General features: G+C 72.4%; 44 protein-coding genes and 2 pseudogenes (1 of these 46 only partly in view). 25 read left to right on the plus strand and 21 right to left on the minus strand.

Annotated features, from left to right (window positions below; all coding sequences use genetic code 11):
* The first annotated feature begins 63 nt into the window (after positions 1-63).
* The gene (argF, locus tag AB0B40_RS07715; protein ID WP_345051999.1) at positions 64-1086 is read left to right on the plus strand and encodes an ornithine carbamoyltransferase; all 1023 of its coding nucleotides are present in this window, start codon (positions 64-66) and stop codon (positions 1084-1086) included.
* A 110-nt stretch (positions 1087-1196) separates the two neighbouring features.
* The gene (locus AB0B40_RS07720) at positions 1197-2678 is read left to right on the plus strand and encodes an amino acid permease (RefSeq protein WP_345051996.1); all 1482 of its coding nucleotides are present in this window, start codon (positions 1197-1199) and stop codon (positions 2676-2678) included.
* On the opposite strand, the gene AB0B40_RS07725 is transcribed toward AB0B40_RS07720, so the two are convergent.
* Entirely contained in the window at positions 2638-3090 is a 453-nt protein-coding gene (locus AB0B40_RS07725) for an ATP-binding protein (RefSeq protein WP_345051994.1), read from the minus strand. The genes AB0B40_RS07720 and AB0B40_RS07725 overlap by 41 nt on opposite strands.
* Positions 3091-3384: 294 nt before the next feature.
* Here AB0B40_RS07725 and AB0B40_RS07730 point away from each other — a divergent pair, with 294 nt between their 5' ends.
* Positions 3385-4212: an enoyl-CoA hydratase family protein gene (locus tag AB0B40_RS07730; protein WP_345051993.1), complete on the plus strand. Its 828-nt coding sequence runs from the start codon at positions 3385-3387 to the stop codon at positions 4210-4212.
* 6 nt (positions 4213-4218) lie between these two features.
* The gene (locus tag AB0B40_RS07735; protein WP_362263497.1) at positions 4219-6633 is read left to right on the plus strand and encodes a bifunctional salicylyl-CoA 5-hydroxylase/oxidoreductase; all 2415 of its coding nucleotides are present in this window, start codon (positions 4219-4221) and stop codon (positions 6631-6633) included.
* 42 nt (positions 6634-6675) lie between these two features.
* On the opposite strand, the gene AB0B40_RS07740 is transcribed toward AB0B40_RS07735, so the two are convergent.
* Both AB0B40_RS07740 and AB0B40_RS07745 read right to left on the minus strand, forming a co-directional pair.
* Positions 6676-7488, minus strand: a complete 813-nt coding sequence (locus tag AB0B40_RS07740; RefSeq protein WP_345051991.1) for a PaaX family transcriptional regulator C-terminal domain-containing protein — start codon at positions 7486-7488, stop codon at positions 6676-6678.
* A gap of 15 nt (positions 7489-7503) precedes the next feature.
* The gene (locus tag AB0B40_RS07745; protein WP_345051989.1) at positions 7504-9096 is read right to left on the minus strand and encodes an AMP-binding protein; all 1593 of its coding nucleotides are present in this window, start codon (positions 9094-9096) and stop codon (positions 7504-7506) included.
* 184 nt (positions 9097-9280) lie between these two features.
* On the opposite strand from AB0B40_RS07745, the gene AB0B40_RS07750 reads away from it, so the two are divergent.
* The 3 genes from AB0B40_RS07750 (at position 9281) to AB0B40_RS07760 (ending at position 11994) form a co-directional block, all read left to right on the plus strand.
* Positions 9281-10411: an acyl-CoA dehydrogenase family protein gene (locus AB0B40_RS07750; protein WP_362263498.1), complete on the plus strand. Its 1131-nt coding sequence runs from the start codon at positions 9281-9283 to the stop codon at positions 10409-10411.
* Positions 10408-10806, plus strand: coding sequence for a RidA family protein (locus tag AB0B40_RS07755; protein WP_345051983.1), 399 nt, complete (start codon positions 10408-10410; stop codon positions 10804-10806). Before AB0B40_RS07750 ends, AB0B40_RS07755 begins: the two co-directional genes overlap by 4 nt.
* 762 nt (positions 10807-11568) lie before the next feature.
* A complete protein-coding gene (locus AB0B40_RS07760) occupies positions 11569-11994 on the plus strand; it encodes a DUF6299 family protein (RefSeq protein ID WP_345051981.1) in 426 nt (141 codons plus the stop codon).
* Between the two features lie 36 nt (positions 11995-12030).
* On the opposite strand, the gene AB0B40_RS07765 is transcribed toward AB0B40_RS07760, so the two are convergent.
* Entirely contained in the window at positions 12031-12849 is an 819-nt protein-coding gene (locus tag AB0B40_RS07765) for a GntR family transcriptional regulator (protein WP_345051979.1), read from the minus strand.
* Between the two features lie 303 nt (positions 12850-13152).
* Between AB0B40_RS07765 and AB0B40_RS07770 the strand changes: the two genes are divergently transcribed.
* From AB0B40_RS07770 to AB0B40_RS07810, 9 genes are all read left to right on the plus strand, one after another.
* Positions 13153-14433 (plus strand): extracellular solute-binding protein, encoded by a 1281-nt coding sequence (locus AB0B40_RS07770; RefSeq protein WP_362263499.1) that lies wholly within the window; start codon positions 13153-13155, stop codon positions 14431-14433.
* 120 nt (positions 14434-14553) lie between these two features.
* Positions 14554-15552: a sugar ABC transporter permease gene (locus tag AB0B40_RS07775; RefSeq protein WP_362263500.1), complete on the plus strand. Its 999-nt coding sequence runs from the start codon at positions 14554-14556 to the stop codon at positions 15550-15552.
* The gene (locus tag AB0B40_RS07780; protein WP_345051974.1) at positions 15549-16379 is read left to right on the plus strand and encodes a carbohydrate ABC transporter permease; all 831 of its coding nucleotides are present in this window, start codon (positions 15549-15551) and stop codon (positions 16377-16379) included. Before AB0B40_RS07775 ends, AB0B40_RS07780 begins: the two co-directional genes overlap by 4 nt.
* A 7-nt stretch (positions 16380-16386) precedes the next feature.
* Entirely contained in the window at positions 16387-17898 is a 1512-nt protein-coding gene (locus AB0B40_RS07785) for a glycoside hydrolase family 3 N-terminal domain-containing protein (RefSeq protein WP_362263501.1), read from the plus strand.
* 156 nt (positions 17899-18054) lie between these two features.
* Complete coding sequence (locus AB0B40_RS07790) at positions 18055-19083, plus strand: phytanoyl-CoA dioxygenase family protein (protein ID WP_362263502.1); 1029 nt, start codon at positions 18055-18057, stop codon at positions 19081-19083.
* Positions 19080-20393 (plus strand): DUF6271 family protein, encoded by a 1314-nt coding sequence (locus AB0B40_RS07795; protein ID WP_362263503.1) that lies wholly within the window; start codon positions 19080-19082, stop codon positions 20391-20393. The genes AB0B40_RS07790 and AB0B40_RS07795 overlap by 4 nt, the downstream gene beginning before the upstream one ends.
* Positions 20390-21586, plus strand: a complete 1197-nt coding sequence (locus tag AB0B40_RS07800) for a type III PLP-dependent enzyme (protein WP_362263504.1) — start codon at positions 20390-20392, stop codon at positions 21584-21586. The genes AB0B40_RS07795 and AB0B40_RS07800 overlap by 4 nt, the downstream gene beginning before the upstream one ends.
* A 1-nt stretch (position 21587) precedes the next feature.
* Positions 21588-22115 carry a GNAT family N-acetyltransferase gene (locus AB0B40_RS07805; protein WP_362263505.1) on the plus strand — a complete coding sequence of 176 codons (528 nt, stop codon included), beginning with the start codon at positions 21588-21590 and terminating at the stop codon, positions 22113-22115.
* Positions 22115-23284 (plus strand): MFS transporter, encoded by a 1170-nt coding sequence (locus AB0B40_RS07810; protein ID WP_362263506.1) that lies wholly within the window; start codon positions 22115-22117, stop codon positions 23282-23284. Before AB0B40_RS07805 ends, AB0B40_RS07810 begins: the two co-directional genes overlap by 1 nt.
* Before the next feature lie 47 nt (positions 23285-23331).
* Here AB0B40_RS07810 and sbnA read toward each other — a convergent pair whose 3' ends face one another.
* The 9 genes and pseudogenes from sbnA to AB0B40_RS07855 form a co-directional block, all read right to left on the minus strand.
* Positions 23332-24351 (minus strand): 2,3-diaminopropionate biosynthesis protein SbnA, encoded by a 1020-nt coding sequence (gene sbnA, locus AB0B40_RS07815; protein WP_362263507.1) that lies wholly within the window; start codon positions 24349-24351, stop codon positions 23332-23334.
* A gap of 38 nt (positions 24352-24389) precedes the next feature.
* Positions 24390-25460 (minus strand): 2,3-diaminopropionate biosynthesis protein SbnB, encoded by a 1071-nt coding sequence (gene sbnB / locus AB0B40_RS07820; protein WP_362263508.1) that lies wholly within the window; start codon positions 25458-25460, stop codon positions 24390-24392.
* Entirely contained in the window at positions 25457-26461 is a 1005-nt protein-coding gene (locus tag AB0B40_RS07825; RefSeq protein WP_362263509.1) for a TauD/TfdA family dioxygenase, read from the minus strand. Before AB0B40_RS07825 ends, sbnB begins: the two co-directional genes overlap by 4 nt.
* A 44-nt stretch (positions 26462-26505) precedes the next feature.
* Complete coding sequence (locus AB0B40_RS07830) at positions 26506-29775, minus strand: amino acid adenylation domain-containing protein (protein ID WP_362263510.1); 3270 nt, start codon at positions 29773-29775, stop codon at positions 26506-26508.
* Between the two features lie 13 nt (positions 29776-29788).
* On the minus strand, positions 29789-32374 hold the full coding sequence (locus AB0B40_RS07835; protein WP_362263511.1) for a Pls/PosA family non-ribosomal peptide synthetase: 2586 nt from the start codon (positions 32372-32374) through the stop codon (positions 29789-29791).
* A gap of 521 nt (positions 32375-32895) precedes the next feature.
* Positions 32896-33090 (minus strand): annotated as a pseudogene (locus AB0B40_RS07840) (ATP-binding cassette domain-containing protein); the annotation flags it as partial.
* A gap of 81 nt (positions 33091-33171) precedes the next feature.
* The gene (locus AB0B40_RS07845) at positions 33172-33939 is read right to left on the minus strand and encodes an ABC transporter permease (protein WP_362263512.1); all 768 of its coding nucleotides are present in this window, start codon (positions 33937-33939) and stop codon (positions 33172-33174) included.
* Positions 33929-34834, minus strand: a complete 906-nt coding sequence (locus AB0B40_RS07850; protein ID WP_362263513.1) for an ATP-binding cassette domain-containing protein — start codon at positions 34832-34834, stop codon at positions 33929-33931. The genes AB0B40_RS07845 and AB0B40_RS07850 overlap by 11 nt, the downstream gene beginning before the upstream one ends.
* A 159-nt stretch (positions 34835-34993) precedes the next feature.
* Positions 34994-35878 (minus strand): siderophore-interacting protein, encoded by an 885-nt coding sequence (locus tag AB0B40_RS07855; RefSeq protein ID WP_362263514.1) that lies wholly within the window; start codon positions 35876-35878, stop codon positions 34994-34996.
* A 118-nt stretch (positions 35879-35996) separates the two neighbouring features.
* Here AB0B40_RS07855 and AB0B40_RS07860 point away from each other — a divergent pair, with 118 nt between their 5' ends.
* The gene (locus AB0B40_RS07860; RefSeq protein ID WP_362263515.1) at positions 35997-36851 is read left to right on the plus strand and encodes a TetR/AcrR family transcriptional regulator; all 855 of its coding nucleotides are present in this window, start codon (positions 35997-35999) and stop codon (positions 36849-36851) included.
* Between the two features lie 264 nt (positions 36852-37115).
* Positions 37116-37361, plus strand: a pseudogene (locus tag AB0B40_RS07865) (LmbU family transcriptional regulator); the annotation flags it as partial.
* Between the two features lie 453 nt (positions 37362-37814).
* On the opposite strand, the gene pcaB reads toward AB0B40_RS07865, so the two are convergent.
* The 3 genes from pcaB to AB0B40_RS07880 form a co-directional block, all read right to left on the minus strand.
* The gene (gene pcaB / locus AB0B40_RS07870) at positions 37815-39200 is read right to left on the minus strand and encodes a 3-carboxy-cis,cis-muconate cycloisomerase (protein WP_362263540.1); all 1386 of its coding nucleotides are present in this window, start codon (positions 39198-39200) and stop codon (positions 37815-37817) included.
* Between the two features lie 110 nt (positions 39201-39310).
* A complete protein-coding gene (locus AB0B40_RS07875) occupies positions 39311-41404 on the minus strand; it encodes an FAD/NAD(P)-binding protein (RefSeq protein WP_362263516.1) in 2094 nt (697 codons plus the stop codon).
* Entirely contained in the window at positions 41401-41637 is a 237-nt protein-coding gene (locus AB0B40_RS07880; RefSeq protein WP_345051929.1) for a hypothetical protein, read from the minus strand. The genes AB0B40_RS07875 and AB0B40_RS07880 overlap by 4 nt, the downstream gene beginning before the upstream one ends.
* Before the next feature lie 1346 nt (positions 41638-42983).
* Here AB0B40_RS07880 and AB0B40_RS07885 point away from each other — a divergent pair.
* Positions 42984-44237, plus strand: a complete 1254-nt coding sequence (locus AB0B40_RS07885; protein ID WP_345051926.1) for a 3-deoxy-7-phosphoheptulonate synthase — start codon at positions 42984-42986, stop codon at positions 44235-44237.
* A 543-nt stretch (positions 44238-44780) separates the two neighbouring features.
* Positions 44781-45755 (plus strand): alpha/beta hydrolase, encoded by a 975-nt coding sequence (locus AB0B40_RS07890; protein WP_345051923.1) that lies wholly within the window; start codon positions 44781-44783, stop codon positions 45753-45755.
* 175 nt (positions 45756-45930) lie between these two features.
* Here AB0B40_RS07890 and AB0B40_RS07895 read toward each other — a convergent pair whose 3' ends face one another.
* Positions 45931-46827 carry a LysR family transcriptional regulator gene (locus tag AB0B40_RS07895; RefSeq protein ID WP_345051921.1) on the minus strand — a complete coding sequence of 299 codons (897 nt, stop codon included), beginning with the start codon at positions 46825-46827 and terminating at the stop codon, positions 45931-45933.
* 292 nt (positions 46828-47119) lie between these two features.
* Between AB0B40_RS07895 and AB0B40_RS07900 the strand changes: the two genes are divergently transcribed.
* On the plus strand, positions 47120-48040 hold the full coding sequence (locus tag AB0B40_RS07900) for a winged helix-turn-helix domain-containing protein (RefSeq protein ID WP_345051919.1): 921 nt from the start codon (positions 47120-47122) through the stop codon (positions 48038-48040).
* A 21-nt stretch (positions 48041-48061) separates the two neighbouring features.
* Here AB0B40_RS07900 and AB0B40_RS07905 read toward each other — a convergent pair whose 3' ends face one another.
* Positions 48062-48433, minus strand: coding sequence for a hypothetical protein (locus AB0B40_RS07905; RefSeq protein WP_345051916.1), 372 nt, complete (start codon positions 48431-48433; stop codon positions 48062-48064).
* 285 nt (positions 48434-48718) lie between these two features.
* On the opposite strand from AB0B40_RS07905, the gene AB0B40_RS07910 reads away from it, so the two are divergent.
* Positions 48719-49075, plus strand: coding sequence for a hypothetical protein (locus AB0B40_RS07910; protein ID WP_345051914.1), 357 nt, complete (start codon positions 48719-48721; stop codon positions 49073-49075).
* A 107-nt stretch (positions 49076-49182) separates the two neighbouring features.
* Positions 49183-49680 carry a hypothetical protein gene (locus AB0B40_RS07915; protein WP_345051912.1) on the plus strand — a complete coding sequence of 166 codons (498 nt, stop codon included), beginning with the start codon at positions 49183-49185 and terminating at the stop codon, positions 49678-49680.
* 111 nt (positions 49681-49791) lie between these two features.
* Here AB0B40_RS07915 and AB0B40_RS07920 read toward each other — a convergent pair whose 3' ends face one another.
* Positions 49792-51321, minus strand: coding sequence for a UDP-N-acetylglucosamine 1-carboxyvinyltransferase (locus AB0B40_RS07920; RefSeq protein WP_345051909.1), 1530 nt, complete (start codon positions 51319-51321; stop codon positions 49792-49794).
* 207 nt (positions 51322-51528) lie between these two features.
* On the opposite strand from AB0B40_RS07920, the gene AB0B40_RS07925 reads away from it, so the two are divergent.
* Entirely contained in the window at positions 51529-52173 is a 645-nt protein-coding gene (locus AB0B40_RS07925; protein WP_362263517.1) for a hypothetical protein, read from the plus strand.
* Positions 52174-52363: 190 nt separating this feature from the next.
* On the opposite strand, the gene AB0B40_RS07930 is transcribed toward AB0B40_RS07925, so the two are convergent.
* Complete coding sequence (locus tag AB0B40_RS07930) at positions 52364-53308, minus strand: GNAT family N-acetyltransferase (RefSeq protein WP_362263518.1); 945 nt, start codon at positions 53306-53308, stop codon at positions 52364-52366.
* A 510-nt stretch (positions 53309-53818) separates the two neighbouring features.
* Here AB0B40_RS07930 and acnA point away from each other — a divergent pair.
* The gene (gene acnA / locus AB0B40_RS07935; RefSeq protein WP_362263519.1) at positions 53819-56536 is read left to right on the plus strand and encodes an aconitate hydratase AcnA; all 2718 of its coding nucleotides are present in this window, start codon (positions 53819-53821) and stop codon (positions 56534-56536) included.
* A gap of 152 nt (positions 56537-56688) precedes the next feature.
* Here the strand turns inward: acnA and AB0B40_RS07940 are convergent, their stop codons facing one another.
* Positions 56689-57671, minus strand: the final stretch of a protein-coding gene (locus tag AB0B40_RS07940; RefSeq protein WP_345051899.1) for a SpoIIE family protein phosphatase. 1747 nt of this gene lie beyond the right edge of the window; 983 of the gene's 2730 nt are visible here — the last part of the coding sequence; the start codon falls outside the window, past its right edge; its stop codon occupies positions 56689-56691.

The raw sequence follows: 57671 nt of genomic DNA on the forward strand, positions 1-57671 counted from the left end.
ATAAATGTGAAGGATCGTATATACTTCCAAAGTCCCCTGTAGTCGACACACGGAGCGCCCGCCATGGCGACAGTCCCGACCGCCCTCGCCGGCCGCCACTTCCTCAAGGAGCTGGACTTCACCGAGGAGGAGTTCCGCGGCCTGGTAGAGCTGGCCGCCGAGCTGAAGGCCGCCAAGAAGGCCGGGGTCGAGAAGCGGTACCTGCGCGGGCGCAACATCGCGCTGATCTTCGAGAAGACCTCGACGCGCACCCGCTGCGCGTTCGAGGTCGCCGCGGCCGACCAGGGTGCCCACACGACGTACCTCGACCCGTCCGGCTCGCAGATCGGGCACAAGGAGTCGGTGAAGGACACCGCCCGGGTGCTGGGCCGGATGTTCGACGCCATCGAGTTCCGGGGCGACAGCCAGGCCGACGTCGAGACGCTGGCCGCGCACGCCGGCGTACCCGTCTACAACGGCCTCACCGACGACTGGCACCCCACCCAGATGCTCGCCGACGTGCTCACCATGACCGAGCACAGCGCCAAGCCGCTGCGGGAGATCGCCTTCGCCTACCTCGGCGACGCACGCTTCAACATGGGCAACTCCTACCTGGTCACCGGCGCCCTGCTCGGCATGGACGTACGGATCGTCGCCCCGAAGACCTTCTGGCCCGCCCAGGAGATCGTCGACCGCGCCCAGGCGCTGGCCGCCACGAGCGGGGCCCGCGTCACCCTCACCGAGGACGTCGCCGAGGGCGTCGCGGGCGCCGACTTCGTCGCCACCGACGTCTGGGTCTCCATGGGCGAGCCCACGGAGGTCTGGGACGAGCGGATCGCGGCACTCAGCCCCTACGCCGTGACCATGGACGTCCTGCGCGCCACCGGCAACCCGGACGTGAGGTTCCTGCACTGCCTGCCCGCCTACCACGACCTCGGCACCGCGGTGGCGCAGCGGATCCACGAGACGCACGGCCTGCGGTCGCTGGAGGTCTCGGACGAGGTCTTCGAGTCCGCCCACTCGGTCGTCTTCGACGAGGCCGAGAACCGCCTGCACACCATCAAGGCGGTGCTGGTGGCCACACTCGCCCGCGAAAGTCTTGCCTGACCTGCCTCACCAGGCCTTATCCTGGCCGGCGGCCCGGAGCCACCCATTCCGGTGCCGTCGCCGCGCCGCTACGACAGGCGCCCGCACCACCAGAATCGAGCACCACCCGCATGCCCGCTCCCCGCATCAAGTCCCCGCATCTGCTCGTCGCCGAATCCGGTGCCGACCGTGAGGGACACGGTCTGAAGCGCACCATGGGCCTCTTCCAGCTCATCTGCTTCGGCGTCGGCGCCATCGTCGGCACCGGCATCTTCGTCGGCCTCTCCGACTCGGTCGCCCAGGCCGGGCCGGCCGTCGTCGTCTCCTTCGTCCTCGCCGCGCTCACCTGCGTCTTCACCGCCTTCTCCTTCGCGGAGCTGGGCGGTGCGATCCCGGTCTCCGGCTCCTCGTACTCCTTCGCCTACGCCGGCCTCGGGGAGTCCACCGCCTTCCTCGTCGGCTGGTGCCTGCTGCTGGAGTACGGCATCTCGATCTCGGCCGTGGCGGTCGGCTGGAGCCAGTACGTCAACGAACTGCTGCACAGCCTCACCGGCCACCAGCTGCCGGCCGTGCTGTCCGCGGGTCCCGGCGACGGCGGCGTCGTCAACCTCCCGGCCGTGATCGTCATCGCCATGGCCTCGGTGCTGCTGGTACGCGGGGTGCGGGAGAGCGCCCGGGCGACGGCCGCCATGGCCGCGGTGAAGCTGGCGATCCTGCTCGCCTTCTGCGTGATCGGCTACAGCGCCTTCAAGGACGGCAACCTCACCCCGTTCTCCCCGGCCGGCCTCGGCGGCATCGGCGCGGGCACCACCGCCGCGTTCTTCTCCTACATCGGCTTCGACGCGATCACCACCGCCGGCGAGGAGGCCAAGAACCCGCGCCGGGACATCCCGGTCGCGATCCTGGTCTGCATGGGCCTGGTCACCCTGCTCTACTGCGCGGTCGCGCTCGCCGCGATCGGCGCCATCGGCGGCGACCAGGTCGCCGGCCGCCCCGCCGCCCTCTCCTACGTCGTCAACCAGGTCACCGGCTCCGCCGTGGGCGGCGGTGTCATCGCCTTCGGCGCGGTCGTCGCCATCGCCTCCGTGGTCCTCGCCGTGATGTACGGCCAGACCCGCATCCTGATGTCGATGTCCCGGGACGGCCTGATCCCGCGCGTCTTCGAGAAGGTGTCCCCGAAGACGTCCACGCCGGTCGCCGGCACGCTGATCGTCGCCGTCGTCTTCGCGGTCCCGGCGGCCTTCGCCTCCCTCGACGCCGTGATGAACCTGTGCACCATCGGCACGCTCGCCATCATGGCCGTCGTCAACATCGTGGTGATCGCGCTGCGCCGCCGCGAACCGGGTCTCACCCGCAGCTTCCGGGTACCGCTCTACCCGGTGGCCCCGCTGCTGGGCGTCGGCTTCTGCCTGTACCTGATGTACGAGACCGGCTGGCGGACCTGGCTGCAGTTCGCCGTGTTCCTCGCGGTGGGCCTGCTGGTCTACGTCGCCTACGGCCGCCGGCACTCCACGCTGGCGCGGCCGGCCACCGAGGCCATGCCGTCCGCCGAGGCCGCGCCGTCCGCCGGTGTCACGCCGGCCGGCGCTGAGCGGGAATCACAGGCAGTCTGAACCACACCGCCTTGCCCGACGGGGTGGGGCGGTGACCGCAGGAGGAGCTGAGGGCGCGGATCAGCAGCAGCCCGCGCCCGCCCTCCTGCCACGGGTCCGGCTCCTCGATCACCGGCCGGGTCAGATGGCCGGGCGGCGCCGGGTCCTGGTCGTGCACCTCGACCTGGCAGCCGGTCGGCATCAGCTCCACCACCAGCTCTATCGGTCCGCGCCCGGCGGTGTGCTCCACCGCGTTGGCCACCAGCTCGGCGGTGAGCAGCTCCGCCGTGTCGCAGTCGGCCAGGTGCTCCACCTCGGTGAGGGCCGTGCGCACCAGGGCACGCGCCACGGGCACCGCCGCGGCGGTGTGCGGCAGCGCGATGCGCCAGGAGGCCGAGTCGGCGGGGCGTTCGTGCAAGGCGAGTCCGTTCATGGAGCAGGCTGTCCTGCTTTCGACTAACAGGAATGGTACGGGCCCGCCCCTCAGGGCCGTCGGCGGGCTTCGCCCGGGACCCCCCGGCCCCGGTACCGGCGGCCTACCCAGCCGAAGCCACCGCCTCGCCCCTCCGTGCCTCTTGTTACCGCGCTGTCGAAGACCGGTGACCGATGTGACCCGGCGCGGCCGGTCCGGACAGGCATGTCGCGTGCCCGTGACGACAGTCACAAACAAGTGATAACTTCATGAGGCAGAGCAACGTACGGCACGCCCCCAAGGAGTCCGCACGTCATGAGTCCCTTCACCGGCTCGGCCGAGCGCACCGCCGACTGGGCACACCTGCGCGTCCGGCGGGACGACGGGGTCGCCACCGTCACCCTCGCCCGCCCCGACAAACTCAACGCCCTGACCTTCGGCGCCTACGCCGACCTGCGTGACCTGCTGGCCGAACTGTCCCGCGAGCGCTCGGTACGGGCCCTGGTGCTGGCCGGCGAGGGACGCGGCTTCTGCTCCGGCGGCGACGTCGACGAGATCATCGGCGCCACGCTCTCCATGGACACCGCCCAGCTGCTCGACTTCAACCGGATGACCGGGCAGGTGGTGCGGGCGATCCGCGAATGCCCGTTCCCGGTGATCGCCGCGGTGCACGGCGTGGCGGCGGGCGCGGGCGCGGTCCTCGCCCTCGCGGCCGACTTCCGGATCGCGGACCCCTCGGCCCGCTTCGCCTTCCTCTTCACCCGGGTCGGACTGTCCGGCGGCGACATGGGCGCGGCCTATCTGCTGCCCCGGGTCGTCGGCCTCGGTCACGCGACCCGTCTCCTCATGCTCGGCGACCCGGTCCGGGCCCCCGAGGCCGAGCGCATCGGCCTGATCAGCGAGCTGACGGAGGAGGGCGGAGCGGACGAGGCCGCCCAGACCCTGGCCCGCCGGCTGGCCGACGGCCCCGCCCTGGCCCACGCCCAGACGAAGGCCCTGCTGACGGCGGAGCTGGACATGCCCCTGGCGGCGTCGGTGGAGCTGGACGCCTCGACCCAGGCCCTGCTGATGAACGGCGAGGACTACGCGGAGTTCCACGCGGCCTTCACCGAGAAGCGCCCGCCCAAGTGGCGGGGGAGGTGAGCTGCCATGCCGACCCCGGGTGTGCCGGCCTCAGGGGCGCGGGGAGCCGCGCGACAGACCTCGGCGGGCCCGCGCCCGCCGCACCCGACCGCCCCGCCGCGGCGCATCGCCGTCATCGGCGGCGGCCCCGGCGGGCTGTACGCGGCGGCCCTGCTCAAGCGTCTTGACCCGGCGAGGGACGTCACCGTCTGGGAGCGCAACGCGCCGGACGACACCTTCGGCTTCGGTGTCGTGCTGTCGGACGAGACCCTCGGCGGCATCGAACACGCGGACCCCGTCGTCTACGCCGCCCTGCGGCGCGACTTCGTCGGCTGGGACGACATCGACATAGTGCGCCGGGGCGCCACGCACCGGTCCGGCGGACACGGATTCGCCGCGCTCGGCCGCCACCGCCTGCTGCACATCCTGCAGGAACGCTGCCGCTCCCTCGGTGTACGGATCGGCTTCCGCACCGAGGCCCCCCACCCGGACGTCCTCTCCGCCGAGTACGACCTCGTCGTCGCCGCCGACGGCGTCCACAGCACCACCCGCGGGACCTACGCCCAGGTGTTCCGCCCCCAGGTGACCGAACACCGCTGCCGCTACATCTGGCTCGCCGCCGACTTCCCCTTCGACGCCTTCCGCTTCGAGATCGCCGAGACCGAACACGGCGTGATGCAGCTGCACGGCTACCCCTACGCCCACCCGTCTCCCGGCCACCACCCCGCGACGATCCACCCCGGGCCACCGGACGGGTCCGGGGCCTCCACCGTCATCGTGGAGATGCGCGAGGAGGTCTGGCGGGCGGCGGGGTTCGACGACCTCAGCCCGCGGGAATCCGCCGAGCGCTGCGCCAAGATCTTCTCCGACGCCCTCCGGGGGCGCCCCCTGCGCTCCGGCAACTCGGCCTGGACCACCTTCCGCACGGTCGTCAACGACCGCTGGTCGCACGGCAACGTCGTCCTCCTCGGCGACGCCGCCCACACCGCCCACTTCTCCATCGGTTCCGGTACCAAGCTCGCCGTGGAGGACGCCCTCGCCCTGGCCGCCTGCCTCCAGGAGCAGCCGGACGTCGGCACGGCGCTGGCGGCCTACGAGGAGGAGCGCAAGCCCGTCGTCGCCTCCACCCAGCGGGCCGCCCGGGCCAGCCTGGAGTGGTTCGAGAACCTGGGGCTGTACCTCGACCAGCCGCCCCGGCAGTTCGCCTTCAACCTGCTCACCCGCAGCCGCCGCGTCACCCACGACAACCTCCGGCTGCGCGACGCCCGCTTCACCGGGGCCGTGGAGCGCGAGTTCGGCTGCCCGCCCGGCACGCCCCCGATGTTCACGCCGTTCCGGCTGCGCGGCCTGACCCTGCGCAACCGGGTGGTGGTGTCACCGATGGACATGTACTCCGCCACCGACGGCGTCCCGGGCGACTTCCACCTCGTCCACCTCGGCGCCCGCGCCCTCGGCGGGGCCGGCCTCGTGATGACGGAGATGGTCTGCGTCAGCGAGGAGGGCCGGATCACCCCCGGCTGCGCCGGCCTCTACACCGGCCGGCAGGCCGAGGCGTGGCGGCGCGTCACCGACTTCGTGCACCGCCAGGCACCGGGCACCGCGATCGGCGTACAGCTCGGGCACTCCGGCCGCAAGGGCTCCACCAAGCTGATGTGGGAGGGCATGGACGAGCCGCTGGACACCGGCAACTGGCCCGTCGTCGCCGCCTCCCCGCTGCCGTACACGCCGGACAGCCAGGTGCCGCGCGGGCTGTCCCGCGCCCAGCTCACCGACATCCGCGAGCAGTTCGCCGCCGCCGCCTGGCGGGCCGCCCGGGCCGGTTTCGACCTGCTGGAACTGCACTGTGCCCACGGCTATCTGCTCTCCGGGTTCCTCTCGCCGCTCACCAACCTGCGCACCGACGCCTACGGCGGCTCGTTCGAGAGGCGGCTGCGGTTCCCGCTGGAGGTCTTCGACGCCGTACGCGCGGTGTGGCCGGCCGAGCGGCCGATGACCGTCCGGATCTCCGCGATGGACTGGGCGGCGGGCGGGACGACCGCCGAGGACGCCGTGGAGATCGCCCGGGCCTTCGCCGCGCACGGCGCCGACGCCATCGACGTCTCCACCGGTCAGGTGGTGGCCGGGGAACGGCCGGAGTTCGGGCGGTCGTACCAGACCCCGTTCGCCGACCGGATCCGCCACGAGGCCCGCGTCCCGGTGATCGCGGTCGGCGCGATCTCCTCCTGGGACGACGTCAACTCGCTGATCCTCGCGGGCCGTACGGATCTGTGCGCGCTGGCCAGGCCGCATCTGTACGACCCGCACTGGACCCTGCACGCGGCGGTCGAGCAGGGCTACACGGGCCCCGGCGCGGTCTGGCCCGCGCCCTACCGCGCGGGCAGCCGGCGCCCCCGGACCGGGCGCACCGACGCTCCCAGACCCCGCCTCACCCTCAGCGGCTGAGAGCCGCCGTCCGTCGCTCGGGGCGGCACCGCCGGGCGGGGATCACAGCCCGGCGAACGCCGCCCCCGCGTCCCGCAGCCGCGCGTGCAGCCCCCGGAAGACCTCCGCCGAGCGGACGCCGGGCCAGTCGGCCGGGAGCAGGTGGGTGGGCAGGCCCGGGTCGGTGTAGGGGAGGTGGCGCCAGGAGTCGAGGGCGAGGAGGTAGTCGCCGTACGCCTCCCCGGGCGGGGTGTCCGCACGGCGCTCCCAGGCGTGCAGCACAGGCCCGTGCGCGTCCAGGAAGCGCTCGTGCTCCTTGGCGATGGCGGCGAGGTCCCACCAGCGGGCCACCGCGTCGGCCGTGGGCGCGAAGCCCAGGTGCTCGCCGCGGAAGAAGTCCACGTACGGGTCGAGGCGCAGCCGGCGCAGGGTGTGCTCCGTCTCCTCGTACAGGCGGGCCGGGGCGATCCACACCCCGGGGGCCGCCGTGCCGAAGCCGAGGCCCGCCAGCCGGGAGCGCAGCACGTGCCGCTTCTGCCGCTCCGACTCGGGCACGGAGAACACCGCGAGCACCCAGCCCTCGTCCGCCACGGGCGCGCCGGCGTAGATGCGCCGGTCGCCGTCGTCCAGCAACTGGCGCGCCTCGGCGGACAGTCCGTACCCGGCGGCGCCGGACTCCGTGCGGGCCGGCAGCAGCAGGCCGCGCCGTTTGAGCCGGGACACGGAGGAACGGACGGAGGGCGCGTCGACGCCGACGGCGGCCAGGAGCCGGATCAGCTCGGCGACGGGCACCGGGCCGGGCAGGAAGCGGCCGTACGCGCCGTAGAGCGTGACGATGAGGGACCTGGGGGCGTGTTGCTCGGACACGTTGATCATTTTAGGTCGTCGGCATCACTGCCGGTCACCTTCGGTGCGCAGGCGGAACCGCTGGAGCTTGCCGGTGGCCGTGCGGGGCAGCGCGTCCAGGAAGACGAACTCGCGCGGGCACTTGTAGGGCGCCAGTTCGGAGATGAGGAACGCGCGCAGCGCCTCCGGGTCGCGCCGGGCCCCGGCGCGCAGCACCGTGTAGGCCACGACGACCTGCCCGCGGATCTCGTCCGGGCGGCCGACGACCGCCGTCTCGGCCACGTCCGGATGGCGCAGCAGGGCGTCCTCCACCTCCGTTCCCGCGATGTTGTACCCGGCGGAGATGATCATGTCGTCGGCACGTGCGACGTAGTGGAAGTAGCCGTCCGCCTGCCGGACGTAGGTGTCGCCGGTGACGTTCCAGCCGCCCCGCACGTACTGCCGCTGCCGCGGGTCGGCGAGGTAGCGGCAGCCGACCGGGCCGCGGACGGCCAGCAGGCCGGGCTCGCCGTCGGGCACGGGCCTGCCGTCGGCGTCCTGGACGCGCGCCTGCCAGCCGGGTACCGGCAGGCCCGTGCTGCCGGGCCGTATGTGCTCGTCGGCGGCGGACAGGAAGATGTGCAGCAGCTCGGTCGCGCCGATGCCGTTGATGATGCGCACACCGGTGCGGTCGTGCCAGGCCCGCCAGGTGGCCGCGGGCAGGTTCTCGCCGGCCGACACACAGCGCCGCAGGGACGACACGTCGTGGCCGTTCAGGTCCTCCAGCATGGCGCGGTAGGCGGTCGGCGCGGTGAACAGGACCGAGACGCGGTGGTCGGCGATCGCGGGGAGCAGCTGGCGCGGGCCGGCCTGTTCGAGGAGGAGGGAGCTGGCTCCGGCCCGCATCGGGAAGATCACCAGCCCGCCGAGACCGAAGGTGAAGCCGAGCGGGGGAGTGCCGGCGAAGACATCGTCCTCATGGGGGCGCAACACATGCCGTGAGAAGGTGTCGGCTGTCGCGAGCACATCCCGGTGGAAGTGCATGCACCCTTTCGGGCGACCCGTGGTGCCGGAGGTGAACGCGATCAGGGCGACATCGTCGGCCGCGGTGTCCACGGGCGGGAAGGGGCCGTCGGGAGCCGGGCGGCACAGCAGGTCGTCGGGGGTGTCACCGCCGTACGTCGTGATCCGCAGTCCGGGTATCCCGGCCTTCGCCAGGTCGTCCACGGCCCGGATGTCGCACAGGGCGTGGCCGACCCGGGCGATCTCGCACAGGGTCGCCAGCTCGTGCGGGCGCTGCTGTGCCAGCACGGTGACCGCGACGGCTCCCGCCTTCAGCACACCGAGCCAGCAGGCGGCCAGCCAGGGGGTGGTGGGGCCGCGCAGCAGCACCCGGTTGCCCGGGACGACTCCCAGGGCGCCGGTGAGCACGTGCGCGATCCGGTCGACCCGGGTGCGCAGCACGCCGTAGGTCCAGACGGGGCCGGCCTGGGTGTGGAACACCGGTCGGTCCGGGTCGGCGTGGTCCAGGAGCTCCGCCGCGCAGTTCAGCCGATCGGGGTAACGCAGTTCCGGCAGGTCGAACCGCAGCTCGGGCCACTCGTGCGGCGGGGGCAGGTGGTCGCGCGCGAAGGTGTCGACATGGGCCGAGAGATGCATGGCGGTCCGCCCCCTTGCCGTGACAGATGTCCGAACGGGCTTCCTGGTGGGCTCGCGGATCGAGCGTATCGTGTTGGTGACGACAGTCAACTGTGCGCGATAACGTCGGCAGGGCAGGTGGGGAGGGGCCCGCCGCGAAGGCGACGGGGAAGGCCGGGCCGGCCGCCCCGGAGGGAGGACGGCTGTGTCCGCATTCTCACTCGCACCGGAGCAGACCGCCTGGTGTGCCGAACTGCGCGAGCTGGCCGCCGAGCGGCTGCGCCCGCTCGCCGACCGGGGTGAGCCCGGCCGGGTCAACCGGCCGCTGCTCGCCGAACTGGGACGACGGGGCCTGCTGGCGCGGCTCTTCACCTCCGGTGCGCTGGACCTGTGCCTGATGCGGGAGTCACTCGCCCAGGCCTGCACCGAGGCCGAGACCGCCCTCGCCCTGCAGGGCCTGGGCGCCCACCCCGTGCATGCCCACGGCACCCCGGCCCAGCGCGCGCGCTGGCTGCCCGCGGTCGCCGACGGCAGCGCGGTCGCCGCCTTCGCGCTGAGCGAGCCCGGAGCAGGGTCGGACGCGGCGGCGCTGGCCCTCGCGGCCGAGCCCGACGGCGGCGGCTGGCGGCTCACGGGCGCCAAGTGCTGGATCTCCAACGCCCCCGAGGCCGACTTCTACACCGTCTTCGCCCGCACCACGCCCGGCGCCGGCGCCCGCGGGGTGACCGCCTTCCTCGTCCCGGCCGACCGGCCCGGGCTCACCGGCAGCGCCCTGGAGATGATCTCGCCGCACCCCATCGGCGCCCTCGACTTCGACGCGGTGCCCGTCACCGCCGCCGACGTGCTCGGCGAGGCCGACCGCGGCTTCGCCGTCGCCATGGGCACCCTCAACCTCTTCCGCCCCAGCGTCGGGGCCTTCGCGGTCGGCATGGCCCAGGCGGCGCTGGACGCCACCGTCGGCCACACCGGCCGGCGCGAGGCGTTCGACGGCAGGCTGATGGACCTTCAGGCCGTCGCCCACCAGGTCGCCGAGATGGCCCTGCGCACCGAGGCGGCCCGGCTGATGGTCTACGCGGCGGCCTCGGCCTACGACTCGGGAGCCGACGGCGTCCCCCGGCGCGCGGCGATGGCCAAGCTGCTCGCGACCGAGACGGCGCAGTACGTCGTCGACGCCGCGGTCCAGCTGCACGGCGCGCGCGCCCTGCGCCGCGGCCACCTCCTCGAACACCTCTACCGCGAGGTGCGCGCCCCCCGCATCTACGAAGGTGCCAGCGAGGTGCAACGGGGCATCATCGCCAGGGAGTTGTACGCCGCAGCGCAGAAGGAGGCCCGGTGACCACCGAGCGCGTCAACCCGCCCGAGCTGTCCCCGCCCACCGGCTTCACGCACGCCGTCGTCGCGGCCGGCTCCCGCGTGGTGTTCCTCGCCGGGCAGACGGCCCTCGACACCGACGGCAAGATCGTCGGGGACACCCTGCCCGAGCAGTTCGAGCAGGCCCTCGGCAACCTCCTCACCGCCCTGCGCGCGGCCGGCGGCACCCCCGCCGACCTGGCCCGGGTCACCGTCTACGCCACGGACGTCGCCGCCTACCGCGCACAGGCGCGCCGACTCGGCCGGATCTGGCGGGAGTCGGCGGGCCGCGACTATCCCGCGATGGCCGTCGTGGAGGTCGTACGGCTGTGGGACGAACGGGCGCTGGTGGAACTGGACGGCTTCGCGGTACTGCCGTAGCCCCGCGGACCTCCGCGACCGGACCACCCGCGCACCCACGACGAACCCCGGGGGCCGACAGGGCACCACGGCTCCCCGGCACGGGCACCGCTCCCGTCCCCGTGCACGCGCCCCCACGGGGATGCGCCCGCCCCGCGGTGGACGCTCCCTGGCTGGATGCCCTCGGCAGACGCGTCACACGGACCCCGGCACGGGCGCGTCGCCCCCCTCCCGCGCAGGCCCCAGCGGCCCGAGCCACGCCCGTGACCGGGCCGCCCCCGCGGTCCGGCGGTCGTGGCCTGCCGGACGGGTGCACGGGTACCGCTGCTCCCACCTCCCCCGAGCACGGGCGCCGTTGGTACCGGCATGGGTACGCGCGCCGCTCCCGTCCCGGGTACGCGCCGAGGCGCCCCCTGTGGATGCGCCGCCCGCATCCCCGCGCAGGCGTGTCGGCCACCCCTGGGCGGCCCGCGCCACGCCCGTGACCGGGGGGCCGCCGCCCCGTGGTCCGGGGCGAAGCCTGCCGGGCGGGCACGGGTGCCGCTCCCCGTGTGTGTGGGGGGCCGGGGGAGGGGCCCGTCCCCCTGAGTGCGCGGGACCCCGTGGACGCACCCCTGGTGGGCGTGTCGGCGGTGCCCCGGGGCAGGGGCTCGGTCCGTGGCGTGTCCGGGAGCGGGCCGGACGGTGTCATGACGCGCCACCGATGGGGTGACGGTCACGCCTGTCGGTGCGGGGTGCCAGTACCAGTGGAAGCCTCGATCCCCTGGAACCGGGAGGCATTCCATGCCCGTACGCCCCGTCGTCGCCGCGGCCCTCGGTGCCGCGGCCCTGCTGTGCGCCGCCGTCGGGCCGGCCTGCGCCGACCCCTCCGAGGTCATCACCGTCGACCCCGTCGGCCGGATCGCGCCCGACGGCACGGTGACGCTCTCCGGCAGCTACCGCTGCACCGGCGGCACCGGACCGGTGTTCGTCAGCTCCTCGCTCAGCCAGGGCGACTCCCGCCTCAGGCAGGGCGTCGGCGGCGGTGTCGCCCAGTGCGACGGCGCCGAGCACCGCTGGCAGAACTCCGGCAAGGTCTCCGCGCAGGCGCCGAGGTCGGGAGCGGCGCGGGTGGAGGCCACCCTCACGGAACTGCGCCCCTCCGGCATCCTGCTGCTGCCGGCCTTCCACGCGGTGACCGACCAGGACGTCACGCTCGCCCAGGAGTGAGGTGCGTCCGCCGGCGCCGGGCTCGCGAACCCCGGCTCAGGCGCGGCCGGTCCCGTCCCGGTCCGGCGGAGCCGCTCTCCGCCGGACCACCGCGGCGCCCGGCCGGTGCAGGGCGGCGACGAACTTGTAGCGGGAGCCGCGGTAGACCGAGCGCACCCACTCCACCGGGGCGCCCTCCGCGTCCCGCGAGTGCCGGGACAGCAACAGCATCGGCAACCCCACGTCCGTGCCGAGGAGTTGTGCCTCCCGGGGAGTCGACAGCGAGGTCTCGATGGTCTCGTCGGCCTCGGTGAGATGGACGCCGTACACCTCGGCGAGCGCCGTGTAGAGCGACGGGTAGGTGTCCAGCGACCGGCGCAGGCCGGGAAAGCGGCGCACGGACAGATGGGTCGTCTCGATCGCCATCGGGTCGCCGCTGGCCAGCCGCAGCCGCTCGATGCGCAGCACCCGCTCGCCGGTCGCGATGCCGAGCAGACCCGCCAGCTTCCCGTCCGCGGGGATCTCCCCGATGTCCAGCATCTGCGAGGCCGGGGTGAGGCCCTGGGCGCGCATGTCCTCGGTGTGCGAGGTGAGCTGGAGCGTGCGGTACAGCTTGGGCTGGGCGACGAAGGTGCCCTTGCCCTGGATCCGGTCGAGCCGCCCCTCGCCGACGAGTTCCTGGAGCGCCTGCCGGACGGTGGTGCGCGAGGTGCCGAACCGGACGGCGAGCAGACGTTCCGCGGGCATGGCCGAACCGGGCTGCAGCGCCTCGGCCATGGAGAGGAGCTGCTGCTTGATCCGGTAGTACTTCGGCACGCGCGCCGTGCGGCCGGGCGTCCCCCTGAGCGGCTGGGCGCTGCTGACGTCGGTGGTCATGCCTGCCTTCCCGGCTGTGTCGATGGGCTCCCGTTATAGCGACCAACTGCCCTATGGTCTAGTCCAACTGAACGGTCCGGGCGAAAGGGACGGAATGCGGACGGACGCACTCCGGTGACTTTCTCGTAACGGCCGCGACCGGCTTCCCGAACCACCCTTGACACTCCAAAAGGTCTAGGCCAAGCTCCACCGTACTGGTCTACACCATTAGTGGCCAGGTCCCGAGCCCTTACGTGCAACAGCGTCGTACGCAGGTCACCGCCGAGGGCGTGGGGGGTTAGTGGCATCCCTGAGGAGGGTGGCGTGAAGCGCAAGCTTGCGGCCGCGATCGTGATCGCGGGCATGATGGTCTCCGTGTCGGCGTGCGGCGGGGACGACGGCGACGACAGCGGCAAGAACGCGGGACCGGACAGCTTCAAGGGCCAGACGCTCACCGTCTGGGCGATGGACGGCTCCACCCCGGACCAGTGGGTCAAGGACGTGACGGCGGCCTTCGAGAAGAAGACCGGCGCCAAGCTGAAATTCGAGACCCAGAAGTGGGACGGGATCCAGCAGAAGATCACCACCGCCCTCTCCGAGTCCAGCCCGCCGGACGTCCTGGAAGTCGGCAACACCCAGACCCCGGCCTACGCGGCCACCGGCGGTCTCGCCGACCTGAGCGACCTCAAGAGCGAGATCGGCGCCGACTGGACGCCGTCGGTCTCGCAGTCCTCGGTCTACGAGGGCAAGCAGTACGCGGCTCCCTGGTACTTCGCCAACCGCGTGGTCATCTACAACAAGAAGATCTGGGCCAAGGCCGGCATCAAGGACACCCCGAAGACCCGGGACGAGTTCTTCAAGGACCTGGACGCCATCGGCAAGAAGACCGGCGCCGAGCCCCTCTACCTGCCCGGCCAGAACTGGTACTTCTTCGACGGCCTGATCATCGGCCAGGGCGGCGACCTGGTGAAGAAGGACGGCGACAAGTACGTCTCCAACCTCGCCGACCCGAAGGTCGCCAAGGCCATGGAGATCTACAAGAAGTACGTCTCCTACTCCAAGGCCCCCAAGGACAAGGACGAGGCCACCCCGCAGCAGGCCGAGGTCTTCGCCAAGGGCAAGACCGGCGCCTTCATCGGCATGGGCTGGGAGGCCGGTACGGCCGTCACCGCCAACAAGGCCATCGAGAAGGACCTCGGCTACTTCACCATCCCGGGCGAGACCGCGGACAAGCCCGAGGGCGTCTTCCTCGGCGGCTCCAACCTCGCCGTCGCCCAGGGCAGCAAGAAGCAGGCCCTGGCCAAGGAGTTCCTGAAGATCGCCCTGTCCGACCAGTACGAGGGCGAACTGGCCAAGCTCAACGGGGTCATCCCCAACAAGCAGGCCCTGGAGTCCAACCTCAAGGGCAACGCCGTCGCCGAGGCCGCCGCTCCCGGTGCCGCCGCCGGCGGTACCACCCCGCTGATCCCCGAGTGGGGCGCGGTGGAGAACAACCCGAACCCGATCAAGTCCTACATGACCGCCGTGCTGACCGGTAAGTCCCCCGCGGACGCCGCCAAGCAGGTCGAGGGCGACATCAACAAGCGCCTGGCCCAGCAGAACTGACGGCCGCGCCGGGGGCGCCCCGCGGGGCGCCCCCGGCACACCTGTGCCGTCGTACGGCCCCGGACGCCGTGCGCACGGCCGAGCAAGTCCTACGTACGGCCACGGAAGAGATGACAACGCATGTCAGTGCAGACCGAAGGCACGGACACGGCCGGGGAGCCCGCTGTCCGCAAGGCCCGGGTGCCGGCCCCGCCGACAGGTGACAGCCGCGCCCCCGGGGGGCCCACCCGGCGCGGCACCGCCACCCCCTACCTGCTCCTGCTGCCCGCACTGCTGGCCACCGTGGTGCTGCTCGGCTGGCCCCTGGTCAAGAACGGCATGCTGTCGTTCCAGAACCTCAACCCGCGGCAGCTCATCCAGCACCTCACCGAGTGGAACGGCGTCGACAACTACCGGGAGGTGCTCACCGGCGGGGACTTCTGGCACGTCGTCGAGCGCTCCGTCGTCTTCACCGCCGTCAACGTCGTACTGATCATGGCGCTGGGCACCCTGATCGGGCTGCTGCTCGCCCGGCTCGGCAAGAGGATGCGGCTGCTGCTGATGCTCGGCCTCGTCCTCGCCTGGGCCATGCCGGTCATCGCCGCCACCACCGTCTACCAGTGGCTGTTCGCCCAGCGCTTCGGCGTCGTCAACTGGGTGCTGGACAAGCTCGGCTGGCACTCCATGGCCGACCACAACTGGCTGGAGACCCAGTTCTCCACCTTCGCCGTGGTCACCCTGCTCATCGTCTGGCAGTCCATACCCTTCGTGGCGGTCAACCTCTACGCGGCCACCACCACGATCCCCCGGGAGCTGTACGAGGCCGCCTCCCTGGACGGCGCCGGCGCGTGGAAGAGCTTCACCTCGGTGACCCTGCCCTTCCTGCGGCCGTTCCTGTACGCGACGACCTTCCTCGAGGTCATCTGGGTCTTCAAGTCGTTCGCGCAGATCTTCGCGATGAACGAGGGCGGCCCGAACCACCTCACCGAGACCCTGCCGATCTACGCCTACGTCGAGGGCGTCGGCAACCAGCACTTCGGCCTCGGCGCCGCCATCTCCTTCCTGACGATCCTGGTCCTGCTCGCCATCACCTCGTACTACCTGCGCCTGGTGCTCAAGCAAGAGGAGGACGAGCTGTGAAGCGCTCGCTCTTCGGCCGTATCTGGCCCAACGCGACCGCCGTCGTCCTCTTCGTCGGCTTCGTGTTCCCCGTGTACTGGATGTTCGCCACGGCCTTCAAACCGACCGGCGACATCATCTCCGACGACCCGGTGTGGTTCCCGACGGACGCCACCCTCGGACACTTCAAGAAGGCGGTCGACGCCGACCACTTCTGGACCCTGGTCCTCAACTCCGTCACCGTCACGGTGGTGTCGGTCCTGCTCTCGCTCGTCATCGCGCTGTTCGCGGCCTTCGCCCTGGCCCGGATGCGGTTCCGGGGCCGGCGCGGCTTCATCCTGACGTTCATGCTGGCGCAGATGGCTCCCTGGGAAGTCATGATCATCGCCATCTACATGATCGTCCGTGACAACGACATGCTGGACAGCCTGGTCCCGCTCACCGTCATCTACATGATGATGGTGCTCCCGCTCACCGTCCTGACGCTGCGCGGCTACGTCGCCGCCGTGCCCAAGGAGCTGGAGGAGTCGGCGATGGTCGACGGCTGCACCCGGCCCCAGGCGTTCATCAAGGTGATCTTCCCGCTGCTCGCCCCCGGCCTGATGGCGACCTCGCTGTTCGGCTTCGTCACCGCCTGGAACGAGTTCCCGCTCGTCCTGATCCTCAACAAGGACATCGAGGCGCAGACCCTGCCGCTGTGGCTGTCGCAGTTCCAGACCGCCTTCGGCGACGACTGGGGCGCCACCATGGCCGCCTCGTCCCTGTTCGCGCTGCCCATCCTGATCCTCTTCATCTTCCTGCAACGCAAGGCTGTCAGCGGTCTGACCGACGGCGCCGTGAAGGGATGACGCCCCGATGACCACCATCGCCACCACCGCGTCCGGCAGCGGCTCCGACGCGGGCGACACCCTCGCCCGGGACGCCCTCGCGGTGCTGCAGCCGGGGTTCGACGGCACCACCGCACCCGACTGGGTGCGCCGCCGCCTCGGCGAGGGCCTCGCCTCCGTCGCCCTGTTCGGCCGCAACGTCGTCGGCGAGGAGCAGGTCGCCGCCCTCACGCTGCAGCTGCGCGCCGAGCGCGACGACCTGCTGGTCGCCATCGACGAGGAGAGCGGCGACGTCACCCGCCTCGACGTGCGCACCGGCTCCTCCTTCCCCGGCAACCACGCCCTCGGCGCCGTCGACGACCCCGGCCTCACCCGGGCCGTCTCCCGCGAGCTGGGCCGCCGCCTGGCCGCCTGCGGCGTCAACTTCGACTGGGCGCCCTCCGCCGACGTCAACGCCAACCCCGACAATCCCGTCATCGGCGTCCGTTCCTTCGGCGCGAGCCCCGGCCTGGTGGCCCGGCACACCGCCGCCTGGGTCGAGGGCCTGCAGTCCACCGGCGTCGCCGCCTGCACCAAGCACTTCCCCGGCCACGGCGACACCAACGTGGACTCGCACCACGCCGTACCCCGCATCGACGTCGACGCCGACACCCTCTACGAGCGCGAACTGCCCCCGTTCCGGGCGGCGATCGCCGCCGGCACCCGGGCGATCATGAGCGCCCACATCCTCGTCCCGGCCCTCGACGCGGACCGTCCCGGCACCCTCTCCCGTCGCGTCCTCACCGACCTGCTGCGCGGCGAACTCGGCTACCAGGGCCTGATCGTCACCGACGGCATGGAGATGCGCGCGATATCCGGCACCTACGGCCTGGAACACGGGGTCGTCCTCGCCATCGCGGCCGGTGCCGACGCCATCTGCGTGGGCGGCGGACTGTGTGACGAGGGCACCGTGCTCGGCCTCAGGGACGCGCTCGTGGCCGCCGTACGCTCCGGTGAACTGCCCGAGGAACGGCTCGCCGACGCCGCCGCCCGGGTGCGCGACCTCGCCGCCTGGACCGCCGCGGCCCGCGGTGACGCGGCGAAGACCGCGGCCGACCCCGAGATCGGCCTGGTCGCGGCCCGCCGCGCGCTGACCGTGACCCGTGCCGGCACCGCCGCACCGGTCACGGAGCCGGTCTTCGTCGCCCAGTTCAACCCGGCCCCCAACATCGCCGTCGGCGACCAGACCCCGTGGGGCGTCGCCGCCGAGCTGGAGCGGCTGCTGCCCGGTACCGACTCGGTCTCCCTCACCGGCGAGGGCGCCGGGGAAGCCGTCCTCGCCGCCGCCGGCGAGCGCCGGATCGTCGCCGTGGTCCGCGACGAGCACCGGCACGACTGGATGCGCTCCGCCCTCGACACCCTGCTGGCCGCCCGCCCCGACACCGTCGTCGTGGAGATGGGCCTGCCGCAGGCCGCCGCGCGCGGCGCCCTGCACATCGCCACCTACGGCGCCGCCCGCGTCTGCGGGGTGGCGGCGGCCGAGGCGGTCCTCGCCGGCTGACCGCCCGTCCCGGCCGCCCGCTCCTCCCCGCGGGCGGCCCCCTTTCCCCGTTCCCAAGGAACCCGGTGCCCTTTTCGCCCTCCGGCGCTTGCCACCGGCACATGTCTCACGTCCGACCCCAAGGTGTTGTCGTCCCGATCACCCCGGAGTGAACGCATGCACACGCCCTCCACCTACCTCCACCGAGCGGCGACCGGCCGTCCCTACTTCAGCGCCGACGCCGAGACCTACCTCGCCCCGGCCCCCCTGCGCGACCTCGACAAGACCCAGCCGCTGCGCGTGCTGTCCGAGGAGGACTTCGCGTTCTGGCAGACCTACGGCTACGTCGTCGTACGCGAGGCCATCACCCCCGGCGAGGCCAAGCAACTCCTGGACTTCGCCTGGCGGTTCCAGGGGCTCGACCCGGACCGCCCCGACACCTGGTACGAGGAGCCCGAGTTCCGCTCCGAACTCGACCGGCACCTCTACATCTACGGTTTCGTCGAGGCGTACCACCACCAGCTCATCTGGGACAGCCGGCAGAGCGCGCGGGTGTACGACGCCTTCGTCGACGTCTGGGACAGCCCGGAGCTGTGGGTCACCCTCGACCGGCTCAACCTCAACCCGCCCAACCGCGGCAGCCGTTCCCGCTCCCTGATCGAGCCCACCGACGAGGGCTTCGACATCGAGCTGCACTGGGACGTCGACACCACCCTCGCCGTGCTGCCCCAGCGCGTCCAGGGCATCATCGCGCTCAACGACACCCGCCCCGAACTCGGCGGCTTCCAGTGCGCCCCGGAACTCTTCCGCCGTTTCGAGGAGTGGCGCCTGGCCCAGCCGCCCGGGCGCGACCCGGTCCGGCCCGCCATCGACCGCGCCGAGTTCCCGGTCGTCCGCCCCGACCTCCAGGCCGGCGACCTGCTGATCTTCAACGGGACGCTCGCCCACGGCGTGGCACCCAACCGCTCTGACAACGCTGTCCGAGCCGTGCAGTACCTGTCGATGATGCCCGCGCTGGAGGAACACACGGCCCTGCGCGACTCCCGCGTGGACTCCTGGCGCACCCTCTCCACCCCCGACTGGAACGCCACCCTGCTCGGCGACGCCCGCGAACCGGAAGCGCTCCGCTACGGCCCCGCCGAACTCAACGGCCTGGGACGCAAGCTGCTCGGCCTCGACTCCTGGGCCGCGGAAGGCGCCCGGTGAACCGGATCTGCCTGTGCCTGCCCACCAACCGGGCCTGCTCCGCCACCATCACCGCGCTGCACGCCGAGGCCGGCTACGCCGCCCGCCGGTTCGGCGCCGACGTACGGCTGCTGATCCTGGACTCCGCCGACGACCGCACCCGGGCCGCGCACACCCGCACGGTCGCCGCCCTGCCCCGGGAACCGGGCGTGCGCGTCCACCACCTGGACGAGGAAGCCCAGCGGGACTTCCTGCGCCGGACCGTCCGGGCGGCCGGGCCGGCCGAGCCCGACCGGCTGCTCCGCCTCATGCTCCCGCCCGCCGTCTCCTACGGCGCCTGCACCAACCGCGCCTTCCTGCTGGCCGCCGCCCTCGGCTGCCACTCCGTGCACCGCAGGGACTCCGACAGCGCCTACCAGGTCCACGCGGGAGAGCCGGTGTTCCCCGTCCACCACGAGCTGCCCTGGCTGGGCCGCCCGGCCGCCGATGCCACGGCCGCCGGCCTGCGCACCGACCTCGACCCGGCGCTGACGCACCGCCCGGTCTCCCTGGCCGGAGCCTCCTTCATCGGCGAACTCTCCGTGGACATCGGCGAGATGCGGCAGCTGGACGAGGGCGTCTACCACGACGTGGTCGGCCTGTGGGCGCCCGCCGGCGCCTCACCGCGGGAACGGCGCGAGCTGGTCGAGGAGTCCTTCACCGGAGCGGGCACCACCCCGTTCACCGGCGACCGTGCCACGCTGGCCCTCGTGGACCCGATGCGGGTCGACATGTGCAACATAGCCATCCACCAGGACGTGTACGAGCGGATGCCGCTGCCCCCGGCGACCGACACCATCGGCAGCGACTACTTCCTCACCCACCTGGTCCACGACGCCACGCTCCCCGGCATCCTGCACAACCGGCACATCGAGAACTTCTACACCCCCGAACGCCGTACCGACGCCGGATTCCTGGCCTACCAGACCCGCTTCGTGAAGTTCCTCCTCTCGATGCTGTACTTCCACCACGTCTACGACCGGATGGCCGCCGAGGGCGACCGCCTCCTCGACGACCGGCAGCACCTACGGGCCGACCGGATCATCGCGTCGCTGCGCGACAGCACCCGCCTGGACACCGCCGAGAACGTGTGGCGGCTGGACCGCGTCGACACCGCCTACCGCAAGCTGGGCGGCCGGTACGCCCGGTTCGCCGAGCGACTGGAGCCCCGGCGCGAGCAGTTGCTGGCCGAGGCCCGCCAGGACATCGAGGACTTCGCCCTCCTCGCCGGCACCTGGCCGGCCCTGGTCGACGCGGCCCGGCGCACCGCACCCGGGCACGGGGACCGGTGACCGTGCACATCAGCGCCCCCCTGGCCGCCGCACTCGCCGCCGCCCCGGCCGACCGCCTCGTCTACGACCTCACCGGCATCGAGCACCAGTACGACACCCTGCTGGGCGAGCTGCCCGGCGTCAGGATCCGGTTCGCCCTCAAGGCCTGCCCCGTGGACGACGTCCTGCGCTGCCTCGCCGCCCGCGGCGCCGGGTTCGACGCCGCCGGTCCCGCCGAGATCCGGCAAGCCCTGCGTGCCGGAGCGCAGGCGCACCGCATCCACTACGGCAACACCGTCAAGTCCGACCACGACATCGCCGAAGCCCACCGCCTGGGCGTGCGCACCTTCGCCACCGACAGCGTCGAGGACGTCACCGCGATCGCCGCGCACGCCCCCGCCGCCCGGGTGTTCTGCCGCCTGACCACCAGCGGGGAGGGCGCCCTGTGGGGCCTGAACCGCAAGTTCGGCTGCGCCCCGGACGACGCCGTCCGCGTCCTGGCCACGGCCCGCGCGGCCGGCCTCGTCCCGGCCGGCCTGTCCGTGCACGTCGGTTCCCAGCAGATGACCGGCGAGGCCTGGCAGCGGGCCCTGGACTCGCTCGCCGAGACGCTGGTGGCGCTGGACGGGCTGGGGATCGTGCCGGACCACGTCAACCTCGGCGGCGGTCTGCCCGCGCGCGGCTACCTCGACCGGCACGGCAACCCCCTCGACCCGCCGCTGGACAAGATGTTCGCGGTGATCCGCGAGGGCATGGAGCGGCTGGCCGGACTGACCGCCGCCCCGCTCGACCTGGTCCTGGAGCCGGGCCGGCACCTGGTCGCCGACCACGGCGCGGTCAGGGCCCATGTGTACCGGCTGACCGAACGGGCCCAGCCGGACGGGTCCCGCGCCCGCTGGCTGTACCTGAGCGCGGGCAAGTTCAACGGCCTGTACGAGATGGACCAGATCCGGCACCGGCTGGTCTTCCCGGCGCAGGCCGACGAGGCCGGCGAGGCGTACGTGTCCGCCGTCGTCGCCGGCCCCACCTGCGACAGCGACGACGCCTACGGCGGCGGCCGGCACCCGGCGCGCGTGCCCCGCGCCGCGGCCTCCGGCGACCCGGTGTGGATCCTGTCCGCCGGCGCCTACGCCACCAGTTACACGACCCAGGGCTTCAACGGCATCCGCCCGCTGCCGTGCGTGTGCGTACGCGGCCCGGAAGGACAGCACTGACATGACAGACGTCATACGGGGCATCACCGAGGCCGACTGGCCCCAGCTGGCGGCCCTGGAGAGCGAGGCGTACGAGGAGCTCTCCCTCGCCGAGGGCGAGCGGCTCCTGCGCTCCCGGGCCCGCGCCTCGGCAGGCACCTGTTTCGTGCTGGAGCTCGACGGCCGGCTCGCCGGCTACGTCCTCGCCCTGCCCTACCCCCGGTTCCGCTGCCCCGACCTGGGCCGCCCCGAACAGGCCGTCCACCGCACGACCAACCTGCACCTGCACGACCTCGTCATCGGCGCGCCGCTGCGGCGCCGGGGACTCGGCACCCGGCTGGTGCGCCGGCTGACCGGGGCGGCCCGCGCCCGCGGCTTCGAGACCGTCTCGCTGGTCGCCGTCGCGGACAAGGAGCCGTTCTGGCGCGCCAACGGCTACCACGCCCACCCGGCGGCCCCCGTCCCGCCGCACTACGGCGACGGCGCGGTCTACATGAGCGCCCGGGTGGCCGCCGTACCCCACCCGTACCAGGCCCGGGAGGCCGTCTGATGCCCGAGCGGTCCTTTTCCCGCGCCAAGTGGTCCGTCGCGGCGCTGTTCTGCTTCCTCGGCTTCCAGTACGGCACCTGGATCTCCCGCCTGCCCGCGCTCAGGGCCCGGCTCGACCTGGGCGCCGGCGAGGTGGGCCTGCTGCTGATGGCCTGCGGGGCCGGAGCGGCGGCCTCCTTCCCGCTGGTCGCCGTCCTGATGCGGCGGCTCGGCTCCCGGCTCCTGTCCCTCGCCTCCGCCGTGTGCCTGATCCTGGTCCTGGCGGCCCTGTCGGCCGTGCCGAACTTCCCGCTGGCGCTGCTCGCCGTGTGCGCCGACGGCGTCGCCGTCGGCTGCCTCAACGTGGCGATGAACGCGCAGGGCGCCGCACTGGAGAAGGTCTTCGACCGCACCGCGATGTCCCAGCTGCACGCCACCTTCAGCGCCGGGCTGCTCGCCGCCGCCCTGCTGGCGTCCGGCGTCACCACCCTGACCGGGTCCGTCCCGGCCCACTTCACCGCCGCCGGGATCCTGCTGCTGCTCCTGCTCGGCGGCGCCCGGCCGGGCCTGCTGCCCGGCCGGGAGCCGCGTGCCGCCGCCGACGAGCCGAGGCGGCGCGTGCGCCGCGCGCTCACCTCCGGCACGACTCTCCTCATGGGCTGTGCGATGGCCTTCGGCACGATCACCGAGGGCGCGATGAACGACTGGTCGACGCTCTACCTGAAGGACGTCGTCCAGGCGTCGGCGAGCGTCGCCCCGCTCGGCATCGCGGTCGTCTCCGTGACGATGCTGCTGGCCCGGGTGTGCGCGGACCGGTGGCGCACCCGCTGGGGCGACGGACCGGTCGTGCGCACGGGCAGCGCGGTGGCCGCCGCCGGCCTGGCCCTCGCCCTGCTCGCCGGCGGAGTGGTCCCCACACTGCTCGGCTTCGCCTGCGTCGGTCTCGGCGCGGCGGCCGTCACCCCGTGCGTGTACGTGGCGGCGGCCGAACGCGGCTCGGACGCCCTCGCCCTGGTCGCCGCGATGGGCACCACCGGTCTGCTGGGCGGACCGGCGCTGATCGGGTTCGTGGCGGGCGCGGCGAGCCTGACCCTCGGCATGGCCACGGTGGCCGCCTCGGCCCTGATCGTCACGGTGACCGCCTTCTGGATCCCGTGGCGGGCCCGGGCCGGCGCGCTCGTCGAGACCTGAGCCGGGCAGACCCGCCCGCCGCGCAGAGCCGGCCCGCCCGGGCGCCCTCAGGGCCCCTCGCGGCGGCCCGGCGCCCGTGACGCGGACTCCCCGTCCCAGGAGCCGGCCCCCGTGGAGTCGAGCAGGTGCTCGCCGTAGAGGTCCTGGAGCCAGTTGGACTGGTAGATGGTGTCCAGGTAGCGCTCGCCGAGGTCGGGCGCCACGGCCACCGCCGTGAGGTCGCTGCGGTCGTGCCGGGCCAGCCAGTCCGTCGCCGCGCTGACCACCGTCCCCGTGGAGCCGCCGAACAGGAAGCCGCGCCTCGCCAGCCGGTGGCAGGTGCGGATGGTGTCCGCCTCCTCCACCCGGACCACCTCGTCCACGTACGACTCGTCGAGCAGCGGGGGACGCATGCTCATGCCCAGCCCGGGGATCATCCGGCGGCCGGGCTTGCCGCCGAAGGCGACCGAGCCGACGCTGTCCACGGCGACTATCCGCACCGGCCGGTGCCACTCGCGGAAGTAGCGTGCGCAGCCCATGAGCGTGCCGGCCGTGCCCGTCCCGAGGAACAGCACGTCCAGGCGCGGGAACTGGCCGGCGATCTCCGGCGCCGTCGTGCGGAAGTGCGCCCGCCAGTTCCCCGCGTTGGTGTACTGGCTGAGCCACACGTACCGGTCGTCGGAGGCGCACAGCGACCGGACGTACTCCAGCCGCGTGCCGAGGAACCCGCCGTTGGCGTCCAGGTCGGTCACGACGTGCACCTGGCTGCCGAGTGCCTCCATCAGCAGTTTGGTCGACAGGTTGCACCGGGAGTCGGTCACGCACAGGAACCGGTGGCCCTTGCTCGCGGCGATCATGCTGAGCGCGACGCCGAGGTTCCCGGAGGAGGACTCGACGAGGATGGAATCCGGTGTCAGGCTTCCGTCCCGCTCGGCGCTCTCCACCATCTCGTTCGCGGCCTTCAGTTTGATGGAGCCGGCGAAGTTGAAGCCCTCGCACTTGAGGTAGAGGCGGTATCCGAATATCGACGCCAGATCGACGAAGAGACTGCCTTCGTTGAAGGCGTGGGGAGCGGAGATGACGGGCACGGCAGACCTCCTGATAGCTACGGCTGAGGACTACGGCCTCAGCCGTACCGGCGCAGGTCGTGGAAGAAGTCGTCGATGATGCGGAGCTGGCCCGTCCGGGCCACTTGGTCGTAGACGTACTTGCCGACGGCCAGGTCGAGGACGCCGAGGCCGAAGGGGGAGAAGATCACCGGCTGGTCCTGCGGCGGGGCGGCCCGGCCCAGCATCACGTCGTTGAGCGTGCCGTTGAGGAAGTCGCGGCTGCCCGTGCGCTGCTCGGCCAGGTGGGGCGAGGTCTCCGCCTTCAGGCAGTGCTCGACGTCGTCGACGAAGTTCGCCGAGGCGAGGAGCACCTCGGGGGCCAGGTCGCGCAGCGACACGTGCAGCACGACCGGGTTGTGGTCGAACCAGCCCGGGGTCATCACGTGCGGACGGCCGGCGACGGTGGCGAAGACCACCAGATCGCTGGAGCGGATGAGGTTCTCCGCGCTGTCGTGGACGGTGACCGGCTCGTCGGCACCGGACTGCCGCAGGTAGCCGCAGAAGCCCTCGGCGCTGTCGGCGGACAGGTCGTGCACGCCGATCGCGTCGAAGCTCCAGCCGGTGCGCGCCAGGAACGTGTGGATGTAGCGGGCGATCAGGCCCGTACCGCAGAACCCGACACGGCGGGGCCGGGGGCGGTTGCGGCTGAGCCAGTCCGCCGCCAGCGCCGCGGACGCGGCGGTCCTGGTCGCGCTGATGATGGAGCTCTCCAGGCAGGCGAACGGGTAGCCGGTGTCGTGGTCGTTGAGGATGAGCACCGCGGAGGCCCGCGGCAGCCCCTCCTTCACGTTCTCCGGGAAGGAGGAGATCCACTTCAGGCCGTCCACGTGGACCGACCCGCCGATGGACGCCGGCAGCGCGATGATCCGGGCCGTCGGACGGTCGGGGAAGCGCAGGAAGTACGACGGCGGGTTGACCGACTCCCCGGCGCCGTGCAGCCGGTAGGTCGCCTCGACCAGCTCCACGAGCTGCTTCTCGGACCCCTCCAGCGCCTTCTTCACCTGCTCACCGGAGATCACCGCGAAGCTCGGCACCCCGGCCGGCTCGGGTCCCGCCGCGCGGTCGGTGGTCGACAGCAGATCGGTCATCGTCCGCTCCCCTCGGGCGCGGGGCAGCCGTCGGCCAGGCGCAGCGGCTCGGCCATGCCGACCAGGATCCGCCGCTCTCCGGTGTAGGGCTCCCTGCTGTGCGCGGTGCGGATGTTGTCCACCAGCATCAGGTCACCGGCCTGCCAGGGTTCGCGCCGCGTGTGCTCCTCGTACGTGGCGTTGACGACCTGGACGACGTCCTCGCCGATCGCGGTGCCGTCCCCGCAGCGGGTGTTGAACGGCAGACCGTCCGCGCCGTACTCGTCCACCAGGTACTCCCGCACCTCCGGGGCCAGCGTCCACTCGTTGAGGAAGGCGATCTGGTTGAACCAGCAGCGCCGGCCCGTGTGCGGATGCCGTACGACGGCACTGCGGCGCTGCTCGGTGTGCAGGGAGCCGTCGGGCTGCCAGGTGAAGTCGATGGCGTTCGCACGGCAGTAGCGCTCGATCCCGGCGCGGTCGTCCGTGCCGAAGGACTCCGCCAGGGAGGCCCCGATCTCGTCGGTGTAGGTGCGGGTCAGCAGCCAGCCCGCCCGCTCGAAACGTTCCGTCAGCTCGGCGGGCAGGGCCTTGAGCACCTGCTCGGCGTCGGCCACGGCCGTCGCCCCGCCCTGCTCGGGCGCGGTCAGGCAGGCGAACAGCATCAGGCCGGGCACCTCGAGCGGGTAACTCAGCTCGTGGTGCATGCACATCGGCTGGTTGGCCGGCCAGGGCGTGGAGGAGTACAGCCCGGGGCCCTCGGGATCGCGGGGCGCGAACGCCTCCGTCTCCGTCATGAGCCCGCCGGCCAGCCGCGCGAAGACGGCGCCGACCTGGTCCGCGTCCTTCAGGCCGAGGCCGCGTACGAGCAGCGCCCCGTGCTCGGTGACCTGCGCGCGCAACGCCTCGCGGTGGTCGGCCGCCCAGCTCGCGGCGTCGCCCGGCGGATCGACACGCAGCAGCGCGGGCCGGTCCGGCCGCAGCTCCACATCGAGCGGTGCTGCCAGGGATGAGGACGGCATCTCGGTTTTCCTCTCGGTAGCCCGTCCGGTGCGGGACGGGGCCTTCAGGTGGAGGCCAGGGGTACGGCCGCGCTCAGGACGGCCTGGGCCGCCTCGGCCGGGCGGGTGCGCAGGAAGTAGTGGCCCCCGTCGGCCAGTTCGTGCAGATCGACGTGCTCGGCCAGGAGCAGCCAGTCGCGGTGGCGTTCGGCGTGCCCGGCCGTGTGCGGGTCGTCCGCGGCGACGACCACCGACACCGGCGCGGACAGCTTCACCGGGGGCGGGGACTCCAGAGCCGCCAGGAAGTAGCGGTGGGCGGCCAGACAGTCGTGCCGGTAGGCGGCACCGATGTGCTCGGCGTGCCGCTCGTTCAGTTCGGCGAGCTCCGGGTAGCCGCTGTCCGCGCTCAGCGCGGCGGCGATCCGGGCGTCGCTGCGGCTCGTCAGCTCGGCGATCCCGGCGCTGCGCTCGGCGACGCTGCCGAGCAGCTGCGCGCCGAGGAACACCCGGGTCACCCGCACCCCGCGCTCCTGGAGCCGGAAGGCCGTCGCCAGGGCCGCCGCCGCGCCCGACGAGTGGCCCCACAGCATCACCTGGGTCAGACCGCGCGCGGCGATCTCGGCGGCGACCCGGTCGGCCACCTCCGCGATCGGCACGAACGGCTCACGGTGGGCCGCCAGGTCGTGGCCGGGCAGGTCCACGGCGAGGACCGCGGGCCCGCTGCCGGCCAGTGCCGCCGCCATCGGCCGGTAGTTGACCGCGTTGCCGCCCGCGTAGGGGAAGCAGACCAGCGCCCGGTCCGGCGCACCGCCTTCCGACACGGGCTGGAGCAGCCCCGGGCGCTGCCGGGTGGTGCCGTCGAGGACGGCGGCCAGGTCGGCGAGCACCGGATGGCGGGTGATGTCCTTCAGGGAGACCGCGCGGTCGAGGGCGACGCTGAGCCGGACGGCCGTCAGGGAGGTGCCGCCGGAGTCGAAGAAGTGGTCCGTCGGCGCGATCCGGTGCTCGGGCACGCCCAGCAGCTCGGCCCAGGCCGCCGCCAGCCTGCGCTCGGTCGGGCTGAGCGCGTCCCCGCCCGCCGCGTCCGGCGCGGTGCCCCGCGCGTCCTGCGCGTCCCGCGCCTCCTGCTGGGCCTGAGCGGTCAGGGCCTTGCGGTCGATCTTGCCGTTGGCGGTCAGCGGCAGGCTGTCCCGCCAGTGGAAGGCCGAGGGGACCATGTAGGCGGGCAGCGCCGCCGCGAGCGCCTCGCGCAGCACGTCCGGCTGGTGCCGGCTGCCGGTGTGGAAGGCGATCAGATGCTTGTTGCCGCCGCCCCGCTCGGCGACGACCACCGCGCCGTCGCGCACCCCGTCCACGCGCAGCAGGGTGTTCTCGATCTCACCGATCTCGATCCGGAAGCCGCGGATCTTGACCTGGTTGTCCCGGCGGCCGAGGAACTCCAGCTTGCCGCCGGGGTGCCAGCGGCCCCGGTCGCCGCCCAGGTAGAGCCGCTCACCGGGCCGGTACGGGTCCGTGCGGTAGGCCTCCCGGGTCCGCTCGGGGTCGTTGACGTACCCGCGGCCCACACAGACACCGGAGAACGCGATCAGGCCCGGGGCGCCCAGGGGCACCAGCGACAGGTGCTCGTCCACGACGTACACCCGGACGTTGTTCACCGCCCGGCCCAGCAGGACGCGGTCGGGAACCCCGGTGAGGACCTCGTGGTTGGTGTCGTCCGACGTCTCGGTCAGGCCGTAGGCGTTGAGCAGCCTGATGCCCGGCTGGATCGCGAACCAGCGCTGGACCAGCTCCCGCTTCAACGCCTCACCGGTCACCGACACGCACCGCAGGTCCGGCAGTGCGCGGGGGTGCTGTTCCAGGTACGCGGCGACGACGTCCAGGTAGGAGGGCACGACCTGCGCCACGGCCACCCGGCCGCGCACCAGCGTGTCGACGAACCGCTCCACGTCCACGACCACGTCCTGGCCGATCAGCAGGGTCCGGCCGCCGACCAGCAGCGCCGACACCAGCTGCCACAGCGAGATGTCGAAGCACTGCGGGGCCGTCTGCGCCACCACGGACCCCTCGCCGATCCCCAGGTCGTCGATCTTGGCGAACAGGTGGTTCAGCATCCCCGCGTGCTCGCACATCGCCCCCTTCGGCTCACCGGTGGAGCCGGAGGTGAAGTAGATGTAGGCCAGCCGGCCGGCCTCGACCGGCACACCCGGGTCGTCGTCCGCGTGCGGTTCCGCGTACGCCGTCTCGACGGGCAGTTTCTCGGTTCCCGGCAGGGTGGCCAGCGCCTCGTCCAGGGTCTCTGTGCTGCCGGACTCCGTGAGTACCAGCCGGCATTCCGCCCGCGCCAGCATGGCCGCGATCCGGCCGGCCGGGAAGTGCGGCTCGATCGGCAGGTACACACCGCCCGCCTTGAACACCGCCAGCGTCGCCGCCAGCCAGTCGAGGTTCCGCTCGGTGACGACGGCGACCACGCCTTCCCGTCCCAGACCGCGCTCCAGCAGCGCCCGCGCCAGCCGGTTGGCACGCGCGTTCAGCTCGCCGTACGTCCACTCGCGCTCGCCGTGGACCGCGGCCACCGCGTGCGGATGTGCCCGTACCCGCTGCTCGAACAGCTCGTGCGCGCGGGCGTCCGGCAGCGTCCGGCGCGGTCCCGCCAGCCCTTCCAGCTGCTCGCGCACCTCCCCGGCCGAGAGCAGGCTCTGCTGGGTGTGGTCGGCGTCCGGGCCGGCCGCCAGCAGCCGGAGCGCCTTCAGGTGGTAGCCGCCGACCCGCATCGCGCCGTCGGCGTCCAGCACGTCCGTGCGGCAGCGCAGGCGCAGCACCAGCCGTCCGCCCCGGTCGCACCAGCGCACATGCAGCACACCGTCGTCGGCGTGCGCCTCCCCGGCGCCCATGGGGCCGAACACCACCTCGTACGACGGCTCGCTCAGCCCGAGTTCCCGCCGCAGCCCGGACACCGGGAACTCCCGGTGCGCCAGCACCTCCGCCTCGGCGTGCTCGGCGGCCGACACCAGGGCCCGCCAGGAGCCCGGGGGCACCTCCAGGCGGCACGGCAGCGGCTCACCGCGCACTCCCGCGGTGTAACCCGTCACCACCTCGTGCTCGCCGGAGAGCGCGGCCAGCACCTTCGCGTGCGCCGCCAGCAGCACCGAGCTGAGCGGCAGTCCTGACCGCCGCACCAGCGCGCGCACCGAGGTCGCCACGTCGTCCGGGACCGCCATCTCCTGCTCCAGCGTTCCCGGCACCGGCTCCCGGACCCAGCGCGGTACGGCGGTGACGCCTCCGGCGGTCAGTGCACGGTGCCAGAACTCCCGGTCAGCTTCCACGCGCGTTCCCATCGAATGGCCTTCCTCAACTCGTGGCAGCCGCAGTGGCACTGGTCGCCCGCACCGCTCTGTCCGGGGCGCCGGGCGGGCCGCCTGCCTCGGGCCTGTCCACGGCCGGATTGCCGCCCCACTGCGCGTTCGGGGGGACTTCCTCGCCCTTCATGAGGAAGGAGTCGGGCGCCAGCACCGAACCGTCGCCCATGGTCACGCCGTAGTGCACATGGGCGGCCACGCCCAGCGTGCAGCCGGCGCCCAGCGTGATGCCGTCGGACTTGAAGGTGCCGTCCTCCTGCGAGTGGCACTGGATCTTGGTGCCGGCGTTGAGGGTGCACTCGTCGCCGATGACCGCGAGGGTCCGGTCGGTCACGTAGCAGCCGTCGTCGAACACCCTGCTGCCGATGCGGACGCCCATCAGGCGCCAGACGAGAGCCTTGAAGGGTGTGCCGTTGAAGATGTTCAGCCAGTGCGAGGGGACCTTCCACAGGCGCTCGATCTGCCAGAACCTGCGGTCGTAGATGGAGCACAGATCGGGGCTCAGCCTGCGGAACCTCAGCAGGCAGCGTTCCAGCAGGATGTAGTACGCGGTGGACAGCGCCAGTGTCAGCGCCAGATAGACGGCGATCACGACGTCCCCGATCACGCCGTACAGATCGATGGAGGCGAGGGCGAGCAGGGTGAGCCCGAAGGTGTGCAGCCAGCGTGCGAACAGCATCAGGGCCATCGAGCGGAGGTTGTACCGGTTCTTCGCGGCGAGACGGGTGCGCAGCGTCTCGCCCGACCTTAGGTGGTCGAACCGTGAGTCGCGGTCCACCGAGCGCGGAATCTCGAAGGACGGCGAACCGAGGAGCCCCACGCCTTCGCGGACCTCGCCGTCGAGGGGAATCATCACCTTCGTCGCGAGGAGGCAGTTGTCACCCGTCCTGCCGCCCGCGGGATAGGCAATGTTGTTGCCCAGGAAATTGCGCGGCCCGATCGTCACCCGGGAAAGCCGGAAGGACGTACTGGAGTAGTCCGCGTTGACCACGGAAAGACCGTCGGCCACCATCGTCCCGGTGCCGACGGACACCAGCAACGGGGTTTCGTGCGCCATTTCCGTACCGAAATTGGATCCGGTCTGCTCGATCCGTGACAAGTCATATCCGACCCCGCGCAGATAGTGCACGATGTAGGAGCTGTCACCGAGGAGCCAGGCGAAGAACTTGATGTTCGTCAGGCGGGCCGTCGCCCGGTGCGCCGCGTAGCGGAATCCATAGAGCGGATAGGTCCGGTCGGGCTTGACGACCAGTCCGATCAGCCGCGGAACGGCGTACAGCGCGACCAGGGCCAGTACGACGAAACCGCAGAACAGGGCGAGGGAGACGGCGAGCGCGTCGGTGATCAGCTGGGACGGGGACAACGCCGCCGTCTCCGGATCGAGCCGCTTGCCGACAGCCGGTACCTCGGTGAAGAACATGTACACGCCGCCGATGGCGAGCGGGACGTACAGGAAGATCATCTGCAGCATGGTGACGAGGCCGAACCAGGCCCGGCGTCCGGTGCCGACCTTGGCCGGAGCGATCCGCAGGTAGTCGATGTGCGTGGGCTCCGCCGGGGATCCGTGCCAGTGCCGGCCGTCCGGCACCGCCTGGCCGCGGTGCAGCGAGGAGGTGTGGCCGAGCTGTGCGCCGTCGCCCATCGAGGTGTCGATGTCCAGGACCGTCTTCTCGCCGATGAACACATCCCGCCCGAGCGTGACCCGGCCGGTCTGGATGCGGCCCGCGTGGGCCCGGTAGCCCAGGAAGAAGGAGTCCTTGCGGATCACCGTGCCGGCGCCGATCGTCACCAGGTCGGTGCAGACCGGAACGGAACGGGAGAGGATCGTGACCCCCTTGCCGATCCGCGCGCCGAGGGCCCGGAGGTACAGCACGTACAGCGGGGTCCCGACGAGGAACACCATCGGATTGGCGTGGAGCAGCACCTTGACCAGCCAGAAGCGCAGATACGCCGGCCCCCACACAGGGAACTCACCCGGCTTCCACCGGCCGACGAGGAGCCACTTCACCACGACCGGGAAGGCGCACAGGGCGATGAGCCCGGCGCCGCCGAAGAGGAGCGAGCGCAGGTAGATCTCGAACAGGCCCGCAGCGGCGGCGATCCACTCGTACCCGGCGGCGGTGACGAACCCGGAGACCAGGGAGTACACGAGGAAGGCCAGCAACTGGGCCGTGCCGCACAGCACATGGCTCAAGCGGCTCGCGCGGGCCACCGGGGGCGGCGGGGCCGCCTCGGGCGCCGGCGCGGTGTCGGCCGCGTCGGCGAGGGCGGGCGCGGCCGGCGCCAGCGCCGCCGTCAGGCTTCGGATCGTGGGGTGCCGGTAGATGTCCCGGATGGAGGGGGAGGGCAGGTCGGGAATTTTCCTCAGCCGGGCGCAGAACTGGGCCATTACCAAGGAATTGGCGCCGAGGTCGGTGAAGAAGTGGCTTTCGGCCGGAACGTGTTCGGTGCCGACGAGTTCGGCGAGTGCCGCCGCGAGTTTGTTTTCGGTCTCCACTCTGGCCGGACCGGTGTCGCTCAAGGAGACGGCAGGTTCTTCCGGCCCTGATATGGGGACCTCGGAGGACTGCTCCACCATTCGATCTCCTGAGGACGCGCGGATACGATCAGCCGGTCGGATCATTCTGATCGCGGACCGCCTGTTTCAGTTTGGCCAGGCAATTACCAGGCTGCCACTTCGCAGCGCTCCCCACATCCGCCCAAAACACGCGACGGCTCCGTCTCCCTTGGCCTCCGCCCGGCCGGGGCGCGCCACGGTTCACCCGATCGGCGGCCCTCACATGCAGGCAGGGCCGCCGCCGGCCCCGGCCGGGGGAGCCGGCGACACGGGTCGGGCCGACGGGACGCGCGGGAAAGGCTTCCCGCGGGCCGTCCCGCCGGCCCGTGCCTCGGCCTCGCGGCCTCGGTGATCGACCGACGTCCGGGTCAGGCGGCCGGCAGGTGCCTGCGCAGGTATTCGGCCGTGTGGGAGCCGCTGGTCTTCAGGAGGTCGGCCGGGGTGCCCTCGAACAGGACGCGTCCGCCGCCGCGTCCTCCCTCGGGGCCCAGGTCGGTGATCCAGTCGGCGCTCTCGACGACATCGAGGTCGGGCAGGAAGGTGCGGACGAACGCCGTGAACGTCTCGTTGAGCTGCCGCCGGGCCTCGGCCGCGATGGTGTCGAAGACCAGCGACGACTTGCCCGACCCGGAGACACCGGTGAAGACGGTCAGCCGCCCCTTCGGGATCCGCAGCGAGACGTTCTTGAGGTTGTTCTCCCTGGCACCGGTCACCCTGATGGCGTCGGTCCTCACAATGTGCTCCTCGGTGGTACGGGTGGGCTCCCTCTCCGGGGGACGAGAGGGAGCCCGGTCCGGTGGGACGCCGGTACGGCGCCGTCAGGCGTTCTCCTTCTGGAACGTGCGCGTGCCCCACAGCAGGGCGAGCGCGGCCATGAGCAGCAGCACGAGGGAGCCGGTCAGCAGCCCCGCCGCGCTCATGTCCCCGCGGAACGCGGCGCGTTCGGCGTCCACCACATGGGTCAGCGGGTTGATCCGGGCCAGCTGGTACAGCCATCCGGGAGCCAGCTGCCGCGTGACCGGCAGCAGCACGCCGGACAGCAGCAGGAGCGGCAGCAGCACCGCGTTCATCAGCGAGGGGAACGCCGCCTCGCTCTTGAGGACCATCGCCAGCGCGTACGACCCCGAGGACAGCGTGATGGCCAGGACCGCGGCGTTCGCGAGGCTGAGCAGGACGCCGGTCACCGGTGCGTCGAGGCCGAAGACCAGCAGGGTCACCAGCACGATCAGCGCCGACTGGGCGGTGGCCTGCACGGCCTGGGCGAGGACCTTGCCGAACAGCAGGGCGGACCGGCTGGCCGGGGTGCCGCGGAAGCGGTCGACCACGCCGACCCGGTACTCGGTGAGCAGCCCGACCCCGGCGAAGGAGCCGCTGAACAGTGCCGTCTGCACGATGAGCGCCGGGGTGAGCACCTCCCAGGCGTCGCCGGAGGGGAAGCCGGGGGTGTGGCGGACCACGGTGACCATGAGGGGGCCGAAGAGGAACAGATACAGCAGCGGCTGCATGATCCCGATGATCAGCCAGGTCGGATTGCGCAGCGAGAGCCTCATGTCCCGCAGGAAGATCAGCTGGGTGTCACGCAGCATGCGCGGCCTCCTTCGCCTCGGGGGCGGCCTCCTCGTCGCGCAGGGAGCGCCCGGTCAGGCTGAGGAACACGTCGTCCAGGGTGGGCCCGCTGACCTTGACGGAGACCATGGCGATCCCGTGGCCGTCGAGGGTGCGCAGCAGCTCCGGCAGGGCCGCGTCGCCGCGCGGCACCCGGAAGCGCACGGTGTCGGCGGTGGCGGTGACCTCGTGTGCGCCGGACAGCCCTTCCGCGAGGCCGGCCGCCTCGGCGGACCGGCCGGCGGCGACCTCGACGGTGACCGCGTCACCGGCGACGCGGGCCTTGAGCTCGTCCGGGGTGCCCTCGGCGACGATCGTGCCGTGGTCGGTGACGAGGATCCGGTCGCACAGGGCGTCGGCCTCGTCGAGGTAGTGGGTGGTGAGGAAGACCGTCATACCCTGCTCGGCACGCGTCCGGCGGACGTGGTCCCACAGGTTGGCCCGGCTCTGCGGGTCCAGCCCGGTGGTGGGCTCGTCCAGGAAGACCAGGGCCGGGTCGTGGACCAGCCCGAGCGCGATGTCCAGCCGGCGGCGCTGACCGCCGGACAGCGTCTTGGCGGGGCGCTGGTCGAGACCGGCCAGGTCCAGTCGCTCCGCGAGCGCCGCTCCGCGCCGCCGCGCCTCGGCCCGGGACAGGCCGTACAGCCGGGCCTGCAGTTCGATCTCCTCCGTGACCCTGGACTCCGGCCAGGTGGAGCCGCCCTGGGCGACGTAGCCGATCCGGCGCCGGACTCCCTGCGGGTCGGTCAGCAGGTCGCAGCCGGCCACGGTGCCGGTCCCGCCGGTGGGCCGCAGCAGGGTGGTCAGCATCCGTAAGCTCGTGGTTTTTCCCGCCCCGTTGGGGCCGAGGAACCCGACCTTCCCCGGCCGCCACATCGATGTCGATGCCCTTCACTGCGTCGACGGTGCGCCCCCGCACGGTGAACCGGCGGGCGAGTCCTCGCACTGTGATCATGGGATCCTTCTTTCCGGCCGGCCGCTCTCCGGCCGGGTCACGGCGGCCCCGGACGGGAACCGGGTTCCGCCCGCGGCTGGTCAGGACTGGTCGTCGGTGGCGGCCTGGTACTCGGCCAGCCGTTCCTGCGCCTCGGCCATGTCCTCGGCGGTCGGGGCGTCGTCCTGGGTCAGCTTGAGCCGCCAGTAGCCGCTGAAGTCGATCGACCGCTTGTCCAGCCCGCGTTCGCCGACCAGGTGCCGGCGCAGCGCCCGGACCGTGCCCGACTCGCCGGCCAGCCAGGCGAAGGGGCGGCCGGGCGGGAACTCGGCCGCGCGGACGGCGTCGGTCAGCACCTCGCTGCGGCCCGCCGAGACGCCGTCGCGGTACAGCCAGTGAAGGGTGACGTCGCCGGCCGTCCGGAAGGTCTGCCGTTCGGCGCCGTCGGCGACTTCGAGGTAGGCCACCGCGCGGGTCCCCTCCGGCAGGGCCTCCAGCAGGGTGGCGATGGCGGGCAGTGCCGTCTCGTCGCCGGCCAGCAGCAGCCAGTCGGCGTCCGTGATCGAGTCCGTCAGGGAGACCGGCCGGGCGTAGAGCGCCGACGGGCCGACCATGCCGAGCCGGTCGCCGGGCTTCGCGGATCCCGCCCAGCTGGTGGCGGGGCCGGTGTCGCCGTGCAGGACGAAGTCGATCTCGATGGTCCTGGTCCCGGGGACGCGCCGGCGCAGGGTGAAGCTGCGCATCCACGGCCGCTCGTCCTCCGGGATGGCCAGAAACGCCTGGTACCAGCTGGTCGCGTCGTCGGACTGCTCGGGCAGGACGGGCTCCTGCTGGCCGGGTCGGGGGAAGCAGAGCTTGAGCTGCTGGTCCGGGCTCCGGCCGACGGAGTCGTCGAGATGATCGGCCTCGAACGTCACGCGGGCCATCCGCGGGGTGAGCCGCGTGACATCGGTGACCAGGAGGAACGAGACGGGGAGCTCTGCCATGGAAACCCTTCCGAGTACGTTGGGCATTCCCGTGGGTGGGCCGGGCCCCACCTGGTATCTTTACGCTGTAAAGAGATGCCTCGGGGTGAGGTTACTTTATGTAGTAAGGAGTTGCAAGGTGGTTGTTTTTGCCGGACAGGGTGACGCCCGCCGCTCCATGGCTCTGCTCTGGCGGTCGGCCGATTCCGCGAACGTCAGGACGGGTCCGGGGCCCAAGCCCGGGCTCGACGTGGACACGATCGTCGACGCGGGGATCGCGGTGGCCGACGAGCAGGGGATGGCGGCCCTGTCGATGCGGGCGGTCGGGGCGCGGCTGCGGCGGACCGCCATGGCGCTCTACACGTATGTCCCGAGCAAGAGCGAACTGGTCGACCTCATGCACGACCGGGTGCTGGCCGAACTGCCCACCGCGTACGGCACGGACGCCGGGTGGCGCCCGGCGATCACGGCCTGGGCCGACGACGTCTGGGCCTTCTATCTGCGCCACCCGTGGGTGCTGCAGGTCTCCCAGGCCCGGCCGGTGCTCGGGCCGGGCGAGTACGCCCAGCTGGAGACGGTGGTGCGGATCCTGGGCGGGGTCGGCCTGGATCCGTTGCGGCTGCGGCGCGTGATCGCCGTGCTGTTCCAGTTCGTCCGGAGCATGGCCCGGGTCGCCGCGGAGCACCGGCAGGCGGCCCCGGAGACCGGGGTGTCCGACGAGGAGTGGTGGGCGGAGCGGTCCGCCCTGCTCGCCGAGGTGGCGCCCGACTTCGCCGAGCGCTTCCCCGCGCTGGCCGACCTGGAGTCCCGGGCGACCCGCGCCGCCGTCGCCGGGGCGGAGGGGGATCCGGGCGGCGCGGAGCCGTACATGGAGCGTGAGGCCCAGGAGGCGTTCCGGGTCGGCCTGGGGGTCCTCCTCGACGGTATCGAGGCCGAGGTCGGGCCGGTCCCCGAAGGGCCGATGAAACCCGGTGACCGAGAATTGGCCCTCTAGCAAAAGTTTTCCGCCGTAAATCGATCACACCCGGCCGGAAATGTTCTTTGACGCGTCAGTGTCTGTGATCTACGGTTTTTATCCGCTTGCCAGATTGATGACTCGAGCAGCGACGACCGGTGCGAGATACGCCAGTGCCTCAATCCCGGGAGAAAGCCGTTGCAGTACATCGCCAAGCACGACCAGCGTGACCGTCGCTTACCGGTGGGCCGCCGGGCGGGAGACACGGCGCTTCCCCGCCGGGCGGCCGGCCAGGACCGGATCATGACCACCCGGGTCGGACTGAAGCTCCCGGCCACCCTCTCGTACGACCGGTGGGAGAAGGCCGGACTGCACATCTTCCAGATCGCCGACTCCTCCGCCTGGTGCCTGGGCGACTGGCTCGTCTACGGCCAGGAGCGCTACGCCGACCGCTACCAGACCGGCGTGCAGGCCGCCGGACTCGACTACCAGACCCTGCGCAACTACGCCTGGGTGGCCCGCCACTTCGAGCTCTGGCGCCGGCGCGAGGGCCTGAGTCTTCCTGTCCGAGCGGCCGGACTGGTTCCGGAAGTACCAGGAGAAGTTCGGCAAGTTCGTCGGACCGGACTCCACGGTGATGGACGCGGTCCTGGTGGAGCGCTTCCGCCGGAGCGAGCGGGCCTACGGCTCCTGACCCGGCCCTGCTCCTCACCGCGCCGGGCCGGGCCGGTCCCGGCGCGCCGCGCCCGCTGCGGGCCGTACTCGCCACCGCGCTCCGGCCTCCCGGACCGATGTCCCCGGGAAACCCGGGCCCAGCACGGTCGCGTCCTCCTCGCCCGCGGACCGGAGCCGGACGGCGGCGCGGCGCCCGCCCCGCACGATGGCGACGCCGCCCCGGATCAGGGCGGCGCGCGGGGCGGCCGCGGTCTCCGGGGCGCCGTGTCGCCGTCGTCGGCACGTCCTCGCGCGCCGGCGCACCGACATGTGCGGGGCGGGGCCGGGTCAGCCCCGGGCCGCCGGGCGGGAGTCGCGGTGCCGGGCCAGGACGCGGTCCACGAGCAGGCCGGAGGCGCCGGTGTAGTGCTCCGGCGCACACAGGGCGTGCAGCGCGTCGGCGTCGCGCCGTCCGCCGAGTTCGGGTGCCTCGGCCAGCACGTCCCCCAGATGGCGTCCCTCCGCCACGGCCCGCGCGGAGGCGGCGGAGACGACGGCCTTGGCACCGGCTCTGCCGAGGTCGGGCGAGAGGGCGGCGGCCAGCCGTTCGGAGACCACGAGGCCGTGGGTGAGCCCGAGGTTGGCGTGCATCCGGTCGGCGTGCACGCACAGGCCCTCGGCCAGCTCGGCGGCGGTGTGCGCGGCGCCCCCGGTCAGCCTGAGGGCGGCGCGCAGCGGCTCCCACTCGGCGTGCCAGGCGCCGGCGGGCCGCTCGTCGTCCATGACCGCCGCGTGGGCGAGCGTGCTTGTCAGGCCCGGCAGCTGGTAGGCGACCGAGCGGATCAGGGCGGCCAGGGCCGGGTTGCGTTTGTGCGGCATGGCGGAGGACGCGCCCCGGCCCTCGGCACCCGGCTCGGACACCTCCGCCGTCTCGGTGCGCGACAGCAGCTGGACGTCGGCGGCGAAGGTGCCGAGGGCCACGCCGGTCGCGGTGAGCGCGGACGCCAGGTCGGCCAGGGGAGTGCGCACGGTGTGCCAGGGCACCGAGGGTTCGGCGAGACCGAGTTCGGCCGCGTAGGCGGCGGGCAGCCGCCGGGCGTACCGGTCGAGTCCGTCCGGGGTGAGGCCCGCGACGACGTGCGCGTACTCCAGGTAGCCGGCCATCGTGCCGGCCGCGCCGCCGAGTTGCACCGGCAGCCCGTCGGCCCGGACCCGGCGCAGCCGCTCGGCGGCGTCCAGGACGCCCTGGAGCCAGCCGGCCGCCTTGAGGCCGAAGGTGGTGGGCACGGCGTGCTGGCCGAGGGTGCGCGCGGCCATGGGCGTGTCGCGGTGCCGCTCGGCCAGCGCGGCCAGCGCGTCCGCCGTGCGGGCCAGGTCGGCGAGGATCAGCTCCGTGGTGCGGGCCGCGACCAGCATCAGACCGGTGTCCAGGACGTCCTGGCTGGTGGAGCCCTGGTGCACGAAGTGCGCGGCGTCGGGGTCCTGCCCCGCCACGGCCTCGGCCAGCGCCCGCACCAGGGCGACGACGGGGTTGGCGGCGGCCCGCGCGGCCAGCGCCAGCGACCGCGCGTCGAACCGCTCCGCCCGGGCGGCGGACGTGATGACGACGGCCGCCCGCTCGGGCACGGTGCCGAGCCGGGCCTGGGCCCGGGCGAGGCCCGCCTCCGCGTCGAGCAGGGCCTGCAGGCATGCGCCGTCGCTCGTGGCGGTCTCGGCGGGGCAGCCGGCCCGCACGGGCGACAGCAGTCCGGTGTCGGCGAACGCCGGGTCCGCGTTCGCGGCGGGTTCGGCGTACGACGCGGCGCCGGGGGACGACGTCGCAGCCGGCGGTCGGCGGTCGGTGTTCACTCGGTCTCCTGAACGGTCGTGAGGGCGGACTCGTGGCGGGGGAGCGGATCGGCGGTCGCGGGCCGCGGGAAGGTGCCCCCGGCCACCAGAGCGGGCGGGGGCCGGTGCGCGGTCGCGCCCGGGGCCGCGGGAGTGTGTTCCGGCCTCCGGTCGTCGCCCGCGGCCACCGGCGCCGCCGCCAGGGCGAGGAGCGCCAGCGCGATCGCGTCCGAGTCGCCCAGCGTCACCGAGTTCACCCCCGGCCGGATCCCGGCTGCCGTCACCCAGTGGACCGACTCGGTCGGTACGCCGTAGGCGAATCGGCGCCGGTGGGGGCGGCCGTCGGCCGCCACCAGGTGGTAGGGGCGCGGGGTGACGGACAGGCCGCCGGTCTCGTAGGCGCCGTGTACGGGGTCGGGCAGCGTGAAGGGGCGGCACTGGCCGGTGGCGGCCAGGTGGCGCAGCAGCGGGTCCGTGGTGTGCCGCAGGTCCGGCTCGGGCAGCCGGGCCTCCACCAGCGCGGTCACCTCGACGCGTGATCCGGGCACCGTGGCCGAGTCGACCACGAACACGCCGGCCGGCTCGTCGGCCCGCACCCGCATGCCGGGGCCGAGGACGTGCAGCACACCCGCCTCCATCAGCGCGGCCATCTCCTCGATGCGGCTGGGCGGCGGCCCGATGGAGAGGAACGCGTTGAGCGGTGTGTACCAGCCGTCCAGGTGCTCACGGTACGACCGGCCGGTCAGCCCGCCGTGGTCGACGACGAGCCGGACCTCGTTGCGCAGGTCCCGCAGCACGTCGAGCGCGGCCTTCACGGGGCCGTCGACGTTGCCGAGTTCGGACTCGGCCAGGTCCCGGCGCAGCGTCTCCAGGAGCCATGACCGCCACTGCGCGGGACCGGAGAAGACCCGCTCGCCGTACGGCCGGGCGACGAGCCGCCAGTCCCACCGGTCGGCCCCCTCGATCCCGTACGCCGCCAGCACGGCCGCTTCCTCGGCGGACCGCCAGCCGGTCGCGAGGGTCGCCTCGCGGAACCGGTGGACCTCGTCGGAGCGCTGACGACGGGCCAGCAGCGCCGTGCAGTAGACGGTCTCGACCTCCTTGGCGATCAGCGGCCACAGATCGCGCTCGAAGTCGAGCCCGTCCCGCTCGGCGCGCCGGCGCAGTTCGGCGACCTTCGACGGGGTGAGCAGGAGCGGCTCGTGACGGCCGTGCGCGCCCTTCTGGTTGCGGCCCCGGGAGTGGTACGGCACCCCGCGCCGCGAGCCCGCGTACAGGACGGGTTCGCGGCCCGAGGGGCGGTACACCAGCAGCCCGTCGCCGCCGCGTTCGAACGTGCCGCCGCGGCCCACGGTGAGCAGCGCCATGTGGTCGAAGAAGGTCAGGCCGAGGCCGCGCAGCGCGACCTTCTCGCCCGGCGCCACAGAGGACAGGTCGAGGTCGGCCGGGTTGCCCGGCGGCACATAGGCCAGGGTGTGCCGCCGGGCGAAGGACGCCAGCCGCTGCTCGGTCTCGCTCGGGCGCACCGGCAGATGACCCTGGGCCATGACCACCGCGTCCAGGCCGTCGAGGCGGGTGCCGTCGGCGAGCGTGACGCACTGGCGGCCGTCCGGCCCGTCGTGCAGCCGCACCGCGCGCAGCGGATGGACGGCGACGCTGACGTGCTCCGGGGCCGTGCGGACGACCCGTGCGAACACCCACCGAAGATAGTGGCCGTAGAAGGCACGCGTCGGATAGGAGTCCGGCGCCAGGTCGCGGGCCTCGGCCAGTACCTGGTCGTCCAGGGCGTCGCCGTCGGCCGTGGGTCCGCCCCTGAGCGCGATGCCGCGCGCCCACTCGTACAGGCTCGGGCCGGGCGCGAGGACGCCCTCCATCTCCACGCTCGGATCGGTGAACAGGGTGACCTGCGAGGCGACGGTGTTCATCAGCAGGTGGTGCGACTGGTCGGTGCGCCATACCTGGCCGGCGCCGGGCCGGCACGGGTCGACGACGTGCACCACGACCTTCGTTCCCTGGGCGCGTTCCCGGGCGTTGGCACACAGCCGCTCCAGGACCGACAGGCCCCGGGGGCCGGCACCGATGACGCAGACTTCGAGCTGCCTTTCGCTCACAGGCGTATCCGTTTCGCTGGGTAGGGGGGCCCGCACGGCTCGTCGGAGAGCCGGGATACGGGCGTGGCGGGGCGCGGGGCGCGGCCCTCGCAGGCGGTCGGGACGGCGCCGGCGGTGCGCTCGGCGCGGTCGGGCGGGGCGGCTCCGAAGACGGGTTCCTCCGAGCGCTGAAGGGTGGGCGACGGGGCCTCGTCACGCAGTCCGCGGGCGAGTTCGTACCAGAGGTGTGTCATGGCTGAACTGGTCGGGGACAAGGCCAAGGGCGAGGTCAGGGACGCGGACGGCGGGTCCGTGTCCGCCGCGGGCGGCACGGGGCCGACGCCGGCGCAGCCGCGCACGCGTCCGGGGGAGCGGGTCTCGGCGAAGCCGGGCGTGTGCGGCGGCCGCCCGACGCCGGGACGTGGAGATGAACCGCCCGACGCGCTGGAGGAGGGGGGCCGGGTCGTGGGGGGTGTTCCCCGGCCGCGACGGTCGGAAGGCTCCGGGGCGCGGCGGCCGGCGTGGGCACGACGGCGGGCGCGGCGGCCGGCGTGGGCATTTCGGCGGGCTTGAGTGCGGACGTGTCGGGCATGGCGGTTCCCTCTGCTCGGCCGGGCGATGGCGTGCGGGCAGCGCAGAGCGCGCCCCCACGGGGCTGCTGTGTGTGGGGGACGGCCAGGGTGTCGCTCACCGTGGGCCGTGGGCGTCCCACACAGACAAGAGTCGGGATCCGGCCGGTGCACTCCACCGGAGTCCGAGTTTTTGCGGAGCAGCGCGTTCCATGGGAGGCGCGGAGCGGACGAGGGGGAGCTTGTCGGATGCCTCGTGCGGATGCCGGACGCCGGGTGCGGTGCGACGCGATATCCGGGGGACGGTCACCGGAGTTGCACTGGTCACGGTGGTCGTGCGGAACCGTGAAATGGATATCCCCCGTTGTCCGGGTCGCCGCTGGCGGCGCGCACCGGCCCTTCTCCCGCTTGGTAAAAGCATGGTAAAGCGGGGAGTGTGTCGGTGCCGTGCCGCCTCTTTCGTGTCCGAGAGGCTGGGATACCGACTTCACCTCGATCGCAGGGAGGGGTTCGGCTGAGCGAGGTGTCGCAGCCCGCCCGGCCGCGCGACCGCGCGGTCCGCGCAATCCGGCGAACCGGGCGGGAAGTCATCCCGGTATTCGCGGAATTCGCCGTGCCCGTATATGCCCTGACCCGTCAGCCAGTGACCTGGAGAATACCTCGTGCATTCGAATGGGGCGTTCCGTATTCTGCCCCGTGTTTTCACCGGTGCGGGGCCACGTATTCCGAGGCTGGGCCTTCACGGCCGCCTCCGTCCACGAGGGCCCGCCGGTCGCCGTCACCGGCGAGGAACGGCGCCCGGCCCGGACGGTGCCACCAGCGCGCCACGGCGATGTCCGCGTGGCCCACTCGACGCTGCCTGAGCCGGACCCCGAGCGGCGGCGGGTGCGCGTGAGCGCACGGGAGCCGCCCGGAGGCGGTCCCCGTACCGGGAGTCGCCCCGCGGCTGAGCGCAGCCTCCACCAGCACCGCCCCGCCCGCACACGACGCCACTGCACTTCCCCTCACCTGATGACGGAGGCCGATCTCCCATGTCCTCGCCCGCTGTGCTCCGCTCCGCCCGGCCGCCGGCCTGGACGCCGTCCGACTGGAGGCTCCGCCCCGCCGCCCAGCAGCCCGACTGGCCCGATCCCGCGCTGCTGGGCCGGGTCCGGTCCCGGCTGGCCGGGGCCGCACCGCTCGTCCGGCCGCACGAGATCGCCGATCTGCGCCGGGCACTCGCCGCCGCCGCGCACGGCGAGGCCTTCATGGTGCAACTCGGCGACTGCGCCGAGACGTTCGAGACCCCCACCCCGGCCGGCGTCGCGGCCCGGGTCGGCCTGCTGCACGGCACCGCCCGGACGATCGGCGCGGCCCTCGGCCGGCCCGTGATCCCGGTGGGCCGGCTGGCGGGCCAGTACGCCAAACCCCGCTCCTCACCGACCGAACGCGTGGGGGAGCTGGTCCTGCCCTCGTTCCGCGGACACCTGGTCAACGATCCGGCGCCGGACCCCGCGGCCCGGGTACCCGACGCGACGCGGCTGCTGGAGGGCCACGCCCACGCGCGTGACGTGCTGGCCCTGCTGCGGGAGCCGACGGTGTCGGACGGGGCGATGCCCGGCGCCCCGGCGGCCGGCGCGCCCGCCGTGTGGACCAGCCACGAGGCGCTGGTGCTCGACTACGAGGAGCCCCAGGCACGGCCCGACCCCGTGACCGGCAGCCTGTACCTGACCTCCACCCACCTGCCCTGGATCGGCGCACGCACCTGCGATCCCGGCGGGGCGCACGTGCGGTTCCTGTCCGGTGTCGACAACCCGGTGGGTGTGAAGGTCGGCCCGGCCACCGAACGCGCGGACCTGGCCGCGCTGTGCGCCCTGCTCGACCCGGGCCGGGAGCCGGGGCGTCTGGTGCTGATCTCCCGGATGGGCGCGGAGCGCGTGCGCGAGGTGCTGCCCCCGCTGGTGGCGGAGGTCGCCCGGCTCGGCCACCCGGCCGTCTGGGTGTGCGACCCGATGCACGGCAACACCTATGTCGGCGCCGGTGGTTACAAGACCCGGGACGTGGCGACGGTGGCCGCCGAGATCCGCGGCTTCTTCACGGCCGTCCGCTCGGCCGGCGGCCGGCCCGGCGGCCTGCATCTGGAGGCGACCCCCGACGAGGTCACCGAGTGCGTCGGCAGCGCCGCCGGCATCACCGAGGAGGATCTGCCACGCCGCTACGAGACCGCGTGCGACCCGCGCCTGAACGGCTCGCAGACCGCGGAGATCGCCGCGCTGGCGGCGGAGCTGTGCGCGGCGGACGTGTGACGGTGCACTGACACACCGGGCCCTGCGGGGCGGACGCCGTCAGACGCTGGTCTTTTACGCCCCGCCGGGCCGGGTGCCGCACCGCCACAGACCGAGTGCCTCCCAGCAGCCGGGGACCGTGCCGGTGAGGGCGGCCCCGGGGCCGGCCGGAGCGCCCGCCTCTGTGGCGACCGCCCCGCACACGCCCGCCAGGGCCCCGAACCCTCCCAGTGCCGGCAGGCCGCTCCCTGTGCCCCCGCCACCCTGCCGCCGTGTCCGGCCTCCCGCTCCTCGTCCGTGCCGTGCGGCGTGGCCCTGAGCATGCCGGAGAGCGGCGGTGCGGGGAGTCTCACTGTGAGACGCCTCCTTCGGCCGGGGCCACAGGGCGCTGCCGGCCCGGTGCCCGGTGCCGGTGGGGGGCCCGTGTGCGCCGGTTGCGCGCTGCGGTGGGTGCGCCAACGATGGACCGAGGGGCCGTCCCGGGGGGCGACCGTCACAGCAGCGGCCGGTCCGTCAGGCCGCACAACGGGGCACCCGTGTGCCCGAGACATGGAGTGAGTGAGCGTGACCGATCTTCCACCGCCGATCACCCCGTACCTCGAACCCGCGGCGAAGGAGCTGGCGGAGGCGACCGACCCGCACCCCCGGATCTACGAGGTCCCGCCGGAGCAGGGCCGTGCCATCCTCGCCGGCCTGCAGAGCGACACCAGCGTGCCCCGCCCCGAGGTCGACGAGGAGTGGGTCGACGTCGACGCCGGCGAGTGGGGTACGGTCCGCACCCGCGTCATCCGGCCCAAGGGGGCGTCCGGGCCGCTGCCGGTGGTGCTCTTCATCCACGGCGCCGGCTGGGTCTTCGGCGACGACAAGACCCACGACCGCCTTTTCCGTGAACTGACCGTCGGTGCGAACGCCGCGGGAGTCTTTCCGGTCTACGACCGCGCACCGGAGGCGAAGTACCCCACCCAGGTGGAGCAGAACTACGCCGTGGGCCGGTGGATCGGGGAACACGGTGCGGAGCACGGCCTGGACGCCTCACGCGTCGCCGTGGCCGGCGACTCGGTCGGCGGCTGCATGTCGGCGGTCTTCGCGCTGATGAACAAGGAGCGCGGCGGGATCGCCCTCAAGGCCCAGTGCCTCCTCTACCCGGTGACCAACGCCGACTTCGACACCCCTTCCTACCTGCAGTTCGCCGAGGGCTACTACCTCACCCGCGACGGTATGAAGTGGTTCTGGGACGCCTACACCTCCGACCCCGCCCAGCGCGCCGAGGCGCACGCCTCCCCGCTCCAGGCGTCCCTGGAGGAGCTGCGGGGTCTGCCGCCCGCCCTGGTCATCACCGACGAGGCCGACGTCCTGCGCGACGAGGGCGAGCAGTACGCCAACAAGCTGCGCGAGGCCGGCGTGGACGTCACCGCGGTCCGGGTGCTCGCCATGGTCCACGACTTCCTCATGCTGGACAGCCTGCGCGACACCCGGGCCGCCGACCTCGCCCGCAAGATCGCCGTCGACTTCCTGCGGACAGCACTGCACGGCAGCTGAGACACCCGGAAGTACGCCTGTCGGGCCGCGGTACGCGCGTCGGCGGGGCGGCCCGGCATCGCCCGGCTCTCGTGGCCGCCGCCGCACAGCCCGACCAGGTCGGCGCCGAGCGGTGCGAGCGTCTCGCGGCGGGACGAGTACGAACGGTTCCCGGGCCCCCGCTCCGTACGCGGCGTCACGTCCCGTCCGCGACGGGTGGACGGGCCGAGTGGGCCGCGGCCCGCAGGGCGCGCACGGCGGGCACGTCCCGGTTCGCCGGGAGCCACGCGAGAAAGGACACCGAGTTCCCCAGCTCGGGGGCGTCCACGTACACGAGCCCCGGACGCGGGTACAGCTGCCGCGCGGCCGCCGGCAGGAAGGTGATCGCTCGTTCCTGCAGCACCGCGAGCACCATGGCCTCGGTGTCCCGCACCACGGGACCGAAACGCACCGCGGTGCCGTCCGGACGCGGATTGACCGTGAGGTGATCCCACCACAGCCGCGGCACCTCACGCGGCATGTCCACCACCGTGCGGTCCGCGAGCTGGGCCAGGGAGAGTTCCGTCTCGCCGGCCAGCGGATCGTCCGCCGGAAGGCAGACCACACGGGGCTCCGTGGCGAGTTCGACGCTCTGGAAGCCGGAGGGCAACGGCCCGCGCAGGAAGGCGGCATCGACCGCGCCGCCCGCCAGCGCGTCGAACTGCTCGACGAAGTTCAGATTGAGCACCTCGACCTCGAGGTCGGGGTGCCGGCTGCGCAGACGGGCCAGAACCGCCCTCGCGTGCGGCATGGCCGCTTCCGCGCCGAGCGAGCCGACGCGCAGCTTGCCCCGGACGGCGCCGGCGTGCGTAGCGGAGACCTGGAGCAGCCTTGCCATCGCGCCGAGCACCTCTCCGGCTTGCTCGGCGACCGCTTCTCCCGCCGCCGTGAGGCGCAGGCCGCCGCCGCGGCGCTCCAGCAGGGAAACCTCCAGGCGCTCTTCCAGCGCGCGCATCTGCTGGCTGAGCGCCGGCTGGGAGATGAACACGCGTGCGGCCGCCCGCCCGAAGTGCAGTTCCTCCGCCAGCGCGAGGAACAGACGTAACTGGTGCAAGCTCGGCTCTCGCACGCCTCGCCGACCCGTTCCCCCGGGAACCATAAGGTCCAGGTTATCGAATCGCCGAGCACTCCCTTCGCTCCTCGTCGGCCACGATCCCCCGGGGTCCGGCCAGTATGGATCTGGCTCCGTTCGGGGCCGTGGACGAAAGCGGCGGCCGCTTCTGCCGTGCGGCGGTGAACACGCCCGCTCACGTGCCGGTCGCGCCGACAGGAAGGCATCTGTGCTCCGACTGCACTTCACCGCCGATGACCTGAAAAATGTACGGATATTACCCAGCCCCGATCCCATGTGGGAGATCGTCTGCAGCATGTGCCGGCTGAAGACGGACCAGGGGCGGACAGAGTTCGGCGCATGGCGGGACGCGACACGCGACAGACTCCGCCACGACGAGAGGCTGCGGCTGGCATTGACGCCGCTGCGCGGCCTCGTACCGAGCACCGGTTACATCCCCGACTTTCTCACGCCCGACGCCTCCGGCGAGCTGCCGGCCGCTCTGGACGCGATCGGCGCGTGGCCACGGCACGTGGTCGCGGACCAGCTGGACCGGCTGAACGCGGCACAGTCCAGGCTCCGCGGGTCGGTCCCCGGCCCACGGGCGGACGCCGTCGACCTCACGGGGGTCGTCCGGGCGCTCGGCACGTACTTCGACACTCTCCTCAGGCCCCATCTGCCGCGGATCCGGGCTCTGGTGGGAGCCGACGTCAGCCTGCGCTCACAGGCCCTGCTCGCCGGCGGCGTACAGGGACTCCTGGAAAGCATGGCTCCGTACGCGACATGGCGGGACCCGGTCCTCGAAGTGGACTACCCGGTGAGCCGCGACGTCTGCCTGAGGGGCCGTGGACTGCTCCTCGTGCCCTCGTTCTTCTGCTGGGGGCGTCCGACCGCACCGGCGGATCCCGACCTGCCGCCCACCTTGGTGTACCCGGTGGCCAAGCCGCCCTGGCAGCCGGACCGGGGCGACCGGAGGTGTGCCTCACGGCTGCTCGGCCGGACCCGCGCCGCCATCCTGGAGGCGGTTGCCGGCCGTGGCCGCGCGGACGGATGCACCTCGACGGACATCGCTCGTGCCGTGGGCATCGCGCAGTCGAGCATCACCTATCAGATGGGCGTGCTGCGCGACGGGGGACTGGTCAGCAGCCGCCGTTCCGGGAAGTACGTCGTCCACGCGGTCACGCCCCTCGGCCTCCGGATCCTCGACGGCGCATGACGGGTGCGCGCGGGGGCGGGATCAGTCGCAGTAGTAGGACAGGTACTGCGTCGCGGCCCAGCCGTCCACCTTCGTCGTGAAGTCGTAGATGTGCGCGAAACCGTTCTGCACCTCACCGCAGTACCAGCCGACGAAGTGGCTCCGGTAGCCGAGCCCCTTCACCCCGCACCCGGTGCTGGGGCACGAACGGATGCGGACACCGTCGCCGACGAACACCGCTCCGCCCGACGGTTCGTCGGCCGGGGCCGCTTGCCGCGCGCCGGTGGCGCCGGTGCTCGCGGCGGCTTCCGGGGCGAGGGCCACCAGGGGGAGGACGGTGAGTGTCGCGGCGGCGGCACCGATGCGGATGAGGCGCTTGACGGACTTCACTGTGTTCTCGCCTTTCGCGGACATGGGCGGCCACCGGACCGCCGGCGGTGCCGCCCTGACATGGCGCCGGCGTCGGGAGGGAGGGAGGCGCCGGGTGTACCCGGCCTGTCCGCCCGCCCTTCCCGGCCTCACCATCCTGCGCGCGCCGCGACGGGCGCCGGAAACACTTCGAGTCGCTTCGAAGCGTTGGCAGTTCGCTTCTCCGGAGTGCCAGGCTCGGTGCGGGGGCCGCCCCGGTGACCGGCGCACCGTCGTCACCGGGGAGGAGCCACCACCCGGCCACCCGGCGTCGGACAAGGGGGGAAACTCATGCGCACCGGCACACTGCTTCGCACGGCTCTCGTCGCCTGCGCGATGTCCGCCGTAGCGCTCGCCGCTCCGGCCCACGCGGCAGCGAACCGGCCGACCGCGTCCGCAGGTCCTACCGTGCAGGCCTGCCAGATCGGCGGCGCCTACACGGACTTCCGCGGCACGGGAATCAACATCCGGGCCACGCCCGGCGGCCGCATCGTCGGCCAGGCGAACCGCGGAGACTGCGCTCACTACTACCGGACCGACTCCGGCCCCCCGGTCGACTGCCCGGACGGCACCAGCACCGTGGCCTGGCAACTGGTGCTGGACCTGCGCACCCGGGTCCCCGGTTACGTCTCCGCCTGCTACGTCTGACCCGCGCTCCGGCGACCGGGCGGGCACCGTCCGCATGACCGACGCGGGACGGCGGCTGCCTCCGGCCCGGGTGGACACCACGCTCTCGACTCGAAGGAACGTGACACATGCAGAACTCCAACCGGAAACTCGGCGTGGCGCTGGGCGCGGGCCTTCTGCTCTCCGCGATGTCCGGCTTCTCGCCGGCCCAGGCGGCGCCGGAATTCTCGCCGCGGAACTTCCCGCTGAGCGGCTGTGCCGTCACGCTGACCCCGGATGTCACCCATCCCGACACCTCGGTGTGCCTGAAGCGCGCGGAAGGCCGGGCCGCGGAACGGCGTTCCCCGGAGGACACCTTCGTGCAGCTCGCCCAGAACGGCCCGTGGCCCCCTTCCGGGGGCTGGCTGATCAGCTACACCCAGGGCGGCCAGTTCACCCTGCCGTCGCAGTACAACGACGCCGCGAGCTCCTGGTACGCGGCCGGTGTGTGCGGGAACTTCTACCTCAACGCCGCGGGCACCACGCCCTGGATGCCGTACCCGAAGAACGCCTCGGGCAACTTCCCGTACGGCCCGGTGGGCAACGACCAGCTCTCGGGCGTGAGCGTCATCAAGAGCTGCGCCTAGCATCCGTGGCCGTACCGCACCCCGGCCGGCCCCACAGAAGCCGTCGCACCGCCTCCCGCCTTGCGCTCACGCAGACCGGGAGCGGCGCGACGGCGCCTTTTCGGAGGACGCTCAGATGTCCCGGAAGATCTCGATCTGTGCTCCGATCGAGTTCAGGCGTTCGGCGAGGTCCTCGTAACCGCGGTTGATGACGTAGACGTTGCGCAGCACCGACGTGCCCTCGGCCGCCATCATCGCCAGCAGGACGACCACCGCGGGCCGCAGGGCCGGCGGGCACATCATCTCGGCCGCGCGCCAGCGGGTCGGGCCCTCGACCAGTACCCGGTGCGGATCCAGCAACTGGAGCCGGCCGCCGAGGCGGTTGAGGTCGGTCAGGTAGATCGCGCGGTTGTCGTAGACCCAGTCGTGGATGAGGGTCTGGCCGGAGGCGACCGCCGCGATCGCCGCGAAGAAGGGGACGTTGTCGATGTTCAGGCCCGGGAAGGGCATGGGGTGGATCTTGTCGATCGGGGCTTCGAGCTTGGAGGGACGGACCGTCAGGTCGATCAGGCGGGTACGGCCGTTGTCCGCGGAGTACTCCGGCGACCGGTCGTGGTCGAGGCCCATCTCCTCCAGGACCGCCAGCTCGATCTCCAGGAACTCGATCGGCACCCGGCGCACCGTCAGCTCCGACTCGGTGACCACGGCGGCGGCCAGCAGGCTCATCGCCTCGACCGGGTCCTCGGAGGGCGAGTAGTCCACGTCCACGTCGATGTTGGGCACACCGTGCACGGTGAGCGTGGTGGTGCCGATGCCCTCCACGGTGACGCCCAGCGCCTCCAGGAAGAAGCACAGGTCCTGGACCATGTAGTTGGAGGAGGCGTTGCGGATGACCGTCACGCCGTTGTGCCGGGCGGCGGCCAGCAGCGCGTTCTCGGTCACCGTGTCGCCGCGCTCGGTCAGGACGATCGGGCGGTCGGGGCGGACGGAGCGGTCCACCCGGGCGTGGTACTGGCCCTCGGTGGCCGCGACGTCCAGGCCGAACCGGCGCAGCGCGATCATGTGCGGCTCGATGGTCCGCGTGCCCAGGTCGCAGCCGCCGGCGTACGGCAGCTTGAAGTGGTCCATGCGGTGCAGCAGCGGACCGAGGAACATGATGATCGAGCGGGTGCGCACGGCGGCCTCCGCGTCGATCGACGCCAACTCCAGCTCCGCGGGCGGGACCAGTTCCAGGTCGACGCCGTCGTTGATCCAGCGGGTGCGCACGCCGATGGAGTTGAGCACCTCCAGCAGGCGGTACACCTCCTCGATGCGCGCCACCCGGCGCAGCACCGTACGTCCCTTGTTCAGCAGCGAGGCGCACAGCAGGGCCACGCACGCGTTCTTGCTGGTCTTCACGTCGATGGCGCCGGACAGACGGCGGCCGCCGACCACGCGCAGATGCATCGGACCCGCGTAGCCCAGGGACACGATCTCGCTGTCCAGGGCTTCACCGATTCGGGCGATCATCTCAAGGCTGATGTTCTGGTTGCCGCGCTCGATGCGGTTGACGGCGCTCTGGCTGGTGCCGAGTGCCTCCGCGAGCTGCGCCTGAGTCCAGCCCCGGTGTTGCCGGGCGTCACGGATGAGCTTGCCGATGCGTACGAGGTAGTCGTCTGACATGAGGTTCAGGTTATCTCAGATATGAGATGGTGCCCGTCAGGGGGGTCCGTTCGAGTGAGGGCGTGACGGTCTGTCAGCGTCGCCTGGTGTGGCGGCGGGAGGGTACCCATGAAGAGCCGGGCGAATCCGACGATGCCGTATGGGGCTTGATCGTCCAGGCAACCCCGGCCGGTGTGTCCCCCTCTCAGTCTCCGAAGGGGGATACACATGAAGACCAAGATGCGCCGGTATGCCGTCGCCGTGCTGCTCGTCGGCGGCTGCTCGCTCGTCTCCTGCGGTACGCAGCACGCGGACGCGGCGCGGACCGACTCCACGGCGCCGCGGGCATCCGCGGCCGACCGGGAGTGCGACGTCGAGGACAGTCCGGTAGCCACGGAGGACGACCAGGGCCTCCCCGACACCACGAGCGACGACCAGGGCGTCCCCGACACCACGAGCGACGACCAGGGGCTCCCCGACACCACCAGTGACGACTACCAGGAGCTTCCGGACACCACGAGCGACGATCAAGGGCCGCCCGCGGGTGACACCACGGAGGACGACCAGGGCGTGCCGTCGGCCGGTCCGCACCGCTGGTTCTCGATGACCCGCGAATTCCGTGACTACCTGAGGACGGGCGCCCCGAAGGCGGACGCCGCCATCGCCGCCCATGTCGGAAAGGTCTGCGTCCGCACACCCGAGGGCGACGGCCGCACGGAGGCCGACGTGTGGGTCGACTACGGCGTGTGGGAGGACGACAAGCTGAACCGCGCCACCCGGGCGTTCGCCCACTGGCGGCAGTCCGTGTACGGCGATCACGGCCACGTGACGGTGCTGGCGCCCGCCAAGATGGACGCCGAACGGAGCTGGTAGCCGCCTCCCGGCCCGTCCTCGGGTGTGCGCCGGCCGGTGTCCTGCCTTCATCGGTCTGAGGCATGGCGGCCCGTTGACGAGGACTGCCTCAGACCGATGGAGACATCGCTGCCGGGGTTGTCTCATCCGACCTGAGGCAGTCCAGTTGTTTGCGGGAGTGCCGTCTCCGGAGCCCCTGCCCGGTGGTCGATCAGCTCCAGGTCATATTGATCTCGCGCCCGAAATTGACGTATCCAGCGCGATGGAAGGCGTTCGCCATCGGGACGTTGCCCAGGTCTGTGGACGCGCGGATGCGGGGGACGCCCTGCTCGGCAAGGACGCGGGTGCCCTCGGCGAGTAGGTCGTCGATGTAGCCGTTGCCGCGTTGCGTGGGAAGGACCCCGATGTAGGCGATGATCGCGTTGTAGCCGTTGTGGGCAGGGAGCACGAATCCCACTGGCGCTCCGTCGGGCAGCGTTGCGATCCGCCACCAGTCTCGTGGGCTCGTGTAGCGCGCCAGCTCGTCCTCGTAGTGCCTGATGGCCGCCTCCTGGGCGGACATCCGGGTCAGGTCGTCACGGCCGTGTGCGTCCAGTGTCCCGTCCATGACCGAGGCCATCAGCGCCACGAGTTCGTCGGCGCCGCGGATCGGCCGGAACGCAAGGCGCTCGGTGGGCTTCGGGATCGGCGGTCCCGGATGCCACTCCAGGCGCAGCCGTTCGACGAAGAGCCGGGCGCCGGTCCGTTCCAGTACCGTCATGCGGTTCTCGACGGCTTGTCTGGTCAGTGTGTTCTCACGCCAGTCCGGCGGGACGAAGCGGCTGTACTCAGGGGGACACGACCCGTCCGGGAGGGTGGCGGCCGTCGCGGTGCGCACAAGCCGCACCCCGATGTCGCTGTGATCGGGATCCGGGGCGTTGTCGTCGATGTCGAGGATGTCCAGGACGAGGGGTGTGCCGTTGCCGGGCCGGCTCCACCAGGCAGCTCTGGCCAGTAGGCGGTCACCGCGCAGGGCGACCCACATCCACTCCGGGCGTCGGCGGCCGAGGGCGAGGTCGTCTGCCAGTTCCTCGTTGAGGACGTAGGGCAGTCGGGAGAAGAGATCGAGTTCTTCGGGTCCGTTGATCGGACGTAAGGTCAGGTCGTTCTGTTCCACGGTTCAGGCACGCTCCGGTGAAGGCGCCCGTCCGCTCCGGGTCAGACGCGGTCCGTACCCCGGGAGGACGCAAGCGCGGTGATCATGGGGATCATCGGCTTATCCCTCCTCTCGCTGTCGTGCCCCTCACCCTTGCGGCAGGGGCTCGGTCGCAACGTCTATCCGACCGCAGCCCCTGTGCGCAACCCGTTTTCGATCACCCATGGCGACCGTGTCATAGGAAGAGTGAGACACCGCACTGCTTGCCCGGGAAAGACCGGGACGCGGCCACCGATGCCCCGGAAAGACCGAGACTGCCCCAGGTCCGCCGAGAGCAGGACAGCCGGGTCGGGCATGACCAGGCCGCGCCCATGTACTACTGTTATCTCGACATCGAGATATCTGCCGGGGCGCACCGTGGCCGCCATGCTGGTAAGGCAACCCTAACTTAGCCTGACCTCACTGGTCCGGCCAAGCCGGTGTGGCGGCACGATTGACGGTGGTACGCGCACATCAATGAAGGAGACTGTCGTGTCGGCGAACAGCTTCGACGCCCGCAGCACGCTGCAGGTGGGCGACGAGTCGTACGAGATCTTCCGGCTGGACAAGGTGGAGGGCTCGGCCCGCCTGCCGTACAGCCTCAAGATCCTGCTGGAGAACCTGCTCCGCACGGAGGACGGCGCGAACATCACCGCCGACCACATCCGCGCCCTCGGCGGCTGGGACTCGCAGGCCCAGCCCAGCCAGGAGATCCAGTTCACGCCGGCCCGCGTGATCATGCAGGACTTCACCGGCGTTCCCTGCGTCGTGGACCTCGCGACCATGCGTGAGGCCGTGAAGGAGCTGGGCGGCGACCCCGCCAAGATCAACCCGCTGGCGCCGGCCGAGCTGGTCATCGACCACTCCGTCATCGCCGACAAGTTCGGCACGAACGACGCCTTCAAGCAGAACGTCGAGCTGGAGTACGGCCGCAACAAGGAGCGCTACCAGTTCCTGCGCTGGGGCCAGACCGCCTTCGACGAGTTCAAGGTCGTCCCGCCGGGCACCGGCATCGTCCACCAGGTGAACATCGAGCACCTGGCCCGTACGGTGATGGTCCGCAACGGCCAGGCCTACCCCGACACCCTCGTCGGCACCGACTCGCACACCACCATGGTCAACGGCCTCGGCGTCCTCGGCTGGGGCGTCGGCGGCATCGAGGCCGAGGCCGCGATGCTCGGACAGCCGGTCTCCATGCTCATCCCGCGCGTCGTCGGCTTCAAGCTGACCGGTGAGCTGCCCACCGGCACCACCGCCACCGACCTCGTGCTCACCATCACCGAGATGCTCCGCAAGCACGGTGTGGTCGGCAAGTTCGTCGAGTTCTACGGCGAGGGCGTCGCCGCCACCTCCCTGGCCAACCGCGCCACCATCGGCAACATGTCGCCGGAGTTCGGCTCCACCGCCGCGATCTTCCCGATCGACGACGAGACCCTGAAGTACCTGCGCCTGACCGGCCGCTCCGAGCAGCAGGTCGCGCTCGTCGAGGCGTACGCCAAGGAGCAGGGCCTCTGGCTGGACCCGAAGGCCGAGCCGGACTTCTCCGAGAAGCTCGAGCTGGACCTGTCCACGGTCGTCCCCTCCATCGCCGGCCCGAAGCGCCCGCAGGACCGCATCGTCCTCGCGAACGCCGCCGAGCAGTTCAAGCAGGACGTCCGCAACTACGTGGACATCGTGGACGAGGCGGGCCAGGAGTCCTTCCCGGCCTCCGACGCCCCGGCCGTCGCCCCGAACGGCGCGCCCAGCAACCCGGTCCAGGTCACCGCCCCCGACGGCACGACCTACGAGCTGGACCACGGTGCGGTGACGGTCGCGGCCATCACCTCCTGCACCAACACCTCCAACCCGTACGTCATGGTCGCCGCCGCCCTGGTGGCCAAGAAGGCGGTCGAGAAGGGCCTGACCCGCAAGCCGTGGGTCAAGACCACCCTCGCCCCGGGCTCCAAGGTCGTCACCGACTACTTCGACAAGGCGGGCCTGACCCCGTACCTCGACAAGGTCGGCTTCAACCTCGTCGGCTACGGCTGCACCACCTGCATCGGCAACTCCGGCCCGCTGCCGGAGGAGGTCTCCAAGGCCGTCAACGACCACGACCTCGCGGTCACCTCGGTCCTCTCCGGCAACCGGAACTTCGAGGGCCGTATCAACCCCGACGTCAAGATGAACTACCTGGCGTCCCCGCCGCTGGTCGTCGCCTACGCGCTCGCGGGTTCCATGAAGGTGGACATCACCCGAGACGCCCTGGGCGCCGACCAGGACGGCAACCCGGTCTACCTGAAGGACATCTGGCCCTCCGAGGCCGAGGTGAACGACGTCGTCGCCAACGCCATCGGCGAGGACATGTTCAACAAGTCCTACCAGGACGTCTTCGCGGGCGACGCCCAGTGGCAGGCGCTGCCCATCCCGACCGGCAACACCTTCGAGTGGGACCCGGAGTCGACCTACGTCCGCAAGCCCCCGTACTTCGAGGGCATGGGCATGGAGCCGGCCCCGGTCGCCGACATCGCCGGCGCCCGCGTCCTGGCCAAGCTGGGCGACTCGGTCACCACCGACCACATCTCCCCGGCCGGCGCCATCAAGGCCGACACCCCGGCCGGCAAGTACCTCACCGAGCACGGTGTGGAGCGTCGTGACTTCAACTCCTACGGCTCGCGCCGGGGCAACCACGAGGTCATGATCCGCGGTACGTTCGCCAACATCCGCCTGCGCAACCAGATCGCGCCGGGCACCGAGGGCGGCTACACCCGCGACTTCACCCAGGACGGCGGTCCGGTGTCGTTCATCTACGACGCCTCCCGCAACTACATCGAGCAGGGCATCCCGCTGGTCGTCCTGGCCGGCAAGGAGTACGGCTCCGGCTCGTCCCGCGACTGGGCGGCCAAGGGCACCGCGCTGCTCGGCGTCAAGGCCGTCATCGCCGAGTCCTACGAGCGCATCCACCGCTCCAACCTCATCGGCATGGGCGTGCTCCCGCTCCAGTACCCGGAGGGCCAGTCCGCCGCCTCCCTCGGCCTGACCGGCGAGGAGACCTTCTCCTTCACCGGCGTCGAGGAGCTGAACAACTGCACCACGCCGCGCACGGTCAAGGTCACGACCGACACCGGTGTCGAGTTCGACGCGGTCGTCCGCATCGACACCCCCGGCGAGGCCGACTACTACCGCAACGGCGGCATCATGCAGTACGTGCTGCGCAACCTGATCCGCAAGTAAGCGGCCCAGGCAGGCGGCGAGGGCCGCATCCCCGGCAGCGGGGGTGCGGCCCTTCGCCGTAGCCGCCACACGGCCACACGGCCACACGGACGCGCGGACACGCCGTGATGGCCCCGGCAGGCTCCGGCCGGCCCCGGCAGGCCGCGGTCCGCTCAGAGGTCCGGGAACTCCGAGAGATCCGGGAACACCGCGGGGCCGGAGAACTCCCCGGGGTCCGGCACGGCCAGCTCGGCCCAGATCACCTTGCCGTGCGGGGTGTACCGGGTGCCCCAGCGTTCGGCCAGCTGGGAGACGAGGAACAGGCCCCGGCCTCCCTCGTCGGTCGTCGCGGCGTACCGCAGGTGCGGCGAGGTGCTGCTGCCGTCGGCCACCTCGCAGACCAGCGTGCGGTCGCGGATCAGCCGCACATGGACCGGATCGGAGCCGTAGCGGATCGCGTTGGTGATCAGCTCGCTCAGCACGAGTTCCATGCCGAAGCCCAGCTCGGACAGGCCCCACTCCTCCAGCCTGGCCGAGACGGCGGCGCGCATCCCCGACACGGCGGCCGGGTCGCGCGGCACGTCCCAGTCGGCGACCCGGTCGGCCGGCAGTGCCCGGGTGCGCGCGACGAGCAGGGCGACGTCGTCGCCGGGGCGCTCGGGCAGCAGCTCCTCCAGCACCGCCCGGCAGCTCTCCTCCGGTGGCCGCCCGGGGTGACCCGCCAGCGCCCCGCGCAGCAGCTCCATGCCCTCGTCCAGGTCCCGCGCGCGGTCCTCGACGAGACCGTCGGTGTACAGCACGAGCTGGCTGCCCTCGGCCAGCTCCAGCTCCGCCGTCAGGAACGGCAGACCGCCCAGGCCCAGCGGAGGCCCGGCCGGCAGGTCGGGGAAGGTGACACTGCCGTCGGGCTCGACCAGCGCGGGCGCCAGATGCCCGGCCCGGGCCATGACGCAGCGGCGTGTCACCGGATCGTAGATCGCGTACAGGCAGGTGGCGCCCATGATCTCCCCGGGCCGGTCCGGGCAGGCCTCGTCCTGGTCGATGCGGCCGACCAGGTCGTCCAGATGCTGGAGCAGCTCGTCGGGGGGCAGGTCGAGCGTGGAGAAGTTGTGCACCGCGGTCCGCAGCCGGCCCATCGTCGCGGCGGCGTGCAGAC

The sequence above is a fragment of the Streptomyces sp. NPDC042638 genome, from assembly GCF_040647235.1.
GTDB classification, from domain to species: Bacteria; Actinomycetota; Actinomycetes; order Streptomycetales; family Streptomycetaceae; genus Streptomyces; species Streptomyces rameus.

Coding starts and splice junctions, on each gene's coding strand:
- AB0B40_RS07775 (WP_362263500.1), top strand. CDS start 14,554: ATGTCAGTGCAGACCGAAGGCACGGACACGGCCGGGGAGCCCGCTGTC.
- AB0B40_RS07810 (WP_362263506.1), top strand. CDS start 22,115: ATGCCCGAGCGGTCCTTTTCCCGCGCCAAGTGGTCCGTCGCGGCGCTG.
- AB0B40_RS07725 (WP_345051994.1), bottom strand. CDS start 3,090: ATGAACGGACTCGCCTTGCACGAACGCCCCGCCGACTCGGCCTCCTGG.
- AB0B40_RS07720 (WP_345051996.1), top strand. CDS start 1,197: ATGCCCGCTCCCCGCATCAAGTCCCCGCATCTGCTCGTCGCCGAATCC.
- AB0B40_RS07745 (WP_345051989.1), bottom strand. CDS start 9,096: ATGCATCTCTCGGCCCATGTCGACACCTTCGCGCGCGACCACCTGCCC.
- AB0B40_RS07850 (WP_362263513.1), bottom strand. CDS start 34,834: ATGTGGCGGCCGGGGAAGGTCGGGTTCCTCGGCCCCAACGGGGCGGGA.
- AB0B40_RS07805 (WP_362263505.1), top strand. CDS start 21,588: ATGACAGACGTCATACGGGGCATCACCGAGGCCGACTGGCCCCAGCTG.
- sbnB (WP_362263508.1), bottom strand. CDS start 25,460: ATGACCGATCTGCTGTCGACCACCGACCGCGCGGCGGGACCCGAGCCG.
- AB0B40_RS07825 (WP_362263509.1), bottom strand. CDS start 26,461: ATGCCGTCCTCATCCCTGGCAGCACCGCTCGATGTGGAGCTGCGGCCG.
- AB0B40_RS07830 (WP_362263510.1), bottom strand. CDS start 29,775: ATGGGAACGCGCGTGGAAGCTGACCGGGAGTTCTGGCACCGTGCACTG.
- AB0B40_RS07730 (WP_345051993.1), top strand. CDS start 3,385: ATGAGTCCCTTCACCGGCTCGGCCGAGCGCACCGCCGACTGGGCACAC.
- AB0B40_RS07920 (WP_345051909.1), bottom strand. CDS start 51,321: ATGTCAGACGACTACCTCGTACGCATCGGCAAGCTCATCCGTGACGCC.
- AB0B40_RS07900 (WP_345051919.1), top strand. CDS start 47,120: ATGTGGGAGATCGTCTGCAGCATGTGCCGGCTGAAGACGGACCAGGGG.
- AB0B40_RS07785 (WP_362263501.1), top strand. CDS start 16,387: ATGACCACCATCGCCACCACCGCGTCCGGCAGCGGCTCCGACGCGGGC.
- AB0B40_RS07925 (WP_362263517.1), top strand. CDS start 51,529: ATGAAGACCAAGATGCGCCGGTATGCCGTCGCCGTGCTGCTCGTCGGC.
- AB0B40_RS07855 (WP_362263514.1), bottom strand. CDS start 35,878: ATGGCAGAGCTCCCCGTCTCGTTCCTCCTGGTCACCGATGTCACGCGG.
- AB0B40_RS07765 (WP_345051979.1), bottom strand. CDS start 12,849: ATGACCACCGACGTCAGCAGCGCCCAGCCGCTCAGGGGGACGCCCGGC.
- AB0B40_RS07845 (WP_362263512.1), bottom strand. CDS start 33,939: ATGCTGCGTGACACCCAGCTGATCTTCCTGCGGGACATGAGGCTCTCG.
- argF (WP_345051999.1), top strand. CDS start 64: ATGGCGACAGTCCCGACCGCCCTCGCCGGCCGCCACTTCCTCAAGGAG.
- AB0B40_RS07880 (WP_345051929.1), bottom strand. CDS start 41,637: ATGACACACCTCTGGTACGAACTCGCCCGCGGACTGCGTGACGAGGCC.
- AB0B40_RS07910 (WP_345051914.1), top strand. CDS start 48,719: ATGCGCACCGGCACACTGCTTCGCACGGCTCTCGTCGCCTGCGCGATG.
- AB0B40_RS07760 (WP_345051981.1), top strand. CDS start 11,569: ATGCCCGTACGCCCCGTCGTCGCCGCGGCCCTCGGTGCCGCGGCCCTG.
- AB0B40_RS07735 (WP_362263497.1), top strand. CDS start 4,219: ATGCCGACCCCGGGTGTGCCGGCCTCAGGGGCGCGGGGAGCCGCGCGA.
- AB0B40_RS07835 (WP_362263511.1), bottom strand. CDS start 32,374: ATGGTGGAGCAGTCCTCCGAGGTCCCCATATCAGGGCCGGAAGAACCT.
- AB0B40_RS07915 (WP_345051912.1), top strand. CDS start 49,183: ATGCAGAACTCCAACCGGAAACTCGGCGTGGCGCTGGGCGCGGGCCTT.
- AB0B40_RS07740 (WP_345051991.1), bottom strand. CDS start 7,488: ATGATCAACGTGTCCGAGCAACACGCCCCCAGGTCCCTCATCGTCACG.
- AB0B40_RS07790 (WP_362263502.1), top strand. CDS start 18,055: ATGCACACGCCCTCCACCTACCTCCACCGAGCGGCGACCGGCCGTCCC.
- AB0B40_RS07905 (WP_345051916.1), bottom strand. CDS start 48,433: ATGTCCGCGAAAGGCGAGAACACAGTGAAGTCCGTCAAGCGCCTCATC.
- AB0B40_RS07885 (WP_345051926.1), top strand. CDS start 42,984: ATGTCCTCGCCCGCTGTGCTCCGCTCCGCCCGGCCGCCGGCCTGGACG.